Raw genomic sequence first — 57,409 nt, forward strand, 5'->3', positions numbered from 1 at the left:
CTTGGCGGCAGGCGTGCCATCGTCACCGGCGCCAATACCGGCATCGGCCAGGCGATCGCGCTGTCGCTGGCGGCGGCCGGCGCCGACATCGCGGCAGTCGGCCGCACCCCGGCGGAAGAGACCGTCGAGAAGGTCCGGGCGCTCGGCCGCAAGGCTGAGATCGTCTCGGCCGATCTTTCCAGCATCGAACCGGTGCAGCGCGTCGTCGACGAGACGATCGAGAAGCTGGGCGGCCTCGACATCCTCATCAACAATGCGGGCATCATCCGCCGCGCCGACAGCGTCGACTTCACCGAGGAAGACTGGGACGCGGTGATCGACACGAACCTTAAGTCGACCTTCTTCCTGGCCCAGGCGGCCGGGCGGCACATGCTGCGCCAAGGCTCGGGCAAGATCGTCAACATCGCCTCGCTGCTGTCCTTCCAGGGCGGCATCCGCGTGCCGAGCTATACCGCGTCCAAGAGCGGCGTCGCCGGTCTGACCAAGCTGCTGGCGAACGAGTGGGCGGCCAAGGGCGTCAACGTCAATGCGATCGCGCCGGGCTATATCGCCACCAACAACACCGCCGCGCTGCAGGCCGACGAAACCCGCAACCGACAGATCCAGGAACGCATCCCGGCCGGCCGCTGGGGCGACGCGAGCGACATTGGCGGCGCCGCCGTGTTCCTGGCGTCGCCGGCGGCCAACTATATCCATGGCCATGTCCTGGCCGTCGATGGCGGCTGGCTGGCCCGCTGATATCCCGTCCTGCGCCCATTCCTTAAGGGCGGGCGCAGGACAACCCCGACCCAAGAGGAGGGCTCAGCCTCCCGACCCATCACAGGAGGACGGATGCCCGATATCGACCGGCGCACGGCGCTCACTGCCACGGGCCTTGCCGGCCTGGGCCTCGCCCTTCCCGCCGATGCCCTGGCCCAGACGGCCAACAGCCTGGACGCGCGCAAGCCGGGCCTGCCGCTCAAGTCCGGCCATCTCCATATGGGCACCGGCGCCGGGCCGCAGGGGCGGATCGGCATCACCAATCTCTATCTGACCCGCGACGACCGGCCCTGGCTGCCGGTGATGGGCGAATTTCACTTCACCCGCTTCCCGAGCACCTATTGGGAAGAGGAATTGCTGAAGATGAAGGCGGCGGGGGTCGGCATCGTCGCCTCCTATGTGCTGTGGAACCATATCGAACTGGCGCCCGGCACGATCGACTGGACCGGCGATCGCGATATCGGGCGCTTCGTGCGGCTCTGTGCCAAACATGACCTGCTCTTTTTCCTGCGGCCCGGCCCCTGGGGCCATGCCGAGGCGCGCTTTGGCGGCATCCCCGACTGGATCGCCGGCAGCACCCGCACGCGCAGCAACGACCCCGCCTATATGGCACAGGTCGAGCACTTCTGGCGTGGGCTGCACGACCAGCTCAAGGGGCTGATGTGGAAGGATGGTGGGCCGATCGTCGGCATGCAGGTCGAGAATGAATATAATCTGGGCGGCCCCGGCCAGGGCCGGGAGCATATCGCGGCGCTGAAGGCGCTGGCGCTGCGGATCGGCTTCGACGTGCCGCTCTATACCGTGACCGGATGGGACCAGACCGTCTATCCCAAGGGCGAGGTGGTGCCGGTGCATGGCGGCTATCCCGACGAACCCTGGTCGGCGAAAACGGTAAAGCTGCCGCCCAAGGAAAATTACCTGTTCCGCTTCGACAGCCGGGTGAGCGGCGACCTGGGCGCGCAGACGCGCGGCGGGCGGCGCGGCGACGCCGACAGCGACATGGAAGATACGCCTTTCCTGGGCGCGGAATATGGCGGCGGCGTGCCGGTCATGTATCGGCGGCGGCCCTTGTTGCAGCCGGCCGACGTGGCGGCGGCGGTGACGACGCAGGTCGGGTCGGGCGTCAATCTGCTGGGCTATTATATGTTTCATGGCGGTGCGAACCCTATGGCGAACGGGCGCATGCTGGAGGAAACGCAGCGGTCGGGCGGCTATAATGACTGCCCGGCGATCGGCTATGATTTCCAGGCGCCGATCGGCCAATATGGCGAGGTCAATCCGGTGAGCGCGGCGCTGCGTCCGCTCCATTATTTCCTGGCCGAATATGGCGAGACGCTGGCGCCGATGACGGTGCATGCGCCGGCCGTGCTGCCGGCCGACAAGGATGACCTGAAGACGCTGCGCTGGGCGGTGCGGGCGAAGGGCGACGGCGGCTTCCTGTTCGTCAACAATCATGTCCGCCAATATGGCACGGAGGCGCATCCCGGCACGCAGTTCAGCGTGACCTTGGCCGGCGGCCCGGTTCGCCTGCCAAGCCGGCCGGTGACGATCGCGCCGGGGGACAATTTCTTCTGGCCGATCGGCATGGACCTGGACGGGGTGCGGCTCGACTGGGCGACGGCGCAGCCGGTGACGCGCATCGCCGACAGGGACGGGCCGATCCATGTGATGGCGGCCTGCCTGCCCGGTCCGGTGGAGCTGGCCTTCCCGGCGGGAACGAAGGTCGATGCGCCGGCGCGCAGCGAGGGCGGGCGGGTGATCGTGCAGGTGCCGCCATCCGCGACGCGGCCGGTGCGGGTGACCGGCGCGGACGGGCGATCGGTGCGGCTGCTGCTCATCGACCGGGACGCAGCGCGGCGCATCTGGGTCGGCGAGATCGGTGGCGAGCGGCGCGTGGTGCTGAGCACGGCGGATGCGCTGTTCGGGCCGGACGGGCTGGAGCTGCGCCAGCGGGGCGAGGCACGTTTCGCCTGGCAGATATTGCCCGGCAAGGCGGCGATGATGACGGCGAAGGCGACAGCTATCGCGCCCCTGCCCTTCAGCCAAACGCGCGAGGCCGGCACGGCGCCGCCGATCGAGATTGGCGGGCCGGCCAAGGCGGCGATGCAGCCTTTGCCCGAGGCGCACAAGGCGGCGGCCGCCTTTAGCTTCACCATTCCCAGAGATGTTCTGGCCGAGGGCGGCGACGCCTTTCTTGAGATCGACTGGCGCGGCGATATCGGTCGGCTGTTCGATGGCCCCGACATGCTGGACGATGCCTATTGGGACGGGCGGGTCTGGCGGATCGGCCTCAAGCGCTTTGCCGCGCGGCTGGGACGGCCCTGGACGCTGACGGTGATGCCGCTGCGCGCCGACGCGCCCATCTATCTGGACGATCTGGCGCGGGCCAAGCTGCCGGCGGGGGCACAGGTCGCGACGCTGGCGACGCTGCGCATCGTCCCGGAATATCGCATGGAGGTGAAGGCATGAAGGGGATCACGCGTCGCGGCACATTCGGCCTTGCCGCCCTGCCCCTGCTGGCCCGGCCGGCGCTGGCAGCCGGGGGGAAAAGTGGCGCGCGGCCCGGCCCCTATCTGATCGGCGCCGATGTGAGCTGGGTGCCCGAGGATGAGGCGGCGGGTGCGCGCTATTTCGTGGACGGGGTGCAGAAAGACCCGGTCCTGATCCTGCGCGATGCCGGGTTCAACGCGATCCGGCTGCGCATCTTCGTCGATCCGGCCAAGGGCTATTCCAGGCGGGAACCGGACAAGGGCTGGGCCGGCCTCGCCCAGACGGTGAAGCTGGGCAAGCGGGTGCGCGACGCCGGCATGGGGCTGGTGCTGAGTTTCCATTATAGCGACACATGGGCCGACCCGGAGCATCAGGGCGTGCCGGCGGCCTGGGCCGGCCATGACCTGCCGGCGCTGGCCAAGGCGGTCGAAGCACATACCCATGACGTGCTGGTGGCGATGCGGGCGGGCGGCGCGCCGGTCGACATGGCGGTGATCGGCAATGAGACGAGCTTCGGCATGTTGTGGCCCCATGGCCGGGTGAAGCTGTCGACGTCGACCGGCAATCCGGTGACCGATGCCAATCATGCCAGGGTCGGTGACGTCGGCGGGTTCGACGGCTTTGCCGCATTGCTGCGGGCGGGGATCGCCGGCGCGCGCCGGGCCGAACCGGCAGTCGCGATCCAGGTGCATAATCATCTGGGCCGGCACTGGCCGATCGTGCGCGAATGGACCGATGCGCTGATCGCGCGGCAGGTAGATTTCGATGTGGTCGGCTTTTCCTGCTACCAGCAGCGGGCGCAGGGCGACTGGGCCACGACCTTCAGCGAATATGTGAAGCGCTATCCCGACAAGGGGCTGCTGGTCGCCGAATATTCGAGCCGCAAGCGTTACATCAACGATCTGGTCCATGCCCTGCCCGGCAAGCATGGCTGGGGCACGTTCATCTGGGAGCCGATCCGGCACCAGGAGGCGATTTTCGACCAGGACGGGCATAATGCCGGCGAAGGGGCCAAGCCCGACCTGATCAGCCAGGGGCTCAACGGCGCAGAGGCGCCGGGCGGCCTGGCCTCGCAAAAGCCAGCCGCACCCAAGCCCGAACCGACCGGGCCGATGGGCCATGGCGGCGACTATGTCGCCAATGCGCTGCTCGACCTCTACCCGCAAATGGCCAAGGATTATCGCTGATGAGACGGCGCGACTTTACGCTGGGACTGGGCGCGCTGGCGCTGGCCGGATGCGCCACCCGATCGGTGGCGCGCGTCGACGACCTGCTGGTCTTCGCCTATTTCACCACCGGCAAGGGCGAGGCCGATGGGCTCAAACTGGCGGTGAGCGAGGATGGCTTTGCCTTTCGCACGCTGGCGGGCGGGCGCAGCCTGCTGGTGCCGCAGGTGGGCGAGAAGAAGCTGATGCGCGATCCGTATCTGTTCGAGGACAAGGGCGTCTATCATCTGCTGTGGACCACCGCCTGGGAAGGGGTGACGATCGGCCATGCGACCAGCCGCGATCTGGTCCACTGGTCGCCGCAGCGCGCCATCCCGGTCATGCAGGACGTGCCCGGCACCCGCAATTGCTGGGCGCCCGAGGCGGTGCGCGATCCGGCGACCGGGCGCCATATCCTGTTCTGGTCGAGCACGGTGGAGGGCCGCTTCACCGAGACGGCAGGGACATCGGAATCGGGCTATAATCATCGGCTCTGGTCGGTCAGCACCAGCGATTTCGAGACGTTCAGCGCGCCCGCGCCGCTTTATGATCCCGGCTTCAGCGTGATCGACGGGACGTTCGCGCAGGCGCCAGGCGGCGGCCTATACCTGATCGTCAAGGACGAGACGGTGCAGCCGCCGCACAAATGGCTGCAGGTGGCCAAGGCGGACAGCCCCACCGGGCCGTTCGGCCCCTTGTCGCCGCCCTTTTCGCCCGGCTGGGTCGAGGGGCCGATGAGCGCGCAGGTCGGCGATGCGCTGGTCTGCTATTATGACGTCTACAAGGAAGGTCGCTGGGGCGCGGCGATGACGCGCGACCCAGATTTGCATGGGGCGACGTGGACCGACGTCAGCGCGCGCCTGACCATGCCGGCCGGCGCGCGCCATGGGTCATTGCTGCGCGTTCCCCGCGCTTTGGTTGCCGGCATCGTCTGAGGTCCAGCCGCCGCCCAACGCCAGGAAGATGGCGATCTGGTCCTGCACCAGCTGGACGCGGGCGGCAGCAGCCGAGGATTCGGCGCTGGCGAGGCTGCGCTGGGTATCGAGCAGGTCGAGGAAATCGCTGCGGCCGAAGCGGAACAGCTTGTTCGCCTGCCCCGCCGAGACATTGGCGCTGTCGCGTGCGCGATCGAGCGCGGCGGCCTTTTCGGCGTCGCGGCGATAGGTTTCGAGCGCGGTTTCGGTCTGGCGCAGCGCTTCCAGCACGCTGCCGTCGAAGCTGGCGAGATCGGCCTGCACCTGGGCATCGGCCTGGGCGATCCGGGCCTTCACTACCGGACGATTGGGGAAGGTCCAGCTGATGAGCGGACCGAGGCTGAAGCCGAAGGCGGAGCCGGAGCCGAAATCCTTGAGCGGGCCGGACAGGCCGACCGAACCGCCGATGCTGACCTGCGGATAGAGATCGGCCATGGCGACGCCCAGGGTCGCCGTGTCGGAGGCGATCATGCGTTCGGCCTGACGGATGTCCGGGCGGCGGCGGATCAGCGCGGTGCCATCGCCCACCGGCAGCGGCGCACCGAGCGACGGCAGGGTGGCGCACCCCTCCACATCCTTGGGATAATCGGCCGGCGGACGGCCGAGCAGGGTGGCGAGCAGATAGAGGCCGCTCTGGCGCTGCGCCTCATAGACCGGCAGCGTCGCCTCGCTCTGGTCCACCGCCGCCTGGGCGCGGCTGACGTCGAAGGCGGTGCCGCGACCGCCCTTGAACAGGCGCTGGGTGGCGTTCAGCGTATCGCGCTGAAGCGAGACGACCCGGCGATTGACGCCGAGCGCATAATTGGCGGCGCAGACCTGGGCATAGGCCCTGGCGGTGGCGGCGGCCACGCTGACGCGGACATAGTCGCGCGCGGCGGTCACCGCCTCGACATTGGCGCCGCTCGATTCGATCGCGCGGCGGATACGGCCGTTGAGATCGAGCGGATAGGCGGCGCTGAGGCCGAAATCATAGCTGACCGAGCCGGGCAGATGCTGGGTCACGCCCGAGGGCCGCGCCAGCGTTTCGCCGCCGCTGATCGTGGTGCTGATCTGGCGCCCTGCCTCGGTCTCGCGCAGCACGGCCTCCGCCGCGGTCAGATTGGCATTGGCGACGCGCAGGTCGGTATTGGCGGCCAGTGCTTCGGCGATCAGCGCGTCGAGCCGGGGATCATTATAGAGTTTCCACCAATGGTCGGGCAGGTCGGCATTGCTGAAGCCTGCGCCCTGCGCCGACTGGAAGGCGCCCTGCGCGCCCGGTGCGGTCGCGGCGGAATGTTCGGGCGGATGATAGTCCGGCCCGGCGGTGGCGCAGGCGCTGAGCGCCAGTGCCATCAAGGATGTGGCCAGCCCTTTCAGATGTGGCCCCTTACGCATGGCGGCAGCTTCCCGGCTTGGCATCCTTCTTCGCCGGCTCGACCGTGACCGTGGCGGTACGGCCGGAGATCAGCGTGATATTGGCCGGGACATTGGTGAGCTTCACCCGAACCGGGATGCGCTGGGCAAGGCGAACCCAGGAGAAGGTCGGCTCCACCGTGGGCAGGAGATTGCCGGAATCGCTGCGGGTCGAGTCATTGATACCATAGGCAATGCTTTCGACCTTGCCGTGCAGATCCTGCTTCTCGCCCATCAGGCGGACGGTGACCGGCGCGCCGATGCAGACCAGCGGCAGCTTGGTCTCCTCGAAATAGCCCTCGACCCGCAGGCTGTCGCTGTCGATCAGCGCCATCGCCTGGGTGCCGGCGGCCAGATAGTCGCCGGGGTGCAGATCGAGATTGGTGACAACGCCATTCACTGAGGCGCGGACCTGGGTGCGCTTGAGGTTCAAGGCGGCGGCGTCACGCGCGCTCCGCGCCTCGGCCAGCGCGGCCTGCGCCGTGGCGACGCGGGCGACATTCTGCTCATGGCTTTCCTTGGCGACGAGATCGCCCAGCGCCAGATCGCGGGTCGCCTCTCGCCGGGCCTGACCGAGCGTGGCCTGGGCGCTGGCGATCTGCGCCTCCGCCTGTTCCAGCGCCAGTGCATAGCGCGGCGTGTCGATGACGAAGAGCAGGTCGCCCGCCTTCACCTGCTGATTGTCGCGCACCGCGACCGAGGTGACGAGGCCGCCGATATCGGGCGTCACACGCACCACATCGGCGCGCACGCGGCCGTCGCGGGTCCAGGGGCTGCGCTCATAATGGTTCCACATCCACACCGCGACGATGACGGCGAGGATGACGATGATGATGGTGGCGGCGCTGCGGATCAGCGTCCCGGTCAGGCGGTTCATAGGCGGATTCCCAGCATCGGAACGAGAATGGACAGGCCCCCGAGCGTCAGCACGAACAGGCTGAGGTCGACGAGTGCCCGATAGGCAAGAAAGCGGTAGAGGCCGAACGCCGCGATCAGGCGGGTCAGGCCATAGGTGAGGATCAGCGCGGCCAGCGCCAGCGCCAGCAGCGTGGGGAAGAAGACCCCGTCGATGGACAATTCGCCGGTCATGCGGGGCCTCCGGTCAATTTTGGCATGTGATAGCCGGCGCTGTCGGCGAACAGATTACGCCGCAGGCTGACCAGCGCCAAGATCGCATCGCGGCGGACCGAGGCCGCCGGATTGGCGGCGAGGTCGCCGATCGCGCTGTCGATATCGTCGAGCAGGGCGGGGTCGGCCGATGCCGGCGCATCGGGATCGAGCCGGCGATAATGGTCGGCCACGCCGCCCAGCACCCGGCCGAGCGGGGCGCCTTCGTCGAAAGGGAGATCGACGCGGAGCTGGCGCAATTCGCCGATGGCGACACCCGTGCGCAGGTCGCGCAGCGCATCGTAGAGCGGCTTGCCGCTGTCGGTGCGCATGGCGGCGAGACGCGGGGCGAGCAGCGCGATGCGGTCGAGCATCCGGTTGATCCAGCCGCGCACGTCGGGCTGGGTCATGAGATTGGCGCGGGCGGCGATATCGGCCCAGCCGGCGCGCACGGTACGGCGCACGGCGCGCTCCACCCCGGCCGATTGCAGCAGGCCGGCCATGATGATCGCGAACCAGATGCCGACCAGCTGTGCCACCGAACCGTTCACATAGGAGGCAAAGGCACTGACATAGGAACTGGAGAGCAGCACCGGGCTGCCGAGGCCGAGCAGGGTCGGGAGCGCAATGCCCATCCAGCGCGGCGAGGCCATCATCGCGCCCAACACCAGCAGCGGCGGCGCATAGGCGAGGGCCAGCATGGCGAAACCGTCGAGCCGGGGCATGATGGCATAGCCATAGAGGGCGCCGAGGAAGGTGGCGATGATCGTGCCGATCATGAAGCCCTTGAGCGGGGCGAGCGGATTGTCCGATGCGGAGAAGAGGGCGAGGAAGACACCGGCCAGCATCACCGCGCTGCCGCCGTCATGCCAGCCGCTGCCGATCCATAATGCGCAGCCGATCGTCACCGTCATGAAGGCAGCGAAGGCGCCGCGCGCCGCCCCGGCATAATCGCGATGCAGTTCGCGGTTGCGACGCCCCTCCAGCAGTTCGGCGACGCGCGGCGTCACCGGGCTGCGGCTGTGGGTCAGCATCTGGTCGAACAGATCGCGGCAGTCGCGATGCACGGCGATCAGCGTGCCGAGCCGGGAATAGAGGCTGAGCCGCATCATGCCGGCCCAGTCCATATCGCTGTCGGCCGCCGGTTCCAGCGCGGCGCAGCGGTCGATCAGCGCCTGGGCGCCGGCGGCGCGGGTGGCGCTGTCGGTGCCGGGATGATCGAGCCAGTCGCGCGCATCGGCGATCAACTGTTCGACCTGGGCCGGGACGATACCGCCATTGGCCTGTTTCAGCATCGCCAGCCGATCCTCCACCGCGGCACCGAGCGGCAGCAGCAGCGAGAGCTGGTCCTGCATCGCGCGCACGGTGCGGACGCGCGGCGCGAGGCGGCTGATGTCGAAGGGCAGGTGGATCGACATCTGGTGCAGTTCGGTGACGTCCTGCGCCAGGCGGCGGCGTTCGGCATCGAGACCAGGCACCGGATCGGTCGCGATCGCGTCGCGCGACCAGCGTTCGGCGTCGCGCAGCATGGCTTCGACGCGGGCGAAGAGGTTGCCGGTAATCGAGCCGGGCAGGACGACGCCATGGACGATGCTGCCGCAGGCGATGCCGATCCAGATTTCCTGCACGCGCAGGGTGGCGACGGTGAAGATGGTCTGGGGCGAGTCGACATCGGGGAAGACGATCAGGCAGGCGCTGTAGCCGGCCAGCACGAACATGTAGGAGCGCGGCGTGCGATCGAGCAGCGAGACGAAGACGCAGAGCGCCAGCCAGAGCGCCATGGCGAGCGTCAGCAGTTCGGGCGAATTGACCAAGGGCGGGACGATCGCAACCGAGAAGGCGGCGCCGACGATGGTGCCGATGGCGCGGAAGATAGCCTTGGAAATCACCGCGCCGGCGAGCGGCTGGGCGACGATATAGGAGGTGAGAAAGGCCCAATAGGGGCGTTCCAGGCCAATGCTGAGCGCGACATAAAGCGCCAGCATCGCCGCCAGGAAACATTTGACGGAGAACAGCGCGGCGGGAACGCCGAGGCGCTCGCTCCAGGCTGACAAAGCGGCCTTTTTCATGACTGGCCCCGGCGCTCCCCGATACGGCGTCGCAGCAGGTCTAACAGATTGACGGCGGTCTCGATATCCGCCTCTGGCACACCATCGAGCAGGTCGTTGCGCATGTTGCTGAGCCGCGTTTCGATGCGGCCGACAAGGTCGCGGCCGGAGGTGGTGAGCGACAGGCAGTTGGACCGGCGATCCTCGGGATTGGGGGTGCGCTCGATCAGGGCCGCGGCCTGAAGATGGTCGAGGGTGCGGACCAGCGAAGGCTGGGTGATGCCCAGCACGTCGGCCAGTTCGATCTGGCGCACATCGGCGCCCAGCCGGTCGAGATAGAGAAGACACCAGCCGGCGGAATTGGAGACGCCAAATTCGGCCAGGGTGGAATCGGCAAGCTGGCGCCACAGGCGCGCGATCTGCGGCATATTATGCGCCAGGGCGCGCTGAAGTTCGGTCCGATTCACGAACGCTTAGATAGCTAACTAATTTTATAGTGCAACGGGTCGGCCATGAATTTTTGGTAATGTCGGCTGCGGCCCGGCGTGAACCGGGCCGCAACTGATTGGGTCAAGCCCGGCGCGTGCCGGTGAAGGGCGCGGCGCCGAAGGCACCGAGCTGCATCGTGCCGGTCAGGCTTTCGCCGGTGATTTCGGCTTCACATTCCAGCGTCATCGGCATGGGGATGGTCATTTCCATCTTCCATGTGAGCTTGTTGCCGGCGACCACGCCATCCTTGACGTCGAGCGAACCCATCATGCCGGCAAAGGTGCCGTTGAAACGGTCGCCCGTGCTGATCACGGTGAACACGCCGGTCTGTTCGCCCAGCGGGGTCTTTGCCACGCAATCATAGGCACCATCCACTGCAGCCATCTCACTTCTCCTTTACGTTAGCGTCAATCAGCCAATGTGCCCATTTCCACCGGCAGGCCGACCGCGTCAAGCTGGGGCTTCACCAATTTCGCATCGCCGACCACGACCCAGATCAGTCGATCGGGATTGATCGCCGCGCGCGCGGCCTGATCCATCAGCGCCGCGGTGATGGCGCGATAGGTGGCCGGCAGGGTGGCGTAATAATCGTCGGGCCGGCCGAGCAGATTGTTGCGCATCATCGCCGAGAGCAGGTCGGACGAGGTTTCGAAGCTGCCGGGCAGCGACAGGATCTGGCCATTGATCGTCTGGTCGCGCTCCGCCTGGGTCGTGCCCTTGCTGGTCAGGAAATCCTTGATGTCCTGGCGCGCGGCGATGATCGATTCGCCGGTCTTGTCGGTCTGGACCGGGGCATAGACAAGCAGCGGAATGGTTTCCTTGACGCCGGGCATGCCGGTGCCCGCGCCATAGGCCCAGCCCTTCGCCTCGCGCAGGTCCATGGTCAGGCGCGAGGTGGTGCTGCCGCCCAGCACCTCGTTCGCGGTGATGAGGGTGACCGGATTGTCGGTGCCCGACTTGTTGGTGAGCTGGCCGGCGAGGATCATCGACTGCGGGCTTTGCGGCTTGTCGATGAGGACGATGCGCGCCGGGCGCATCATGCGGTCCATGCGGAACAGCTTGGCGCCCTTGGCCACGGCCGGGGCTTTCCAGTCGCCGAAGCGCTTTTCGAGCAGCGGCAGCAGTTCGGCCAGCGTCGTGTCGCCGGTGGCGAAGATGGTCGCATTGTCCGGGCGCATCCATGTGTCATGGAAGGCGACCAGATCGGCGCGCGTCACCGCCTTCACCCCGCTTTCGGTGCCCGAACCGGTGAAGGGAATGCCATAGGGATGGGCCTGGCCATAGAGCATCGGCGGCAGCATGCGCTGGGCGATCGCCATGGGCTGGGTCTTTTCCGATGCGATGCGGGTCAGCATCTGGCTGCGCAGCCGTTCCACTTCCTTGGGATCGAAGGCCGGGTTGCGGATGATGTCGGCGAGCAGGCCGAGCGAGGCGTCGAGATTGGGCTTGAGCGCATAGAGGCCGACATTGGTGGCATCCATGCTGTTGGCCGCGCTGATGCCGGCACCAAGCCGTTCCTGCTCCTCGGAAATCTGCACCGAATTGCGGCTGGTGGTGCCTTCGTCGAGCAGGGCGGTGGTGAGCGCGGCAGTGCCGAGCTTCTGCCGGTTGTCGGCGGCATTGCCCGCGTCGAAGGCGACCGAGACCTTCACCACCGGCACGGTGGCGCGGCGCGAGAAGACGACCGACATGCCGTTCGACAGCTTGGCGCGCTCGACCGGCGGGAAGACCAGATCCTTGACCGGCTCGATCGGCGGCTCGGCAACCTTGGTCGGCGGCGGCGGCGTGCCCGCCTTGGGCGCCGGGCCATTGGGATCGCGGAAATGGGCGGGATGCATGGTGGCGCTGCCCGAGGGCGCATTGCCAGCGAGCGCATTATCCTGCGCCGAGCGTTCGCCCGGCGACACGGTCAGGCGAAAGACCGGGCGGCCCAGCCATTTGCGCGCGGCGGCCGATACGCTGGCGGGCGTCGCGGCGGCATAGAGGGCGAGATCCTTCTTATATTTGCCCGGATCGTCGGAATAGACCGCGCCTTCGGCCAGGGTCACCGCCTTGCCGGAGAAGCCGCCGACCTTTTCGAGGCCGCCGATCGTGCCCGACAGTTGCTGGGTCGCGGCGCGCAACACCTCGTCCGCGCTCGGCCCCTTGGCGAGATAGTCGGCGAGCAGCGCGTCGAGCCGCTTGCCCACGGCGACCGGATCCTGGCCCGGCTTCACGTCGACGGTGATTTCGACCATCGACAGCTTCTCGAACGGCTGGATGCTGGCCTTGACCGCGACCGCCACCTTCTCGTCGCGGACCAGGATATTGTCGAGGCGCGAGGAGCCGAGGCCGCCGAACACCGAGAGAGCAAGGTCGAGCTGCTGCAGGTCGGGCGAGTTGACGCCGGGGACGATCCAGTTGCGGTAGAGGCGGGTGGCAGCGACATTGTCGTGCATCACCTTTTCCACATCCTTGTCGAGCGTCGGCACGGTCGCGTCGACATCCTGCGGCGCCGGGCCGGAGGCAATATTGCCGAACCATTTTTCGACCTTGGCCTTGGCGGTCGGCACGTCGATGTCGCCGGCCAGCACCAGCGTGGCGTTGTTGGGGCCATAGTGAGTCTTGAACCAGCTCTGGACGTCGGCGAGGCTGGCCGCGTTCAGATCCGCCATCGAGCCGATGGTCGAGTGGCGATAGGGATGGCCTTCGGGCAGCATGCCGGCGAGCTGGGCATATTCGACCAGGCCATAGGGCTCATTCTCGCCCATGCGCTTTTCATTCTGGACGACGCCGCGCTGGGCATCGAGCTTGGTCTGGGTCACGGCGCCGAGCAGATGGCCCATGCGGTCGGATTCCAGGAACAGCGCGCGATCGAGCGCGCCGGTCGGCACCGTCTCGAAATAATTGGTGCGGTCGAACCAGGTCGTGCCGTTCCAGTCGGTGGCGCCGATATCTTCCAGACGGCCGAAGAAGGGACCGTCGGCATTTTCCGAGCCGTAGAACATCAGATGTTCAAACAGATGGGCAAAGCCGGTCTTGCCGGCAGGCTCGAAGCGCGAGCCGACATGATACCAGACCGAGACGGCGACGATCGGCGCCTTGCGATCGGTATGGACGATGACCCGCAGACCGTTGGGCAGGCGAAATTCCTGATAGGGGATGTCCACGGCTGACACGAGGCTGGAGAGCGGCGCGGGCGCGGCGGCGGCGGCGGCGGTGGCCGGCGCGGCCTGCGCGACGGAGCCAAGCGGCGCGAAGGCAAGCGCGGACAGGCCGAGCATCAGGGGAAGCCGGCGGGACATGCGGGTAAGGATCATGAAGACCTCTAGGACAGGAGGGCAGTCGATACGGCCGGAACGAACCCCGCCGCGATGGCGCGCAGCATAGCGGGGCGTGATAGCGGCGCAATACGCATGATATCGACAAGCGGAGGCTGGACAGCGACGGGGTGCAGCGGCAAGTCTGCGCGCCATCATCCATAGAGACGGAAAGTCCCCGATCCCATGAAACGCCTGGCCCTGCTGGCCGCCACCGCCGCCCTTGTGCTGCCCGCCACCCTGCCCGCTCAAACAGCAACGCCGGCCGCAGCCGATGCGCCGACCTTCTCGGCCGCCGCTGTGCGCGCCCATGTCGAATTTCTGGCCGACGACCTGCTGAAAGGGCGCGACACTGGCAGCGAAGGCCATGAAATCGCTGCCCGCTATGTCGCCAGCCAGTTCGATGGCCTGGGCCTCAAGCCCGCCGGCGACAATGGAAGCTGGCTGCAGCGCATCGGCTTCCAGAAGACCGAGCGCGCCAGGACGCCGGGCACGCTGACCGTCACCGGTCCGGCCGGCACCAAAAGCTTCACCCATGCCGGCGATGTCCTCATCGGCATGAACGCGGCCGAGCCCAAGCTGGACGTGTCGGCCCCGCTGGTGTTCGTGGGCTATGGCCTGGAAAATGCGCGGCTCGGCCTCAACGACTATGCCGGGCTGGACGTGAAGGGGAAGATCGTCGTCACCCTGCGCGGCTATCCCAAGGGACTGCCGAGCGAGGAAGGCGCGCATCTGTCCGCCACCAAGGGCAAGATCGCCGAGGCGCATGGCGCGATCGGCATGCTCTCGATCGGCACCCTCCAGTCGATGAAGGCCCGCCCCTGGAACCGCATGGTCCAGTTCGCCGATGAGCCCGACTTCACCTGGGTCTCGCCCGAGGGCGTGCCGTTCGACGCCGCCCCCGGCATCCGGGTCGGTGCCAGCCTGGACGACGCAGCGGCGCAGGCGGTGTTCGCCGGCGCGCCGACCAGCATCGCCGCGATCCGAAAGGTCGCCGACAAGGCCGGCGGCAAGCCCAAGGGCTTTGCACTCAAGTCGACTGCCCAGATCCAGGTCGAAAGCGTCAGCGAGCGGGTGACCAGCCCCAATGTCGTCGCCATCCTGCCCGGCAGCGACCCCAAGCTTAAGCAAGAATATGTCGTCCTGTCGGCGCATCTCGACCATATCGGCATCAGCCCGGAGAAGCCCGGCGACAAGCCGGATGCCGACCGCATCAACAATGGCGCGCTGGACAATGGCGCCGGCATCGCGACCATGCTGGAAGTAGCGCGTGCCATGGCGCAGTCGCCCAACAAGCCGCGCCGGTCGATCGTCTTCCTCGCCTCCACCGGCGAAGAGAAGGGCCTGCTGGGCGCGGACTATTATGCCCGCCATCCCACCGTTCCGGGCAAGCAGATCGTCGGCAATGTCGACCTCGACATGCCGCTGCTGCTCTATCCTTTCACCGACGTGATCGCGTTCGGCGCCGACCATTCGACCCTGGGGCCAATCGTCGCCAAGGCGGTCGCGCCGATGGGGATCAAGCTGGCTGCCGACCCGATGCCGCAGGAAACCATCTTCGTGCGATCGGACCATTATATGTTCGTGAAGCAGGGCGTGCCCGCCGTCTTCCTGGCGACCGGCTATGCCAATGGCGGCGAGAAGGCCTGGGGCGAGTTTCTGAGCGGCGCCTATCACCATCCCGGCGACGACATGACGCAGAAGATCGACTGGGATGCGGGCGCCCGCTTTGCCGAGGCAAATTATCGCATTGCCCGGGTCATGACCGATAGCGACACCCCGCCGCAATGGTACAAGGCGGACTTCTTCGGCGACCTGTTCGCACCGGAAGCGGCCAAGGCGCCCAAGCAGTAAGTAAAATATGCAAGGGGCGCGCGGATTTTTTGCCCACGCCCCTTGTGTGTCATTTTTGCAACATTACATCGCCAGCAATGCCTTGAAGGGGATGATAATGAACCTCGAAAAATTCACCGACCGCGCCAAGGGTTTCCTCCAGTCGGCGCAGACCGTTGCGATCCGCATGAACCACCAGCGGATCAGCCCCGAACATCTGTTGAAGGCGCTGCTGGAAGATGAGCAGGGCATGGCGTCCGGCCTGATCAAGGCAGCGGGCGGCGATGCCGCGACCGCGCTGCGCGAGACCGATGCCGCGCTGGCCAAGGTGCCGGCCGTATCGGGCAGCGGCGCGCAGCAGACGCCGGGCCTGGACAATGATGCCGTGCGCGTGCTCGATTCCGCCGAGCAGGTGGCGCAGAAGGCGGGCGACAGTTTCGTCACCGTCGAACGGCTGCTGCTGGCGCTGACGCTGGCGACCACCACGACGGCGGGCAAGGCGTTGGCGACCGCCGGCGTGCGTGCGGAGGCGCTGAACGGCGCGATCAACAGCCTGCGCGGCGGCCGCACCGCCGACACGGCGGGCGCGGAAGACCGTTATGATGCGCTCAAGAAATTCGCCCGCGACCTGACCGACGCGGCCAGGGCCGGCAAGCTCGATCCCGTGATCGGCCGCGACGAGGAAATTCGCCGCACCATCCAGATCCTGGCGCGCCGCACCAAGAACAACCCGGTGCTGATCGGCGAACCGGGGGTCGGCAAGACCGCGATCGCGGAAGGGCTGGCGCTGCGCATCGCCCATGGCGACGTGCCCGATACGCTGAAGGACCGCACGCTGATGGCGCTCGACATGGGCAGCCTGATCGCGGGCGCCAAATATCGTGGCGAGTTCGAGGAGCGGCTGAAGGGCGTGCTCGACGAGGTGAAGGGTGCCGACGGCCAGATCATCCTGTTCATCGACGAGATGCACACGCTGATCGGCGCGGGCAAATCCGAAGGCGCGATGGATGCCGGCAACCTGCTGAAGCCGGCGCTGGCGCGCGGCGAGCTGCATTGCATCGGCGCGACCACGCTCGACGAATATCGCAAATATGTCGAGAAGGATCCGGCGCTCCAGCGGCGGTTCCAGCCGGTGTTCGTCGGCGAGCCGACGGTCGAGGACACGATATCGATCCTGCGCGGCATCAAGGACAAATATGAGGCGCATCATGGCGTGCGCATCGCCGACGGCGCGATCGTGGCGGCGGCGACCCTGTCCAATCGCTACATCACCGACCGTTTCCTGCCCGACAAGGCGATCGACCTGATGGACGAAGCCGCCTCTCGCATCCGCATGGAGGTGGAGAGCAAGCCCGAGGAAATCGAAAATCTCGACCGCCGGATCATGCAGCTGCAGATCGAGCGTGAGGCGCTGAAGAAGGAAAGCGACCAGGCGTCGAAGGACCGGCTGGCCAATCTGGAAACCGACCTCGCCAATCTGGAGCAGCAGTCGGCCGAGCTGACGACGCGCTGGCAGGCGGAGAAGGACAAGATCGCGAGCGAGGCCAAGCTGAAGGAACAGCTCGACGCCGCGCGCATCCAGCTGGAGCAGGCGCAGCGTGGCGGCGACTATGGCAAGGCCGGCGAGCTGCAATATGGCACCATTCCGCAGCTGGAAAAGCAGCTGGCCGAGGCCCAGGGCGCGTCCAAGGGCGCGATGCTGCGCGAGGAGGTAACGGCCGAGGATATCGCCAGCGTCGTATCGCGCTGGACCGGCATCCCGGTCGACCGGATGATGGAGGGCGAGCGCGAAAAGCTGCTGGCGATGGAAGCCGAACTGGGCAAGCGGGTGATCGGCCAGGCCGATGCCGTGCGCGCGGTGGCGACCGCCGTGCGCCGCAGCCGGGCCGGCTTACAAGACCCGAACCGGCCGCTGGGCAGCTTCCTGTTCCTTGGCCCCACGGGCGTCGGCAAGACCGAGCTGACCAAGGCGCTGGCCGGTTTTCTGTTCGACGACGAAAGCGCGATGGTGCGCATCGACATGAGCGAGTTCATGGAGAAGCACTCGGTGGCCCGGCTGATCGGCGCGCCTCCGGGCTATGTCGGCTATGAGGAAGGCGGCGTGCTGACCGAGGCGGTGCGGCGCCGGCCCTATCAGGTCGTGCTGTTCGACGAGGTCGAGAAGGCGCACAGCGACGTGTTCAACGTGCTGCTGCAGGTGCTGGACGATGGCCGCCTGACCGATGGCCAGGGCCGCACCGTCGACTTCACCAACACGATCATCGTGCTGACGTCGAACCTGGGCAGCCAATATATCGCCGCCCAGCCCGACGACGAGCCGGTCGAGAAGGTCGAGGAGCAGGTGATGGAGATGGTACGCAGCCATTTCCGCCCGGAATTCCTCAACCGCCTGGACGAGATCATCCTGTTCCATCGCCTCGGCGCGGGCCATATGGCGCCGATCGTCGATATCCAGGTGGCGCGGGTGCAGAAGCTGCTGAAGGACCGCAAGGTGGTGCTGAACCTGACCGGCGAGGCGCGGGCCTGGCTGGGCCGGGTCGGCTATGATCCGGTCTATGGCGCACGGCCATTGAAGCGGGCGGTGCAGCGTTACCTGCAGGATCCGCTGGCCGACCTGATCCTGCGCGGCGAGGTGCCGGACGGATCGACCGTGACGGTGGAAGATGGCGACGGCGCGCTGAAGCTAAGCGTCGCATGACGACAATGGTTGCGGATTTCGCGCTGGCCGATGGCATCGACATCGACCGATTGCGATCCGACTATCAGCGCGACGGGCATGTCCGCATCGGTCCCTTCCTGACCGATGCGGCCGCCCGCGCGCTGGCCGCCCATCTGGACGCGCGCGAGGATTGGCGGATCGTCCTCAATTCGGACGAGAAACTGTTCGAGATCGATCGCCCGACGGCGCAATCGATGACGCCGCAGCAATGGGGCGCCCTGAACCAGGCGGTGCATGAGGCGGCCCGGCATGGCTTCCAGTTCCGCTATGGCAGTATCCGCGTGCCCGACGAGGAGCAGGCGCGCCGGCAGTCGCCGCATCTGCTGGATGCCTTCGTCCGCTTCATGGCGGGGCCGGAGGTGCTGGCGCTGGTCCGGGCGATCGCCGGCAGCGAGGCGATCGGCTTCGCCGACGGGCAGGCGACCCGCTATGTCAGCGGCGATTTTCTGACCGGCCATGATGATGGGGTCTCGGGAAAGAACCGGCACGCCGCCTATGTCTTTGGCCTGACCGAGGGATGGCGGACCGAATGGGGCGGATTATTGATGTTCCATGGTGCCGATGGCGGCTTTTCCGGCCGGGTGCCGGCCTTCAACAGGCTCGACCTGTTCCGCGTGCCACAATTGCACAGCGTCAGCTATGTCGTGCCTTCCGCTGGCGCGGCCCGAACGTCGGTGACCGGCTGGTTCCGGTCCGCGATGGAGTGAAGACGGCGACGGCGCACTGAGACCCAGTGTCGGCTAAGTCGGGCGCGCCGTGCGCCAGTTGGTCCTGAAAGGAGGGCGGCCCCGCAAGGGAGGGCCGCCCTTTTATATTATCTGGTTTAGAAGCTGGCCTTCGCGCCGATGCGGAAGGAGCGGCCCAGAATCGCCGACTCGCCAACCACCGGGTTGTAGAGATAGGCGCCATAGGTGGTCGCATCGATCGGCGGCTTGTTGTTGAAGACGTTCATGACGTTGGCATAAAGCTCGAACTGGTCGTTGACCTTGATCGTGCCCGTCATGTCGACGCTGATGAACGACTTCACGCGGCAGCCCTGATAGGCTTCACCATCATAGTTGGTCGGCACCAGGCTGCAGTCGCCGGCAACACCACCCTGATCCTCGGCCGAATAATTATAGCCATCGGTATAATAAGCGGTCGCGCTGAGCGAAGCTTTGCCGAAGTCCAGCGTATTCTGCCAGCTACCGCGCCACTGCTGCGTGCCCGAACCGGCCGTCAGGTTGAAGTTGCCGAGCGTGTCGACATAATGTTCAACCGTCCCGTCGGGATATTCGGTGTTCAGCTTGATGACATAGGTCGCATCGATCGAGGTCGAGAAGGTGATGTTGTCGCTCAGGCGGAACTTGCCCATCGCGTTGAAATCGATACCCGACGTCTTGATCGTGTTGGCATTGATGAAGCTGCCCTGCACGAAGGCGATGCGACGCTGCGAACCGGTATGTTCCTGATCGACTTCGTCCGGGATCACCGTCACGCCATCATAGGAGGTTTCCCCGGTGGCGTAATAGTTGGCGATCGCGTTCGAGAAGTTCACCGAGGTGATCGCGCCGGTCTTCTTGATGTTATAATAGTCGACGCTGAACGAAAGGTTGTTGAGCGGCTGGAAGGTCGCGCCGAGCGTGATGTTGCGCGACTTTTCCGCCTTCAGGTTCGGGTTGCCCACCGTCGTCTGACCGATCGAATAGTTGGTCAGATAGGTGTTGGGACCGGTGCCGGCCGAGTTCAGATGCTGATCGATGAATTCCTGCGGCATCGAACCGATCGACTGGGTGACATAGCCGGTGGTCGGCAGAGCGCCCATTTCCGCGAAGCTGGGGATGCGGAAGCCCTTCGAGAAGGTGCCACGGAACATCAGTTCGCGGATCGGCTTGAACTTCGCGCCGAACTTGGGCGAGAAATTGTCCTGGCCGGTCGAATAATGGTCGTAGCGACCCGCCGCCGTCAGTTCGAGCTGCTCGACGATCGGTGCGCTCAGTTCGAAATAGGCGGATTCGACATCGCGGTGGCCCTTGGCGCCAAAGGCGTTCAGGCGGAAATAGCGCTCGGTCTGACCGTCATAGTCGGGGTTGCCGCTGGGATTGTTAAGCGATTCATAGCGGGCGGCGACGCCGACCGCGACCTGCAGCGGACCACCCGGCAGGTCGAACACTTCCTTCGAAATGCTCGCCTGGCCCTGATAGAGCTGGGTCTTGCTGTGGTTGATCTGGGTCGGGGTCAGATAGTCGAGCGTCTCCTGCGAGGTCGCCGACGGGTTCATGAAATTATACGAACCGTCCGCGATCACATCGAGCAGATGCTGGATATAGACATAGCCCTTGGCCGTGGTCTTGAGCTTCGAGACCATGGCCGTGCCGTCGACCTGATAATGCCAGTCGTTGCCGAAATCGCCCTTGATGCCGGCGGCAGCGCGGAAGACCTGGCTGACCGATTCATTATATTCGGTGCTGGTCGGCAGGCGGCCGATGATGGCAGCTTCCTGGCCCTGGGCGGCATAGGGGTTGTTCGGGTTCAGCGTGCCGTTGGTCGCATCACAGGCGGCAGTGCCACGGGCGCAGACATAAACCGGCAGACGCAGCAGGCCCGCACCGGTCGAGGTCGAATAGGCCGAATAGTCGATACCGGCCGGCGCATTGGCGCGGATGATCGAGGCAAGGCCGGTGTAGGAGGACTTGCTGTTCTCATAGTTGAGTTCGAGATAGGCTTCGCCGCTGTCGCCGACGATCTTGGTGAAGCGACCCGAAATGCCCCAGCGCTGCTGTTCCGGCAGAACCTGGCTGTAATCGTGCGTGATGTCCTGCTGGCAAACGGTGTGCGGCGCGGTTGCATTGGCCGCATATTCCGCGTCGGTCAGCGTGTAGGGGTTCAGGCTACCACAGCCAGCAGCGGCGTTCAGCAGCTCGTAACGGCCGGTGCCGGCGCCAGTGGCGGCATCGTAGGGACGAGCCATGAAGACATTGGTCGCGGTCGACAGGCCGGTGAAGCCAATGCTGGGATCTACGCCATTGGCCATGTTGTTGGGACCGCAGACGCCGTCATGGCAGATCCCCGACAGATCGTCGCTGTTATAGGGATAGCCCAGGTCCTTGTTATAGACCGCAGCGCTCTTGAGATAATGGGCGCTGACATAGGCGTTGAAGCCCTGTTCGGACAGGTCGCCATAGCCATAGGTGGCCGACAGGCGCTGGTTGGCGCCATAGCCCTTTTCGGCGACGCCGGCTTCGGCCTGAAGGTGCAGGCCCTTCACTTCGCGCTTGGTGATGATGTTGACCACGCCGGCAACCGCGTCGGCGCCATAGGTGGCGGACGCGCCGTCCTTCACCACTTCGACCCGGTCGACGATGGCGTCGGGGATGGTGTTGAGGTCGACGAAATTGCGCGTGCCGTCATCGGCCAGCGGATAATAGGCGGCGCGCAGGCCGTCGAACAGCACCAGCGTCGAGGAGGTCGACAGGCCGCGCAGCGAGACCGCCGACGCACCGCCAGCGAACGCGCCATTGGCCGAGAAGCCGTTGGTCAGCGCCGGGCCGTTATTGGCCGACAGATTCTGGATGCCCTGCTGCACCGTGGTGATGCCGCGGATCGCCAGATCTTCCGACGAAACGGTGGTGATCGGCGAAATCGTTTCCTTGTCGATGCGGCGCAGCAGCGAGCCGGTCACGACGATCGTGTCGTTCGCGCCGTCATCGGCCTGGGGGGCGGCATCCTGAGCATGGAGGGGCGCCTGGAACAGCGCGGTGGCGAGAATGACGGGCGCGACTCCGGCCCGCAAGAATGCGGCAATCGATGCGTTCTTCAAATTTCCAGTCCCTTATCTGGAGCGGCAGTTTTGTCTGCCTGCTGATGACCAGTGCGACCCTGCGGAACCACAAGGCGGGGCATGGGTGCGCCCCATGGAACCGGCTGTAAACCCGGTTGCGTTACGAAACGTTACGATTTTTACAGATGTGCAACATTCCAGCAACACAATTACGGTGTTGAAACTAAATGAAATTCTGTGGAATGGTGGAGGTGCGAGCGCCCATTCCCCGTTTATTATCGGTATTTTTGTGCAACTGAATAGATGGTGGCGCGCAGAGCTGCAGAGATACCGCGTCGTTATATAACAAGGCTTCGCTTGAAATTTTGGCCGCATGGAACCGATGATAAAAGGGCTCAACAGCCACCGCAGACGATCGCATATGCCTAGCGCTCATGAAAAAGGGAGCGCCCGCACAAGCGACCGCTCCCGTAGATCAGATATCATTGCCCCTATCGCCCAGCAGGACTGACAGGCAGGCTCAGCCGTTTGGATTCATACCGGCACGGCTACGCATGATCAGGTCGTCGGCATCGCGACTCTGCTGCTCGCTAATCGCCCGCCATTCCGCATTGGTCTTGCAGATGCGTTCCTTCCTTACGAGCGAACCCGTTACCGGGAAGCTGCGACAGCGCGTTGCATTGGGATCATTGCGGTCGAGCTTGGGCTTGTCTTCAGCGAGGGCTGGATAGGCCATCGCGAACAGGCCCGTCATGACCAAGGCTTTGACGATACGCATCTTCTATCTCCCAGACGACAAGGCAATCCGGCGCGGTGGCCGTCGTATCCATTGCCTCAAACCCCGGCCCCCAGAGCGTCCTGCGCTCTGCTGGCATCAGCTGTCGCATAGAATTGCTTCAAGAGCTGCTGCTCGGCAAGTGACAAATGCGGATTCCACACGTCGAAGATCAGGACGACGCGCAGATGATCGCTGTCATTCCAGGCTTCATGCTCGATCGTGTCATCGAACGCGAAAGCCTGTCCTTCCTGCCAGGCGCGGGTTTCACCGCCGACGCGGAAGAAACAGCCCGGTGGAACGATGAGCGGCAGGTGGATGATCGCGCGCGTATTGGTGACGCCGGTGTGGGCGGGAATGCGGCTGTGAGGCTTGAGCAGCGAGAAGAAGGCGGATGGTGCGCGGCCGGGAATATCCGCCCGCGGCAGCGCTTCGAGCGCCGCCACGGTCTGAGGACAGGCGGCGCAAACGGCTTCGTTGCGCACGCCATATTCCCACAGAAAGGCTGCGCCCCAGTCGAGCGAGCCATCCAGCACCGTCCACTTATTTTCCGGTGTGCCCGGATCCTGCTGCACATAGGGGCGCACATTGCCGCCCTGCTTGTCGATCAGGCCTAGAAACTCCTCGCGTATGGCGTCGGTCTTCGCCTCCAGCTGCACCAACCAGGAAAAATGGTCCCGATCGAAATATTCATCGGCCGGCAGGAAAGGATAATGCAGGCCCGAACACTGGTTCTGGTACAGCGGGCGCCCCCCGAATTCCTTGTCGAGGCAAGCCTTGAAACGACGCTGGCTCCGCATGTCGGCATCCGCGAGCAGCGGTGCGACATCCTGTTCCACCATGTTCGCGAGGCGGGCCTGATGATCGGTCAGAAAGCGTCGCGCCTCGGCCAAGGTCTCGACAAGTTGCACCGGCAGATCCCGCATGCCCATGGACAGGGCCAACACCTTGCTCCAGCTGTCGGCCGACGACTGGGTCTCCCCCAGACGCTGCTGCAATTGGGCAAGCCGGAGCTGGGCCATGAAGTTGCGTTGGTCGATGTCGATCGCCCGCTGCAGGGCGCTCCGTTCCCCCTCTGCATCGCCCAGTCCGCGCTGCGCCGCGGCGACATTCATCCACAAGGCCGGTTCGCCCGCATCGCTGGCGGTGGCTCCCAGAAAATGGTCGCGAGCGGCATGAAAATCGCGCTTTTCCAGCGCCATCATGCCCAGCATGTTGAGCGCCTGTGGCTCGCCGGGCTGAAGCGTTAGAAGCTGCGCCAGCGCAGCCTGCGCATCGCCATGGCGTCCGGTGCGACGGGCTTCCGCCGCCTGCTGCAAAAATCGTCCGATCTGCTGGTTCATCCCGTCCTGCTATCATATGGCGCGGTCGAGGCAAGCCGCTGGCCTGCAGCCTTGTGCGCCCCTGCCTGCCATGCGAAGGCTGCGACCGATGACCGCTTCCTCCGCCCAGCCTCTGAACAGCCTGATGGCCGACGCCCAGTGGCTGGCCCATCGTTATGATCCGGAGCAGGACGCTTTCCATTTTCTACAGCTACCGCGCGCGCGCCATGGCGAAATACCGTTCCTGACCGACGAGTATGTCGGGCAGGCCGTCGAGCCGATCGTGATACGGCGCGAGGAGGCCATCGCCGCAGCGCCGCCACCCGCGCCGGTGCATTTCATCTTCCATTCGGCCTATTGTTGTTCGACCTTGCTCGCCGCCGTCTTCGATCGGCCCGGCATCGCCATGGGTCTCAAGGAACCGGTGCTGCTGAACGACATTGTCGGCTGGCGTCATCGCGGTGCTAAGGGGCCAGAAGCAGCCCGCGCGCTGGACCATGGACTGCGACTGCTGGCACGCCCCTTTTCGGCCGGCGAGGCGATGGTGATCAAGCCATCCAACCTGATCAACCCGCTGATTCCGGGAATCATGGCGATGTGGCCGACCGCCCGCGCGCTGTTTCTCCACGCGCCCCTTGATGCCTATCTGGCGTCGATCGCGCGCAAGGGCATGTGGGGCCGATTGTGGGTGCGTGATCTGTTCGGCAAGTTGCTACGCGAAGGCATGGTCAATCTGGGCGTCGCACCATCGGACTATCTGGGGCTGACCGATATCCAGGTCGCGGCGCTGGGATGGCTGACACAACATGCCCAGTTCCAGGCGCTGACCAAGCAATTGGGCGAACGCGTCCTTACCCTGAACAGTGAAACATTGATCGCGCATCCGGCCGATAGCCTGACCGCGCTGGCACGGCATTTCGATATCACGTTGAGCCGCGCGGATATTGCCGACATCGTTTCAGGACCGATATTCGGCCGAGATTCCAAGACCGGCGCCGACTTCGCCCAGGGCCAGCGCGTGCGCGCCGCGCAGGATGGCAAGGCGCTACATGCCGAGGAGGTCGAGAAGGTCGGCGAATGGGCGACCCTGATCGCGCGCAACAATGGCATCGTCATGGACCTGCCTCGCCCGCTGCTGGACTGAGACGCCTATCCCGGCCGCGGGCGGGAGTAGAACATCAGATAATCGACGGAAAAAACGACTGCTGGGCGCAGCGGCGCTGTCGCGCATGTCGGGTTCAGGCCCTGAAGACGGCATGAAAAAAGGGCCGGCTTTGCAGCCGGCCCTCCTTTTTCATTCGACGTTGCGCTTCGATCAGAAGCGGAACTTGGCAGCGATCGCATAGCGACGGCCCAGCGCGTCGTAGGTCGACGGATAGACGTTACCGCTGTTGTAGCTGGTCGAACCGATCGTGTTACCCACAACCTTCGGCTTATTGTCGAAGAGGTTCTGGGCCGTCAGGGTGATGGTGATTTCATCCGAGACGTGGAAGCGGCCGGTCAGGTCGAAATAATGTTCGGCCTTGATCTTCCGGAATTCCGGATCGACCATGCAACCATCTTCGTCCGTGGTGGTCGGATTGCTGCAACCGGCAACTTCGGCAGCGGCCAGATCGTCCGCCAGCTGCTTGGGCTCATACTTCACGCTGTCGATATAGCGCCACAGCAGCGAGATATCGAACTTTTCGAAGCTGAGGGTCGAACGCTGCGAGAACTGCCATTCCGGCTGGATCGAGGCGCAGTTGACCGAGTAGAAACCGACGCATTCGCGGTTGTACGAGGCCGAGGTCGCCTGGAACTTGTTGCTGTTGGTCCAGGTACCCAGCAGGCTGAGCGCCAGCTTCGCGAAGCCGACATCGGTCTGGTAGTTCAGCGTGAAGTCAACGCCGTCGGTGCTGAGCTTGCCCAGGTTCGAAGTCACCAGCGACAGGCCGGGCGTGGTCAGCGATTCGCCGAACAGTTCGCCGGTCAGCGGGTTACGACGGATCGAGGTACAGGCCGAATCGGTCGCGCTGGAGGCGGTGATGTTGTCGAAGCAAGCCGCGACAGCGTCACCGGGGGTCGGCGAGGTGATGGCATCCTTAATCTTGATGTTGAAATAGTCGACCGTCGCCGAGAAGCCACGCAGGCCCGACGGCTGGAAGACGGCACCGATGGTCCAGCTGTTAGACTTTTCGGGCTTCAGATCAAGATTGCCACCGCCGGTATAGTTGACCTGGCCGGCAGGATCATTGGTGATCGCACCGATGGTCGAGGCGGGCGCGCCCTGAGCGATACAGACCGCAGCGAGGTTAGCGTCATTGAGCGGCGCGCTGCCCGAGCAGGGGTCGGTGCCCAGGTTGGTGAGCGCAGTGCTGACCGGAGCGAACAGTTCCGCGATGTTGGGCGCACGCACGGCGTGGGCATAGTTACCGCGAATCTTGAAGCCATCGACCGGAGTCCAGCTACCGCCAGCCTTCCATGTGGTGGTCTTGTAGGACGGGCTGCTGGGCGCGTCGACGCTGTAGCTGGAATAGCGGATGCCGGTTTCCAGGGTCAGATCCTGGAAGAAGGGCTTGTCCTGAACCAGCGGCACGATGAGTTCGCCGAATGCTTCATAGACGTCATAGCCGCCCGAGATGTTCGGAGCCGCACCACCGGCGCCGCCCAGATCACCCGACTGCGAGAGCAGATCCGATTCCTGCGAAGCGGCATATTTGCGATATTCGCCACCGATGGCGAAAGCCACCGCGTCGCTGGCGAACGGAACCGCCCAGCCGAAGTCGCCGCTAACGGTCGCATTGGCCTGGGCCAGCGAGGTCTTGGTCACGACCTGGCTGTTGGCGTTCAGGAACGCGTTCATTTCCGGCGTGATCGAGCCATCGGGACCGAAGGCGTTGAGCGGGACGCAACCGTTCGACGTGTCAAGGCAGTCGGTGGTGCTGGTCGCCTGCAGCGCCTGACGGACACGCGAGGTCAGCCAGTAGCCCTTCTGGGTCTGGGCCTGTTCGCTTTCACCATAGGCACCCGAAACGTCCCAGCTGATCGTGTCGGTGATGCCGCCACGGAAGCCGAGCTTATAGTCGAAGAAGGTGGTGGTGAATTCCGAGATACGCGGCCCCAGTTCGGTAGCACGACGCGACATGGCGGTCGTGACCTCGCGATAGTTGGGATCGTTCGGATCGGTCGCGACAGCGGCCGCGTCACATTCAGCCTGGGTGTAGAGCGGCGTGTAGACGCCGGCAGCGATCTGCGTCGGGGTCGCGACGTTGCGCTGACAGAAGGCGTTGCGCTGAGCAGCCGTCATATAGGGGTTGCTGAGCGGAATATCGACGGCGGCGCCGAAGATGCCCGACGGCGCGATGATGGTCTTAACGGTGTTCTTCGAGAAGATGCCGCGGGTATAGGCTTCTACCGCATCGCTGATCTCGTACCGCGCAGCGCCGAACATGTTGAAACGTTCGAACGGCGTCTGGAAGACGTTGTACGGGTTGAAGTTGAACGCATCAAACGCAGTGGTCGGACGGAAGGCCGAACCATCAGCGGTCACCTGGCGCGTGCCGTTGCCGGTCGCAGTGCCCGAGGGGTTGGTGCCGGTGAAGCGCGACGGGGTCGCCGTACCCGAACCACCGATGGCACCGCTGTAGGAATCGACGTTGAAGATCGAGAAGCTGCGATCGCCCTGATAGACCGGATCCGACTGCTGATAGCCGATCGAGAAGACCGCGTTACCCTTGCCGTCGTCGAAGTTCGCACCCATGGTGACGTCGGCGCGGAAATAATTACCGTCGCCCTGCTCCGTCAGCTGGTTCGAAATCGTGCCTTCCAAACCGGAGAAATCCGACTTGGTGATGAAGTTCACCACGCCCGAGATGGCATCGGCGCCATAGGTGGTCGATGCACCGCCGGTCAGCGTCTCGACGCGTTCGATCAGCGCAACCGGAATGTTGTTAAGGTCGAAGCGGCCGTTCAGTTCGGCCGGCACCAGACGGTCGCCATCAAGCAGGACGATGTTGCGGTTCGAACCCAGGCCACGAAGATCGACGAACGAGGCGCCGCCGTTGCCGTTGTTCACCGCCGAGCCGATGCTGGGAACGATGCCCGGGATTTCACGCAGAATATCTTCTGCGGTGTTGTTCTGCTTCAGTTCGATCTGGTCCGCCGAGGTCGCGGTGACCGGGGTCGAGCGTTCCAGGTTCGGATTCTTGATGAGCGAGCCGGTAACGACGATGGTGTCGGTGGCTTCGGCCTCGGCGCCCTGGGGCGCTTCCTGCGCGAACGCGGCAGTCGCGATCAGCGACGCACCGAGGATCGCCGGAGCGGCGCTGGCACGCAGCAGTGCCCTCTTCGAAAATGTCTTCACGTTTCCAGTCCCTTGCTCTGGAGTTGGGCAGTCACCTGCCTTCATGTGCACCTACAAGGGGATATGGTGCCCGACAGCGATCCCCCCGTATGGATTGCGGGAACCTGCGCGGTGGGAAAGCTGCTGTAAAGCGCGCGAAATCGCGCCTTGATGCTTTTGAACGGCCCTGTATCAAAAATGCAACAAGACGAAACATGTGGAATTTTACGGTCGCAAAGCAAGATAATTTCAACGGCGCAATATAGAGCGACGCAATGCTGCAATCGCGAGCGATCTGCTGTCAGTTTGTGACCGTTATCCAGATTTGGGGGATGCTGCCACGCTCTATTGACGACAGACTCGCCGGGTGCATGGTGGCGCCCATTGGCTGCAGATCGACGGAGAATCAAGCATATGAAGGCCCATCATGCGATGATCATGGCCCTGCCCCTGTGTCTGGTAGCGACCGGAACGGGTGCAGCGGAGCGTCGACAGCCGCGCGCTGAAATATTCACCGACCTGCTGAAATGTCGTGAAATTTCCGACGATAAGGGGCGCCTCGCCTGTTATGATCGCCAGGTGGCTGCCATGGATAGTGCCGCCCAGCGCGACGAGGTGGTGGTGCTGGACAAGACGGAACTCAACAAGACGCGCCGGACGCTGTTCGGCTTTTCTTTCCCCAAATTGCCTTTCCTCAACGATGGGGATGCGGATGATAAAAAGGCAAGTCCGCAATATGATGCGATGACCCAGATCGAGGCCAAAATCGCGGCAGCGAAAAGCATCGGTAATGGGAAATGGCTGATAACGCTGGAAGATGGCGCAGAATGGATGACCACTGAAGCAGTCACCTTTCGCGATCCCAAGGTAGGCATGACGATCGAGATCGAGCGCGCCAGCATGGGCAGCTTCATGGCCAAGATCGCCGGACGCCCGGTACGCGTGAAGCGCGTCGGCTGATCCTTACCGCGCCTGCGGCATCGGCCCGGCGAGCAGCAGCGGGTCGATGCGCGCCTCGTTCCATTTCATGCCCCAGTGAAGATGGGGGCCGGTGGCGCGCCCTGTGGCGCCGATCGCGCCGATGCGTTGCCCCTGTGCCACATGGTCGCCGGGCTTCACGTCGATCCGCGACAGATGCAGGAAGGCGCTGTTGAGACCATGGCCATGGTCGATCATCAGCAGATTACCCTCCAGCGTGAAGGGGTGATCGGCGGCAAGGATCACCACCCCGTCGGCCGGCGCCACCACCGGCTCACCGGTCGCGCCAGCAACATCGACGCCGCCATGATAGGCGCCCGGCTGCCCCTGATAGATGCGCTGCGATCCGAACAGGCCGGAAATCCGGCCCATGCGCGGCCAGATGAAGCGCTGGCGCCAGCCCTGAGCATCCGTCGCCTTGTCGCGCGCAGCGGCGATCTGCTCCAGTTCGGGCTTGCGCAGGGTGAGGAAGGCCTCGCTGCTCTTTGTCGGACGCAGCGGCGCGTCGATCCGTTCGAGCCGCCATTCGCGCGGTGCGACGGTCAGGGTGCGATCGATGACCCGGCCATCCGACAGGCGTGCGCTGAGCTTCGCCGGCGGCGGCGCGTCGCGATCGAAGGCGATCAGAAAGCGGCCATCGGCATCGACCGGAACCAGCTGGTCGCCGAAATGCAGCGCGACCGTGCCGGCCGGCGCAGTGCCAAGCAGGGTGCCACCCTGGATCGCCGGGCCGGACAGGATGAAATCAGGGCCGGCCACGCTCGCCGGTGCCGCGCGCAGCATCGCCGGGACGAGCGGCGATGCGGTGAGAGCAAGCACGACAGCGAACCAACGTATCATCCGACGGCACGCGCCTTCAGTTCCGCCTCGACCGACAAAGCGGCGCTGGCATAGGGTTCCTGGCGGGCGATCGACCAGTAGCGCAGATCCTCCAGCGGGATGCGCTGACCGGACACGGCGCACAGCACATGGTCGCCGGCCTGCAGCACGCGAAAGCTGTAGGGCATATAATGCAGCCGGGCCGGGCGGTCGCGGTTGGACATCAGCATGGGCATATGGCCTTTCTGCGGCGCATCAGGAGAAGAGGTCCTGCTGGCCGCCTTCAACAATGTCGCGCGACTTGCGCGCGGGACGGGATGGGGCGGATATAGCGGGCGCAGGGGCCGGCTCAAGAGGTGCGGCGGTGTCGATTGCGGCGGCCACGGCGCCATCGGCGAAGTGCAGGCTGACCTGGCCTGCGGCCTGCGCATCGACCACCGAACGGACCAGCCGGTCGCCCGCCATCACCCGGGCAAAGCCGCGCTGCAACGGCAGATCGGGATTGACTGAGGTGAAGAGGCGCGAGAGGCGATCGAAGGCGGTGGCGCGATCGCGATAGACGCGGGTCAGATAATCGGGGCGCAACCGCAACCGGTCGACCCGCTCCGCCGCGCGACTGACATATTGGCGCAGCAAGGCAGGCCGCAGCGCGCCACTGACCTGGCCCAGATGGGTGCGGGCATCGGCCAGACGGTGGCGCAGGCCGCTGTTGAGACCGTCGGACAGAAGATCGAGCCGCTGCCGCTGCGGCGCGAGCAAGGTGTCGGGCGTCGGCATCAGCCGCGCCTGCATGTCCAGCCTTTCGCGTGCCTGCATCGCCCCGCGCCGCACCGCCCGGCCGGAGCGCAGGCCCATTTCACCCAGCATCGCCAGCAGTTCGGCGCGGACCGGCACCGCCATTTCGGCGGCAGCGGTCGGTGTGGGCGCACGCATGTCGGCGGCATAGTCGCACAAGGTCGTGTCGGTTTCATGCCCGACCGCCGAAATGGTCGGGATCGAGCATTCGGCGACCGCGCGGACGACGATTTCCTCGTTGAAGCTCCACAGATCCTCGATCGAGCCGCCGCCGCGCGCGACGATGACGAGATCGGGCCGGGGCAACGGCCCGCTGCCATCCATGGCGGAAAAGCCGCGCACGGCGCGGGCGATCTGTTCGGCCGCGCCCTGCCCCTGGACCAGCACCGGCCAGAGCAGCACCTGGGTCGGGCAGCGATCCGCCAGGCGGTGGAGAATGTCGCGGATCACCGCCCCGGTGGGCGAGGTGACGACGCCGATGGTGCGCGGCAAGAAGGGCAGGCGGCGCTTGCGGTCGCGGTTGAACAGCCCTTCGGCCGCGAGCTTGGCCTTGAGCTTTTCGAGCAGCGCCATCAGCGCGCCCTCACCCGCCAATTCCATCCGGTCGATCACGATCTGATATTTGGACCGGCCCGGATAGGTGGTGAGCTTGCCGGTGGCGATCACCTCGACCCCATCCTGCGGCTGGAAGGCGAGCCGTTGCGCCCCGCCCTTCCACATCACCCCATCCAGCACGGCATTGTCATCCTTCAGCGCCAGATAGAGATGGCCCGAAGCCGCGCGCTTGAAGCCGGAAATCTCGCCGCGCAGGCGGACATGACCGAACCGATCCTCCACCGTGCGCTTCAGCAGGCCCGACAATTCGCTGACACTGAGCGGCGGCGCGTTGTCCCCCGCCCTTTCCTCCGCTAACAGGCGGCCCGAACTGTCATAGGCATCAAATTCCGGGGACATGGCCGAGATGAACATCCTTCTGCTTGGCGGCGGCGGCCGCGAACATGCGCTGGCTTGGAAGCTGGCACAATCGCCACGCCTCTCGACGCTGTATGCGGCGCCTGGCAACCCCGGCATAGCCCAGCATGCCAATTTGGTCGACCTCGACGCGACCGATCATCGTGCGGTGCTGGATTTCTGCACCCGCCACTCGATCGCACTGGTGGTGATCGGGCCGGAAGCGCCGCTGGTCGATGGCCTGGCCGATAATCTGCGCACCATGGGCGTCGCCGTGTTCGGCCCCGACAAGAAGCCGGCCCAGCTGGAAGGCTCCAAGGGCTTCACCAAGGATCTGTGCCAGCGCGCGAACATCCCGACCGCCGCCTACCAGCGCGTCACCAGCAAGGATGGCGCGATCGCCGCGCTCGACGATTTCACGCTGCCGGTGGTGATCAAGGCCGACGGGCTGGCCGCGGGCAAGGGCGTGATCATCGCCGAAACGCGCGAGGAAGCACTAGACGCGCTCGACACCATGTTCTCCGGCGCGTTCGGCAAGGCCGGCGAGGAAGTAGTGCTGGAAGAGTTCATGACCGGCGAGGAGGCGAGCTTCTTCGCCCTGACCGATGGCAGCGCTATCCTGCCCTTCGGGTCGGCCCAGGACCACAAGCGCGTCGGCGATGGCGACACCGGCCCCAATACCGGCGGCATGGGCGCCTACAGCCCGGCCCGCGTGCTGACGCCCGAACTGGAGGCGCAGGTGATCGAGCGGATCATCAAGCCGACGGTCGAGACGCTGGCGGCAGAAGGCATGCCCTATTCCGGCGTGCTCTATGCCGGGCTGATGCTGACCGAGGAAGGCCCCAAACTGATCGAATATAATGCCCGGTTCGGCGATCCCGAATGCCAGGTGCTGATGATGCGCTTCGACGGCGATCTGGTCGAATTGCTGCTGGCGGTGGCCGAAGGCAGGCTTGCCGAACAGGGACCGGTCACGCTGGCGGATCGCACCGCGCTGACCATCGTAATGGCGGCCAATGGCTATCCCGGCACGCCGGAAAAGGGTGGCGTGATCGGTGGTATCGAGGTGGCCGAAGCGCAGGGTGCGCGGGTTTTCCACGCCGGCACCGCCGAGAAGGACGGCGCGATCGTCGCCAATGGCGGACGCGTGCTGAACGTTACCGCGAGCGGCGCCAACGTGGGCGAGGCACAGGCTGCCGCCTATGCCGCAGTCGATGCGATCGACTTCCCGACCGGCTTCTGCCGCCGCGACATCGGCTGGCGCGAGGTCGCCCGCGAGGCGCAATAAGGGGCAAACCGGCGCGGGATCGGGACATGTCCCCCTTGTCCCGCGCCCTGCCCCGCCCTTAAATAGGGCGAGATATCCATTCCGGGAGGCAAAGGGCGATGCAGGAATTCTTCATGGACTATGGCCTGTGGCTGCTGATCGCGCTGCTCGTCGTGATCGGCCTGGTGTTCCTGCTGTCGGGCAAGGGCAAGTCGGCCGTGGTGGACGAGACCGCCCCGGTAACGCCGCCCATGGTCGCCGAGCCGATTGCCGAGCCTGCCGCCGCGCCGCTGGTGGCCGCGCCCGATCCGGTGCCGGTTGCCGAGCCCGTGATCGCCGAGCCGGTCGCGGTCGAGCCGGCGGTCGAGGAAGCGCCCGCCCCCGCACCCGTGATCGAACCGACGCCCGCGCCGATCCCGGCATCACCTGCCGTCGCGGCACCGGCTGATGGCGCCGACGACCTGCTGAAGCTGAAAGGCGTTGGCCCGAAACTGGGCGCGCTACTGACCGAATTGGGCGTGACGCACTATACCCAGATCGCCGGCTGGAGCGACAGCGACATCGCCGCGATCGACGCGAAGCTGGGCAATTTCAAGGGGCGCCCGGTCCGCGACCAGTGGATCGACCAGGCCAAATATCTCGCCGCTGGTGACATTGCCGGCTTCGAAGCGAAATATGGCAAGATCTAGACTATGACCGTTGACGGTTCCGGTTGCACGGCAACCGGGGCCGGCCTGCGTTGCGGCACGGCGCCCAAGAGCAGCGGCGGCAATCGCCCCTGCCCCGCAAGTGCGCTGGCGATGTAGAGCAGCAGCACTGCACCAGCGAGAATGACGGCGCCATGCGGGTCCAGCATCGCCACCAGTCCCATAACCAGCGGGTGCCAGAGATAGAAGAACAGGCTTTCGCGCCCGATCCGGTTGATCGGGCCGTAATGCAGGCGCACCGCCGACACGCTGGGCAGCAGCGCGATCAGCGCCAGGCACATCAGCAGGCGGGCGGGCACGAAGGCAAGCGCATTGCCGGTGCCATAAAGATCCGACCACCAGAACAGACCCAGCGCCCCGACCAGCAGCACGGGCCACAAATAGCGTTTGGGCATGCCGCGTTCGGCCATCAGCATGCCGAAGAAGAAATAGACCGGATAGCGCAGGAAACGACTGTCGGGCGACAACAGGCTGCCGCCCACTGCCCCATGGTCGAGGCCGAAACTATACATGGTGGCCAGGCTGACAGGGGTGCCGATCGCCAGCAATAGCAGTGGCGAAAGCGGCATTAGCCGGGTCACCAGAATCAACAGGAACAGCGCCGGCACATACCAGAGATGGAAGGGCGGGCGCAGCAGCATGTCGAGCGGCGTCTGCCAGGAAAGCAGGCCGCCGCTGGCGAGCCAGTAGACGATCATCGCCACAGCCCAGGGCAGCAGCATGCGTCGGCCATAGCGACTGAACATTTCCCCGGTCGGCATGGCACGGGTGCGCGTGACGTTGAGCAGATAGCCCGAAATGCCGATCATCAATGGCATGCGGAAACCCGCGCCGATCCACAGCAGGACATGCTGCTGATGCGTCAATTCCATCGCATGCCCGCCCATGACAAGCAGGATCAGCAAGCCTTTCAGCAGGTCGATCGATGGGTTCTTCGCCACGGGATGCTCGCAAAATTGCCATCGAAACGATAGCGTCACAATATTGCCAACCTCTTAAAATCCGCAATGACATCATTCTATTGCAGCCATCTTTTCTTAAGAAAAATATCGTTTAGACTTGGGCTATTAGCAGGAGGGTCGCCATCATCTTGCAGAGACTGGATACGCCTTGGGGCAAGCGCTTGCTGGCCCTGTCGATTTTTTCCCTGATCCTGGGAGGGTGGTTTGCCTACACCCGCCACCGTGAAGCGAGCGCGCTATTGCCCGCTGGTGACGGCCGCGAAGGCGCCTGCGCGCTATGGTTCGTAGGCAGTTCATCGATCAAGCGCTGGGATAGCCTGGAACATGACATGGCGCCCTGGATTGCGCATAATCGCGGCATCAACGATGCGACCTTCGAAGAGATTTTGCCCCGGTTCGGCAATATCGCGCCCGATACGCCACGCCCAGAGGCGCTCATCCTCTATGCCGGGGAAAATGATATCGCCCGTGGCCGCCCGGTTCGCCAGATCGTCCATGATCTGGCCCAGTTTCTGGAAACGCGCAGCACTTTACTGGGCGATGTCCCCGTCCTGGTCCTGTCGGCCAAGCCCAGCCCGGGACGCTGGCATCTGTTCCCGCAGCAGAAATTGCTGAATGCAGCAATGGTGCGGCTGCTGCCGCATATGAGCGACGCCCATTATGTCGACATCACATCGGCACTGTTGAAGGATGGCAAGCTGGGCGACAATTATCGCGCCGATCATGTCCATATGAATGAGGCAGGATATCGCATCTGGTCTGAGATCGTCAGCGCAAAGCTGCCCGAATTTTTACCGGAGAAGACCGTCAGACGCTGCGCCGGCTGATCAGGCCTTGCCCAATATCTCCTTCGCGCGCGGCGCGAGGCGGGCGGCGGCGGCGGCATGGATGCCTGGCGCCGCACAGAGCAGGCCGAAGGCGACGGGCTGAGGCCGGTTAAAGGCGAGGCGATCACCCAGTGCGTCGGTGACGATAGCGCCAGCCTCCTGCGCAATCAGGGCGGAGGCGGCGACATCCCATTCATTGCCCCAGCGCACGGTGGCGACCAGATCGGCCTCGTCGGCGGCGACCATCGCCATGCGCAGCGCGATGCTGTTGGGCTTGTCCACGGTGACGAGATCGCGATCGGCGCGGGGAAGTTGATCGGCGGGAACACGCGCACCGGGCAGCAGGGTACGATTGCCGGCATGGAGCGGCACGCCATTGCGGGTCGCCCCCTGCCCTACCTGCGCAATCCACAGTTCCTTGCGCGCCGGCGCCGCCAGGATGCCGAGCCGGACCGCGCCATCCTCGACCAGGGCGACCGAGACCGCCCAACCGGGCCGGCCGCGCAGATAATCGCGGGTGCCGTCGATCGGATCAACCACCCAGACGCGCGATACGCCGAGGCGATGGACGGTATCGGCCGTCTCTTCCGACAGCCAGCCGGCCTGCGGGTCGATCGCAGCAAGGCGTTCGCGCAGCATGGCGTCGATTTCCAGGTCCGCATCGCAGACCGGGTGCCCAGGCACCTTTTCCCATTGGCGCACGCGGGTCTCGCCATCGGCCCATAGCGCCAGCGCGCGATCGGCCGCATCGCTTACCGCCGCGACGACGGCCGGCAGGAGGGGTTCAGCCGCCGGCAACGGTCATCCCGTCGACGCGCAGGGTCGGCACGTTCATGGCATAACGGAACATCAGGTCATTGGCCGGCACCAGGGTGCGGAACATGTCCTTCAAATTGCCGGCGATGGTGATTTCCGACACGGCCGGACCGACCGCGCCATTTTCGATCAGGAAGCCGGCGGCGCCGCGGCTATAGTCGCCAGTGACGCCATTGACGCCCATGCCGATCAGTTCGGTGACATAGATGCCGCGCTTGACGTCGGCCATCAGGTCGCCGACCGACAGGCTGCCCGCTTCCATATGGACATTGGTGATGCCGGCGCCCGGCGCACCGGCGCCACCCCGGCTGGCATGGCCGGTGGGTTCCAGGCCAAGCTGGCGGGCCGAGGCGCTTTCCATCAGCCAACCGGTCAGCACGCCATCCGCGATCAAAGCGCGGCGCTCGACCGGCAGGCCCTCGCCATCGAAGGGACGCGAGCGAAGGCCGCGCGGCAGCAACGGGTCATCGATGATGGTGATCCTGCTGTCGAACAAGGTTTCGCCCAGCGAATCCAGCAGGAAGCTGGAGCGGCGGGCGATCGCCGGCCCGACCATGCCGCCGATCAGATGACCGACCAGGCTGGAGCCGATGCGCGGATCGAAGATGACCGGCATGACGCCGCTGTCGACCTTGCCCGGATTGAGCCGCGCGACCGCGCGCTGGCCGGCGCGCATGCCGACCGCTTCGGCATCGTCCAGATCCCTGAGGTGACGGCTGGCATGGCTGGCATGGTCACGCTGCATGTCGGCGCCGCTGCCCGCGAGCACGCTGGCCCAGGTCGAATGGCTGGTGGCGGCATAGGCGCCGGCAAAGCCATGGCTGGTGGCGAGCGCGACCTGGCTCCGGCCGCTGGCGGCGCCACCGCCTTCGCTGTTGGTGATGCCGGGGATGCTGCGCGCGGCTTCCTCCGCGATCAGCGCGCGTTCGCGCAGGGCGGCGGGTTCGGGTTCTTCCCCATCGACCAGGTCGAGCGAGGGCGGCCGCTTCCTGAGCAGCCGGTCCTCCGGCGCAAGGCCGGCATAGGGATCTTCCGGCGCCTCGCGCGCCATGGCGATGCTGCGGTCGATCAGGGTCGCGAGCGTGGCCGGGTTCATGTCCGACGCGGAAATGCTGGCCGAGCGCTGGCCGATGAAGACCCGCAGACCGATTTCCTCGCCCTCGGACCGTTCGACATCCTCCAGCGCACCAAGCCGCACCGCCACCGTGGTCGAGGCGTTGCAGGCATAGATGGCATCGGCCGCGTCCGCCCCTGCCTTGCGCGCCGCCGTCACCAGATCCTGCGCGCGCAACTGGGCTTCTTCGAGGCTGAGCATAAAGGAAGATCGATCCTGTAGTGAAGACGAAGCCCGGGCCTTACGCCCTTGCGTCGGACGGGGCAACCGCGCCGCGCAGCCAATGGTCGAGCAGGTGCCAGGCGACCGCCATGCGCGGCGGCGCCAGGAAGGGCGCATCGGGATCGCCGGCCAATGCAGCGGCGACGCCATCGGCATCGCACCAGAAGGCATGTTCGATCTCGGTCTCGTCCAGGGTCAGCGCGGGATCGTCGCACTGGGCGATGCAGGCGATCATCAGCGACGAGGGAAAGGGCCAGGGCTGGCTCATCACATAGCGGACCGAGTGGACCGATATGCCGGCTTCCTCCTTCAGTTCGCGCGCGACCGCTTCCTCGACCGTCTCGCCCGGTTCGATGAAGCCGGCGAGCGCGGAATAGCGGCCGGGCGGCCAGCTATGCTGGCGGCCGAGCAGGACCCGGCCCTGATGTTCGGCGAGCATGATCGAGACCGGATCGACGCGCGGAAAATGTTCGGAGGCGCAGGATTCGCAGCGGCGCGCCCAGCCGGCCTTGTGCGCATGGGTCGGCGCGCCGCAGACCGAACAGAAACGGTGCCGGGCATGCCAATGGACCAGGCTACGCGCAGTGCCATAGAGCGCGACGTCGGACGCGGAGACGAGATCGGCGAGGCCGCGCGATCGCGGGGTTGCATTGGGGCCTTGCTCCAGCGTCTCGACCAGATGGGCGAAGATCGGCCGATCCTGCAGATCGACGCCGAGCAGCACATGCTGTTCGATGCGCGCATCGGCAGCGAGCGGGACCAGGGCCAGGCCATGATCGTCCGTCACCGGCTCCAGCCCTTCGAGGACCAGCAGCCGGGCGTTGGGCGAGGCGAAGGCTTGCGCATGGAGCGCGGGGTTGCTGCGGATATGGTCGACCCGGTCGAGCGTGCCGCCGACGAAACCGGGCAGGCCGTGCGCTTGTGGGTCAGTTCCGTGCATCGTCCGTCATCTCCTTCATCACCGCATCGGCCGCCCGCGCGAACAGGGTCGGCAGCCCTGCCTCCCCGATCCGGTCGCGCGGCCACCATTCGCCCGCGTCCGTCGGCACATGGTCCAGCCCCACATGGGTAGTGTGGACGCTGAGCGCCAGCGAGAAATGGGTGAAGACATGGGCAACCGGCGGATCGATCGTCCGCCACTGCGCGGCAAAGGGCGGCGTGGCGTCGGGCGCACCATTCCAGTCGGAACTGGGGAGCGCACGCATGCCGCCCAGCAATCCCTTGTCCGGGCGACGCACCAGCCAGACCTGACCATCGCTGCGTTCGATCCACCAGGCATGGCCTAGGCGATGGGGCTTGGCCTTTTTCGGCGCCTTGACCGGGAAGGCGGCAGGATCGGCGGTGCGCACCGCCGCGCAATCCTGACGCAGCGGGCAGATGCCGCAGGCCGGATTGCGCGCCGTGCAGATGGTGGCGCCCAGATCCATCATCGCCTGGGCAAAATCACCGGCGCGCAGGTCCGGCGTGATGCTGTCGGCGGCTGCGCGGATGTCCGGCCGGGCGGCAGGCAGCGGCGTCGCTATGGCGAACAGGCGGGCGACCACCCGTTCGACATTGGCATCGACCACCACGGCGCGACGGCCAAAGGCAATCGCGGCAACGGCGGCGGCGGTATAGGCGCCCAGCCCCGGCAGCGCGCGCAATGCGTCTTCGGTGTCGGGGAAGCGGCCACCATAGTCGGCCACCACGGCGCGGGCGCAGGCCAACAGGTTGCGGGCGCGGGCATAATAGCCCAGCCCTGCCCAGGCCGCCATCAGGTCGGCGTCGGCACTGGCGGCCAGATCCAGCACCGTCGGCCAGCGCAGCGTGAATTTCTCGAAATAAGGCCCGACCGCCGCGACCGTCGTCTGTTGCAGCATCACTTCGGACAGCCAGACATGATAGGGATCGGCCGCATTGGCCCCCGGCGGCGCGCGCCAGGGCAGGCGCCGGGCATGGACGTCATAATGGGCCAGCAAATCCCGTGCGATTTTTGAACCCGACATCTCGACGCGCATGGCGGCCCTATGCCATGTAGCGCGCCATGAAGGAACGCCCCCCAACCGCGAAAAAGACGAGCCGCGCCGCACCGCCGGCCGAACGCCCCCGCGTGGGTGCGCCGCGCGCGATCGCCGACCTGATGCCGGAAATCGGCCGCACCGCATTCCGCAAGTTCGGTTTCGTCCAGTCGAGCATCGTCACCCGCTGGAACGACATCGTCGGCGCCGACTATGCCGCGATCACCGCGCCCGAATCGATCCGCTTCCCGGTCGGCCAGAAATCGGGCGGCACGTTGCAGCTGACCGTAATGAGCGGCCATGCGCCGATGATCCAGCATGCACTGCCCGACATCATCGAGCGGGTGAACCGCTTCTTCGGCTATGCCGCCGTCGTCAAGGTGGCGATGAAACAGGGCATGGTCGGCCCCGCGCCGGTCGAGCGGCGCCCGCCGCCCCGCAACCTCAAACCCATTCCGGTCGAGCTGGGAGATTCCCTGCGCGACATCGGTGATCCGGAATTGCGCAAAGTCCTCGAATCGCTGGCACAGGGGCTTGCGAATTCGAATGGCCTGCCCAAGATCGGTTGATGCAACCCGCCCCGTCCGGGGCGATGCCTTAGGACTGCCCCATGACCAAGTTCCGCCTTTCCCTGCTTGCCCTGATCGCCGTTCCCGCCATCGCCGTCGCCGCCGCGCCCAACTGGGTCGCGCAGGTGGTGCGTTCGCCGATCGGCGGCCATGTCATGGGCAATCCTGCCGCGCCGACCAAGCTGGTCGAATATGTGAGCTATACCTGCAGCCATTGCGCCCATTTCGTGAATGACGCGAGCGCATCGCTGAAGGCCGATTATGTGAAGGGCGGCAAGGTCAGCGCCGAAGTGCGCAACGCAGTGCGCGACAAATATGACCTGACCGCCGCGCTGCTGGCCCGTTGCGGCGGCACCAAGCGCTTCATGGGCAATCATGAGGCGCTGTTCGCCAACCAGGATGCCTGGATGGAGCAGATCATGGCCTATGATAAAGGCGCCGCCAAGCCGACCGAGCAGAAGGCGGCGCTGCGCGACATCGGCCAGAAGACCGGCCTTTATACGCTGATGAACAAGCGCGGCTTCACCAATGCGCAGCTCGACGCCTGCATCGCCGATCCTGCGTCCGAAAAGGCGATCCTGGCGATGACCGACGAGGCGTGGAACAAGGTCAAGATCACCGGCACGCCCGGCTTCGTCGTCAACGGCACGCTGGTCCAGGGATCGACCTGGGAGTTGCTCAAGGCCGCATTGCCCGCAGCCGCCCGCTGATCTAAACCGTCCCCAACTATCCATAATTCGGAGCGTCGCCCGTCGTGAAAGTCCTGTCCGGCCTTGCCCTTATCGCCCTGTCCCTGACGCTTGCCGGTTGCGGCAAGAAGGATGAGGGCAATGCAACCTCCGCCGCGCCGATCGCTGCCGTGGCCGCCCCTGCCGGCACCAGCTGGTCGGAAACCGTCGCCGAAACGCCCGAAGGCAATTTCGTGATGGGCAATCCCGCCGCCAAGCTGAAGCTGGTCGAATATGGCTCCTTCACCTGCAGCCACTGCCGCGACTTCGCCCATGAATCGTCGGAAGAACTGAAGGCGATGGTCGACACCGGCAAGATCAGCTACGAATTCCGCGTCTATGTCCGCGACCCGATCGACATCACGACGGCGCTGCTGGCCCGTTGCGGCGGCAAGGACATCTACTACCCGCTGTCGGAACAGTTCTTCGCCAACCAGGGCGCGATGTTCGAAAAGGCGCAGGGCCTGGGCGACGCCCCCTATCAGGCGATGGTGTCGGCGCCGCCGGCGCAGCGTTTCGGCCAGCTGGCCAATGCGCTGGGTCTGGTCGACTATGCCAAGCAGCGCGGCATTGCCGAGGATCAGGCCAAGCAGTGCCTGGCCGACACGGCGACCGCCGAGAAGCTGGCCAAGGGCGTCGAGGCGGCCAATGCCCAATATAATATCTCCGGCACGCCGACCTTCCTGATGAACGGGGTGGTGGTCGAAAATGCATCGTCCTGGCCGGTGCTGAAGAACAAGCTCAAGGAAGCGGGTATCTGATTGGCGCAAGGGGGGGCGACATCTGAAGGCCTGAGGCCCAAGGAGACCGGGGCGGCACCCTGCCCCGGCGTTCCCCCGTGCAGATAAAGCGGCTTAAGCTTTCGGGCTTCAAGAGCTTCGTCGATGCGACCGAATTGCGCATCGAGCCGGGCCTGACCGGCATTGTCGGCCCCAATGGCTGCGGCAAGTCCAACCTGTTGGAAGCGATCCGCTGGGTGATGGGCGAATCCAGCGCCAAGTCGATGCGCGGCGGCGGCATGGAGGATGTGATCTTCGCCGGCACCACCAGCCGGCCGCAGCGCGACTTTGCCGAAGTGTCGCTGCTGACCAGCCAGGAACAGGGCGAGCTGTTCAACGCCGTCGATGTCGGCGCGGATGGCGAGCTGGAGGTCACGCGCCGGATCGAGCGCGGCGCGGGCAGCGCCTATCGCGCCAATGGCAAGGATGTCCGCGCCAAGGATGTGGCGCTGATCTTCGCCGATGCCGCGACCGGCGCGCACAGCCCGGCGCTGGTCAGCCAGGGGCGGATCGCCGCCGTCATCGCCGCCCGGCCACAGGAACGACGCGCCATGCTGGAAGAGGCGGCGGGGATCGCCGGCCTGCATGTCCGGCGCAAGGATGCCGAGCAGAAATTGCGCGCGGCCGAGGGCAATCTGGCCCGGCTGGACGAGATATTGACCGACATGGACAGTCGTGTCGGCAATTTGCGGCGCCAGGCGCGCGCGGCGGAACGCTATATCCGCCTGTCCGAACAGATACGCGTTGCCGAGGGCCGGGTGATCTTCGCCCGCTGGCGCGAGGCCAATGCCAGTGCGGAGGCCGCGCGGGCCGAGGCGAAGCTGGCCGAGGCGACGGTGGGCGCGGCGCAGGAGGCGCTGACGGCGGCCAATGCTCATAGCGGTGCCGCCGTGACGGCGCTGGCCGAGCGGCGGGCGGAGGCATTGGCGACGCGCGATGCCGCCAGCGAATCCGGCCACCAGCTCAACACGCTGAAGGCCGAGCGCGACGGCGTGGTGCGGCGGCTGCATGACCTGGCGCAGCAGGCGGCGCGGCTGGATGAGGATCGCGAGCGCGAGGGGACGCTGGCCAATGACGCGGCCGAGGCGATCGCGCGGCTGACCGCCGAGGTGGCGAGCCTGAAAGCCCGGATTGCCGAGACCGAGGCGATGCGCCCCGATTTCGCCGCGCGCATCGCCCGGGCCGAGGATGGCGCCCGCGACGCCGAGCTGGAGCTGGCCAAGGCGATGGCCAAGCAGGCGGGCGAGCAGGCCGAATTGCGCGTCGCCGAGGCGGCGCTGGCGGCGGCGCGCGACCGGCTGGGCCGGGCGGAACAGGCGATGCGGCGGCTGGAGGGGGAGGCGGCCGCCTTGCCCGATGCCGCGCCACTGGAAGCGAAGCGCGATGAAGCGGCGGCGGCGCAGGTCCGCGCCAATGCGGATCGCGAGGCGGCGGAGGCGGCGATCGCGACGGCCGAGACGGAGCGGCAAGTGGCAAGCGAGGCGCGGGCGAGCGCGGAGGCCGCGCTGGCATCGGCACGGGCGGCGCTGGCGGCGCTGGACAGCGAGGCGACGGCGCTGCGCAAGGCGATCGATGCCGGCGGCAGCGGCCGGGCGCGGGCGCTTGACCAGTTGAAGGCGGCGCCGGGCTATGAGCGGGCGCTGGCGGCGGCACTGGGCGATGATCTGGAAGCGCCGATCGGGGCGGAAGGGCCGCGCCGCTGGGCGGGTGCTGAAGCGTTGAAGGATGATCCCGGCTTGCCCGATGGTGGCAGTCCACTGGCAGCCCATGTGACCGCACCCGAGGCGCTGGCGCGGCGGCTGGCGCAGGTGGCGGTGGTGGAGCGCGACTACGGCCAGGCGCTGCAGGTCGGCCAGCGGCTGGTGACGCTGGATGGGCAATTGCGGCGCTGGGACGGCTATGTTGCGGTCGAGGGCGGCGCGGCGGCGGCCGAGCGGCTGATCCGCATCAACCGGCTGGAGGCGATCGATGCCGCGCGTCCGGCAGCGGCACAGGCGGTCGAGACGGCACAGGCAGAGCAAAGCGAGGCTGGTGCGCGCGAGAAGGCGGCGGTGGATGCGCTGGCGGCCGGGCGCACGAAACTGAGCGATGCGGACCAGCGGCTGCGTGCGGCGCTGCGTGCGGCGGACGAGGCGGCGGGGGCGCTGGAGCGGCTGAGCGGCAAGCGCGAGGCGATCGAGGAACGGCTGGCCGAGGCGCAGCGCGACCAGGCGGCGGCGCTGGCCGAACATGACAAGGCGTCGTCCGCGCGGGCCGCCCTGCCCGATGGCGCCGAGACGCGCGCGCAGGTGGCGGCGCTGTCGCAGGCGAGCGAGAAGGCGCGCATGGCGGTCAGCCAGTTGCAGGCGGACCAGGTGCTGGCCGACCGGGCGCTGTCGAGCGATCGCGAGCGGATGGCGGCGGCCGATGCCGAGGCCAAGGGATGGAACATGCGCGCCGGCGAGGCGGCCAAGCGCATCGCCGCCATGGCAACGCGCGGCGAGACGGTGGTGCAGGAGCGCGCCGTGATCGAGGGCCAGCCCGAGGCGCTGGGCGCCACGATCGCCACGCTGACCGAGGAGCGCGAGACGCAGGTCGAACGCGCCGAACAGGCCCGCCGCGCCGAGATCGAGGCCGAGGTGATGCTGAAGGCGACCGAGAAGCGCGCGGCCGATGCCGGCGAGGCGCTGGCCGGCGCGCGCGAGGCGCGGGCGACGGCGGTGGCGCGGGCGGAAGCGGCGGACGAGCGGCGGATCGAGACCAACCGCCTGTCGGGCGAACGGTTCGAATGCCCGCCGCCGGTGCTGCCGGAGAAATTGGGCTTTCCCAGCGCCGACATCCGCATTGCCCAGAGCGAGCAGGCCGAACATGACCGGCTGTCGGCCGAGCGCGAGCGGATCGGCCCGGTCAATCTGGTCGCGGCGCAGGAGCTGGAGGAGCTGGAGACGATCCAGGCCACCAGCCGGTCCGAAAGCGCGGAACTGACCCAGGCAATCAACCAGCTGCGCGGATCGATCGGCAGCCTCAACCGCGAGGGGCGGCAGCGGCTGCTCGCCGCGTTCGAGGCGGTGGACGGCCATTTCCGGCGGCTTTTCACCACCCTGTTCAATGGCGGCCAGGCGCATCTGGAGCTGATCGACAGCGACGATCCGCTGGAGGCGGGGCTGGAGATCATGGCCCAGCCACCGGGCAAGAAGCTGGCGGCGCTGACCCTGTTGTCGGGCGGCGAGCAGGCGCTGACCGCGGTGGCGCTGATCTTCGGCCTGTTCCTCACCAACCCGGCGCCGATCTGCGTGCTGGACGAGGTCGACGCGCCGCTGGACGACGCCAATGTCGAGCGTTTCTGCGACCTGCTCGACGCGATGGTCGCCCAGACCCGCACCCGCTACCTGATCGTCACCCATAACGCGGTATCGATGGCGCGGATGCACCGCCTGTTCGGCGTCACCATGGTGGAGCGCGGCGTCAGCCGGCTGGTGTCGGTCAACCTGCACGGCGCCGAGGCGCTGCTGGCAGCGCAATGATTTTGTAGTTACAAATATTGACGACTCGCTGCGCTTTTGCGAGATTGTCGATGGCGTTTCCAATCCCGCCGGTAAAAAATGGGCAACCGGGGAGATTGGGGCATGAAGATCAGTTTCGATCCGGCCAAACGGGCCGCGACATTGCAATTGCGGGGGCTGGACTTCGCCGATGCGCTGAAGGTGATGAGCGGCCCGATCCTGACGCTTGAGGATGATCGATATGATTATCCGGAACCGCGGTTTCAGACTTATGGCCTGCTGAACGAGCGGCTGGTGATGATGGTCTGGATCGCAACCGACGATGGCATCCGGATCATCTCGATGAGAAAGTGCAATGACCGAGAGCAGAAAGCCTTTACCGACCGACTGGGATGATGATGACATTCCCGAATGGAGCGATGCGCAATTCGATCGGGCCGAGCTGCGCGTGGCCGGAAAAATCCTCCGCCCCGCCGATGGCACGCTCACCAAGCCCGGCCGGCCGAAATCGGACCAGCCCAAGCAACAGGTGACTCTGCGGCTCGATCAGGCTGTGCTGGATGCCTTCCGCGCGACCGGCCCGGGCTGGCAGAGCCGGATCAATGCGCAATTGCGCAAGGCGCTGGGGCTTTAGAAGCCGCCTTTCCGCGACTGGACCTTGTCGGTCGGCGTCGATTGCCGACTGTGACGGCCTGATTACGGAGAAGCGCCATGGACCTGCCGCCCTTTGCCCTCGACCATTGGCTGTCGACCTATGATTTCGCGACGCCGCCGATTGCCTATAATCTGGCGTCGAGCACCGGGCCGCGCTGGAGCGTGGCGGAGATTTGTGCGCTGGGCGACAGGGCGCTGGCGATCGACGACACCGTGCTGAGCTATGCCCCGCCCGAGGGGAGTGCGGCTTTGCGCGCGGCGATCGCCGCCTTTCATGACAGCGAAGCTGACAGGGTGGTGGTGACCACCGGATCGTCGGAGGCGCTGTCGATCTTCTTCTGCCTCGCCGCAAGGCCGGGCGCGCATATGCTGATGCCTGATCCGGGCTATCCGGCCTATGACGCGGTGGCGCAGGCCTGGGGGCTGGGGACGCGGCGCTATGCGCTGACCCGCGAGACCGGCTTTTCACAGGATGTGGATGCCATCCTGGCGCTGGTCGATGGCGACACCGCCGGGGTGGTGGTCAACACGCCGCATAATCCCAGCGGATCGGTGATGCCCCGCACCGAGATCGAACGGCTGGCGGCGGCGCTGGCCGAGCGCGGCGTGCCGCTGCTGGTCGACGAGGTCTATCATCCGCTCTATTTCGGCGCGCCGCAGCAATCGGCCGCCGGCATCCCCAATGCCTATGTCACCAGCGACATGTCGAAGGCGCTGTCGCTGCCGGGGCTGCGCATGGGCTGGATCATCGCGCCCGACGACGCGCAGCGCGCCCGGATCATCGACGCGCGCAGTTATTTCACGATCAGCAGTTCGCCGCTGCTGGAACGGCTCGCGACGCATGCGCTGCAGCATAGCGCGGCCATTACCGGTCGGTTGAAGGCCGTTGCGACTGTCAACATCGCTGTCCTCGACCGGCTGATTGCGGAAGCCGGCGGCAAGCTGCAATGGGTGCGGCCGCAGGGTGGCACCACCGCCTTTCCCTGGCTGGGCGACGGGCGCGACAGCCGGCCGCTGTGCGAGGCGCTGGCAGCGCAGGGCGTATTGCTGGCGCCGGGCGACTGTTTCGGTCAGAGCGCCCATCTTCGGCTGGGCTTCGCGCAGCAGGCCGACGGGTTCGCGGTAGCGGCCGAGCGGATCGCCACCGCCCTCGCCGCCCTTTAGCTGCGGCCGAACCAGCCCTTCATCCGGCGGAACAGGCCGCGTTCGCTGACCGGCTCGAACATCTCATCCGGTCCTTCGGGATCGAGCACCTCATTGTCGGCGAGCCAGGCCTGGACATCGGCGAGGTCCGGCACCTCATAGGGGCGCAGGGTGCGGCCGGGCTTGGTGCGCAATTCCTCGATCGCGGCGATCAGGCCGCGCTGGGCGATCACCGCCGACACACGCTCGCGCGGCAAATCGAGATGTTCGGCGATCAGGTCGTCGCGAATGGCCAGGATCGTCTCCTGCCGGCCGTCATTGCCGGGCAGCGCGGTGTCGAGAACCACGTCGCATTCGGTGTCGAGCCGCATCGAACGATTGTTCATGTTGGACGATCCGACGCGGATCAGCCGATCATCGACGATCAATATCTTGGCATGGACATATATGGGGGCGCCGCGCGTGGTGAAGGGGTGGTAGATGCGCAGCTTGCCATGCTGGTCGCGCTCCTTGAGCGCCTCGAACAGGCGGGCGCGGGCGGTGTCCATCGCCTGCTGTTCCAGCCAGCCATCGGCCTGAAGCGGATTGATGATGACGATGTCCGGCCCGTCGGGATCACCCAGCCGCCTGGCGATCGCCTCGGCAATGCGGCGGGAGGCGAAATATTGGCTTTCGGCATAGATGCAGTGCCGGGCGGCCGCGATCTGGTGGAGATAGAGCTGCTCGATCTCGATCAGCTCTTCCTGATCGTCCATCTTCGGCACGGAGCGGGCGATGGCGACGTCGACATGCTCGAAATGGACCGGCAAGGCATCGGGCCAGCAATCATATTCGCCCTCGACCGGGGCCAGTTCATCACCGCCTGCACCGACCCAGCGCGCGCGGGCATGATCACCGAGCGCCATCGCCACCGGCCCCTGCAAGGCGGTCGTCGCATCATGCCAGGGGCCATAGGGCGATCCATCGGGATGGCGGCGGGCAGGATCCTCGTCGCGATGATGGCGCGTGTCCCACCGGTCGCCGGTCATGTCGATGCCGCCGCAAAAGGCGAAGCAATCGTCGATCACGACGATCTTCTGATGGTGCGAGGCGGCGGGCGGATGATGGCCGTCGAGCTTCACGGTGATGCGCGGGTGCGCCATCCAGCGCAGCGTCGTGACGAGATGCGACGGGCGCGCCATCGATTTGAGCGCACCGACATCCCAGCGCAGCAGGAAAATCTCCAGGTCCGGCGTGCGTTCAACCAGCCAAGTGATGAAATCGCCGATGACGACGGGCGCGCCATCCTTTGCCTCATCCTCACGGATCAGGCTGATGGCGGGATCGAAATCCCATCCGATCAGCATGATACGACGCTTCGCCTTCAGCATCGCGTCGCGCGCCAGACGGAAATAATTGTCCGCATCGACGATCACGCTGGCGCGCGCCGCCTGTTCGATGCGCCAGCAATCCTCACCGGGAGTGGGCAGGCCGGTCATGCTCATGCGCCGGCACTCCCGACGACCAGACAGGCAAGGAACATCAGCAATCCCGCGAACCGATTGGACCGGAATTTGACGAGCGGATCGGTGCCATCTTCCTTCAGCGTGCCGACCTGCCAGAGCAGATGAGCGGCCATCGGCGCCAGCGCGACCAGCGCCAGCAGCTGCGGCCGAACCTGCCAGATGGCACTGGCCCAGAGCGCGAGCGCGACGAGATAGCAGAGCGTCACCCCGCCCCGAACATGGCGGCCCATCGACAAAGCGCTGGAGCCGATGCCGATCAGCGCGTCATCCTCCCGGTCCTGCAGCGCATAGATGGTGTCATAGCCCAGCACCCAGAAGATGCAGCCGGCATAGAGGCACAGGCCCGGCAGGGTCAGCGCGCCGGCAATCTCGCTCCAGCCGACCAGCGCCGCCCAGGAAAAGACGATGCCGAGCCAGACCTGCGGCCAGCCGGTGATCCGCTTCATGAAGGGATAGGCCGCGACCAGCGCCAGCGAGCCCAGGGCCACGACCTGCGCATAGCCGCTGAGCTGAAACAGCACGATCAGGCCGATCAGGCAGAGCGCGAGCAGCCAGGCCCAGGCGGTCTTGACCGACATCGCCCCGCTGGCGAGCGGCCGGGCGGCGGTGCGCGCGACCCGCGCATCGAGGTCGCGATCGACGATGTCGTTGAAGACGCAGCCCGCGCCGCGCATCGCGATGCTGCCGAGCAGCAGCCACAGAATCAGCGGCCAGCGGACAAAGGCGCCGCCCGCCAGCGCCACCGCCCAGGCCCCCGGCCAGAACAGCAGCCACCAGCCGATCGGCCGGTCGAGTCGGGCCAGCGAGGCCAGGATTCGCGGGGTTTCCGGCAGGCGCGCGAGCAGGCCGCGCGCTTCGCTGTCGGGGACGATCGACTGATTCACTGCAACTCCGTTCGTCCCGCGCTTGTCGGGAACGCGCTTTCCTCTTTAGGGAAGATCGGGCCGACGACAAGCGCGGCCGGAATGGACGAGACAAAATGACCGCTACCCCCGCCTGGCCGCCGCAGAGCGCCCCGCGCCTGCATGTCGAAACACTGCTGGGCGAAGGGGTCGCCGTGCCGGTCGACGGCAATGGCGCCCATTATCTGATCAGCGTGATGCGGGTGAAGCCGGACGATATCGTGCTGCTGTTCGACGGCAAGTCGGGCGAATGGGCGGCGCGGGCGCGCGACATTCGCAAGCGCGACCTGGTGCTGGAATGCGTGAGCCAAACCAAGCCGCCGGAGGTGGTGCCCGATTTCTGGCTGTGCTGCGCGCCGATCAAGAAGGGGCGGATCGACCTGATCGCGGAAAAGGCGTGCGAACTGGGCGTCGCGCGATTGCAGCCGGTGCTGACCCGGCGGGCGGTGGTCGACAAGCTCAACCTCGACCGGCTGCACGCCCATCTGGTCGAGGCGGCCGAGCAGTGCGGCCGCACCGCCCTGCCAGAGCTGACCGAGATGGTGAAGCTCGACGCGCTGCTGAAGGGCTGGTCGGCGGAGCGGCATTTGTTCTTCGCCGACGAGACCGGTGGCGCATCGCTGGACGAAACCTTGCGCGCCCATCCCGGCCCGGCGGCCTTTCTGGTCGGGCCGGAGGGCGGATTCGACCCGGCCGAGCGCGAGGCGATCCGGGCGACGCCAGGCGCGGTGCCGGTGTCGCTCGGCCCGCGAATCCTGCGCGCGGAAACGGCCGCGATCGCCGCGACGGCGGCCTGGATGACGGTGAATGGGGACTGGGGCTAATGGTTTTCTTCCGCAACCAATTGAAGCGGACATAGGCCTGCCTTATCTGTCGCATTCGCGCCTCGATTTGACGCGCGAAGGGGAAAGACTAAGGGCGGGGCATGAGCACCAGAACAGACTCAGGCGGACATGATCCTGTCATCGAAAGCCGCGACCAGCTGATCGCGGCCTTTGCCAAGGGCGCCAAGCCCAAGGATCGCTGGCGGATCGGCACCGAACACGAGAAATTCGTCTATTCGACGAAGGACCATCACGCCCCGGCCTATGAGGAAAAGGGCGGCATCCACACGCTGCTGATCGGCCTGACCCGCTATGGCTGGAGTCCGGTGTTCGAGGGCGAGAATATCATCGCCCTGTCCGGCGCCGACGGCACGATCAGCCTGGAACCGGCGGGCCAGCTGGAATTGAGCGGTGCGCCGCTCGACAATCTGCACCAGACCTGCGCCGAGACCGGCCGCCATCTGGAGCAGGTCAAATATGTCGGCGACATGTTGGGGCTGGGCTTTCTGGGTCTGGGCATGTGGCCCGACAAGACCCGCGCCGAGCTGCCAATCATGCCCAAGGGCCGGTACGACATCATGCTGCGGCACATGCCGCGCGTGGGATCGATGGGCCTGGACATGATGCTGCGCACCTGCACCATCCAGACCAACCTCGACTATGGCAGCGAGGCGGACATGGTGCAGAAGTTCCGCGTCTCGCTGGCGCTGCAGCCGCTGGGTACCGCGCTGTTCGCCAATTCGCCCTTCACCGAGGGCAAGCCCAACGGCTTCCTGTCCTATCGCAGCCATATCTGGTCGGACACCGACCCGCAGCGCACCGGCATGCTGCCCTTCGTGTTCGAGGATGGCTTTGGTTACGAGCGCTATGCCGACTATGCGCTCGATGTGCCGATGTATTTCGTCTACCGCGACGGCAAATATATCGATGCGGCGGGGCTTTCGTTCCGCGACTTCCTGGACGGCAAGCTGTCGGTGCTGCCGGGCGAGAAGCCGACCGAGAAGGATTGGGAGGATCACCTCTCCACCGCCTTCCCCGAAGTGCGCCTCAAGAGCTTCCTGGAAATGCGCGGGTCCGACGGCGGCCCGTGGAATCGCATCTGCGCGCTGCCGGCGCTGTGGGTCGGGCTGCTCTATGACCAGGGTGCGCTCGACGCGGCCTGGGATCTGGTCAAGGACTGGAGCATGGAGGAGCGGCAGGTGCTGCGCGATTCCGTGCCGAAGCTGGGCCTCGACGCGCCGGTGTCGGGCGGGCGCACGCTGCGCGACATCGCGCCGCAGGTGCTGGACATCGCTCGCTCAGGCCTGGCCGCGCGCCAGCGGTTCAACGCCGCGGGCGACAATGAGACCGGCTATCTGTCGGCGCTCGACGAGGTGATCGCCACCGGCAAGACCCCGGCCGAGCGGCTGCTCGACCGCTATCATGGCGAATGGGGCGGCGATGTCAGCCGCGTCTATGCCGAGGAAAGCTTTTGATTTTGAGCATCGTGCGGAAAAGTGGGAACCGGTTTTCCGCTTAAAACGATGCGACAACAAAAGTTAGAGCGCGCTGCATCAGTTCCAATGCATCGCGCTCTTATACAGCCCGCCGGTCATTCGGCGGGCTGGGTTTCCCGTGGCGCGTCCGGTTTGCGGCCGACGATCCAGGCGAAGAAGCGCGGCACCGGCGCGTTGCGCACCATCCAGTCGCTATAGGCCTGATAGGCGGGATCGGCGGACAGATGCTGCTCCTCCGTCTTGGCTCGCCAATAATAGACAGCGTTGGTGACACCCAGCAGGGCGCAATTGCGCACCATGTCGGTCAGGCTGCCGGTGGTGGTGAGAAAAGGCAGCGCCGAGAACCACCAGAAGAGATTCTTGGTCAGATAGGCAGGGTGGCGGGTCCAGCGATAAGGCCCATGGGTCAGTATGCCGCGATGGGTGAGGTTGGAGAAACGGATGCCGAAGGCGACCGTCGCCCAGGCATAGATGGCCGTCAGCACCACCAGCAAGGCGCCCAGCACCCATTGCAGCGCCGGCATGCCCTGCGTCCAGACATCCCATTCGGCGCCGCCGCCATGATAGTCGAACGGCCCGCCCGCCCCCATCATGACGAAGGGGGGATAGCAGAGCAAAGCCGCGAGCCAGCCGCCCAGATAGGGGTTCGCAGTGCGGATATGCGAATCCAGCGGTTTCATCGTCAGCAGATAGCCGACAGTCGCCATGCAGACGTCGATCATGAACATGATGCCGATCAGGAAACCGGTCAGCGCGACCGGATTATGCAGCAGGCCGTCGAGCCGCCAGTCGATCACGCTGGCGAAATTGCCCGGCACGATGCTGATCATGAAGGCGGTGAAAAAGCCCTTCACCGCCCAGGCCCGGGCATGGTTGGCGACCTGCGCCATGTCCGCCTTGCCGGCTGCGCCGCCGATGACCCATTGGCCGAAGGCGAAACAGGCGTCGCGCGGTTCGACCAGCCGGCGGTCGAGCCAGATGACATAGGGAATGGACAGCAAGAGCAGCCAGGGCGCCGCCGCCATCAGCAGGTCCATGGCGAAACGATAGCTGCCCGTCCAATACCAGCGGCCGATGCAGTAGCAGACGGCAATCGCCAGCCATGTCGCCCACAGACCCGCAATCTTCACCAGGCTGATGTCCAGCATGCTGCGGACCGAGCGGGCCGGCGCGTTCCAGTCGACGCCGGTGCCGGGGTTGCGATGCACCTTGTCCACCAGCAGCGACCAGAGCACCATCGGTATGCCGCAGGCGACCACCGCGGCCAGCCCCGCATTGGGGCCGTTCATGCCATAATGGCGCGCCACCAGGGTCCAGAGGCCAAGGCCGACCAGGCCGGCAAGGCCGACACCATGGCTGACGGCGGATTTGGGGCAGGGATCAGCGCTCTTGCTCATGGGACCGGGCTTATAGCCGATATTGGTAAGCAAGCCATGAAGCCATCGCCTCAGCCGCCCAGTACGTTGATGGTGAAGGCGAGGATGCCGAGGTTGAAGACGAAGGCGGCGAGGCAATGGAGCGTCACCGTGCGACGCAGGCCGGTCGAGGTGATCGACACGTCGGAGGTCTGGAAGGTCATGCCCAGCGTGAAGCCGAAATAGAGGAAGTCCCAATAGACCGGCTCGTCCGTGTCCGGGAAATCAAGCCCACCCGCATCCTTGCCCTTGTCATCGGCGAGGTAGAAGGCATGGGCATAGTGCATCGCATAGACGAGGTTGGAAAAGAGCCAGGCGATGACGAGCGTCGCCAATAGCAGCACGACGCTTTCCGCGCCGGGATGGCCCGGTGCGCTGGCGGCGACGCCGACCGCGACCAGGATGACGATGCACACCACCCCGGTCAGCAGCAGCATCAGTTGCCGGTTGGCGTCATTGAGCACGGCCTTGCGCCGCATCTGGGCCGGATCGGAATCGATCAGCGGCACGGCGGCGAGGCAGAAGGCGATGGCGGCAAGGTCGAACCCGCCCATCACCGCCTCATGCCAGGGTAGCCACAGCATCAGCGGCGCGATCGACAGCAGCAGCATGAGGAACATGCCGTAGCGCCAGGGGAAGAGGGTGGATCGCTTCTGCGTCTTGGCCATGGCGCATCAAAGGCCCGAAAATGCCCGCGCGCAAGCGGTTAAAGCACGGTCGCCACCAGGCCGAGCGCAGCTGCCTCATTGGCTTCGAGATACCAGTTTTCCGGCGCACGCTGCAGCAGCTCCTCCATCGTCACCTGCGATCCCAGGATGAGATTGGCAAAGCCCTCATTCTGGATCGCGATCGACGCTTCGATCTCGTGCAGCGAGGCCTTCAACGTCGCGATGCAGGTGGAGAGCGGCCCTTCGAGATGGATATTCTTGGTGATGAGCCGCTCATGGATCATCAGCCGGGTGCCGCGCGTCAGATAGCGATTTTCGGTGGCGAAGAAGCTCATGAAGGTGGCGCCGGCAGAATAAACCGCGGTCTTGCCGAGGAAGACCAGCCGGCGTTCGGGATAAAGGTCCGAATGAAAGCGGATATCCTCCCCCATCATCCGCGCGATTTCGGGGTCGCCGCCCAAAGTGGAGATTTCCACCACCACCAGCCCCTGTTGCGGCGCGGTGGACAGGCAATTCTTGAAATGGAGATACATGCCATGGTCGACCACGCCCGACAGCATGATCGCGGGAAATTCGAAATCCTTGGGGGTCAGCATCGGCGCGGTCATCAGCATCGTCTCTTGGTCCTCTGGCGGATGGCAATCGACCGGCATTACGCATGGGCGGCCATTTGGTGTCCGAGCGGCCATGCGCTTTTGTCTGGCGCGGGGCGCAAGAGGATGTAAAGAACAGATCATGACCATGGGGCAATGGCGATGATCGCGAAACTCAAAGGACGGCTGGACAGCACGGGCATCGACCATGCCATCATCGATGTCGGCGGGGTCGGCTATCTGGTCGGCGCGTCGTCGCGGACGCTGGCGGCGCTCGGCCCGGTGGGCGAGGCGGTGACCATCCATACCGAGATGCTGGTGGCCGAGGATTCGATCCGGTTGGTCGGCTTTGCCCGTGCCGAGGAGCGCGACTGGTATCGGCTGCTGACCCATGTGCAGGGCGTGGGATCGCGCGTGGCGCTGGCGATATTGTCGGCGCTGGAGCCGCTGGAACTGCATCGTGCGATCATGATGGGCGACAAGGCGATGATCGCGCGCGCCAATGGTGTCGGCCCCAAGCTGGCGCAGCGCATCGTCAATGAGCTGAAGGACAAGATCGGCGCCGCGCCGGCCGGTGCGCCGGGCATCCCGGGCGTGGTTGCGCTGCCGACCGGCAGCTTTGCCGCCGATGCGCTGTCGGCGCTGCAGAATCTGGGCTTCAAGCCGGCCGAGGCCAGCGGCGCGGTGGCCGCCGCCGAAGAGGAACTGGGCGACGGCGCCAGCCTTGACGCGCTGGTCCGCCTGGCGCTGCGGAAGGCAGCGAAGTGACGGCCTTCCGCAAAGGCCGTCATGCTGAACTTGTTTCAGCATCCATGGCGCCGGCTGTACTGAACGGAGGCATCAATGAAGCAGCCGTGCGTCTATATTCTGGCGAGTCAGCCATACGGCACGCTCTACATCGGCGTGACATCCAACTTGCTGGGCCGGATGATACAGCATCGCGCAAGCAGGACGCCGGGCTTTACCGCTCGATATGGCGTGCATCGGCTTGTCCGATACGAAGCCTGCGATACGATGGAACAGGCCATCCTTCGCGAAAAACAGCTGAAACGGTGGCATCGCCAATGGAAAATCAATCTCATCGAAGCCGACAATCCACAATGGAGCGATCTGGCGATGGAATTGGGATTGCCCCCCTTAAGTCCGTGACGGGGGCAGGATGGATGCTGAAACAAGTTCAGCATGACGAAATGAGTGATATCCGCTGATGAGCGAAGAGGATCGTCTGATCACCCCCGCCCGCCGGGCCGAGGATGTCGATGCGGCGCTGCGGCCCAAGTCGCTCGACGAATTTGTCGGGCAGCAGGCCGCGCGCGAGAATCTGCGTATCTTCATCCAGGCGGCGCGCACCCGTGGCGAGGCGCTGGACCATGTGCTGTTCTTTGGCCCGCCGGGCCTTGGCAAGACGACGCTGGCACAGATCGTCGCCAAGGAAATGGGCGTGGGTTTCCGCGCGACGTCCGGCCCGGTGATCGCCAAGTCGGGCGATCTGGCCGCCCTGCTCACCAATCTGGACGAGGGCGATGTCCTGTTCGTCGACGAGATTCACCGGCTCAATCCGGCGGTCGAGGAAGTGCTCTATCCCGCGATGGAGGACCGGGCGCTCGACCTGATGATCGGCGAGGGGCCGTCGGCCCGCTCGGTGCGCATCGACCTGCCGCGCTTCACCCTGGTCGGGGCGACCACGCGCCAGGGGCTACTGACGACGCCGCTGCGCGATCGGTTCGGCATTCCGGTAAGGCTGCAATTCTACACGGTGGACGAACTGGAGTTAGTGGTGCGGCGCGCAGCGCGACTGCTGGACCTGCCCATCACGCCCGATGGCGCGATCGAGATTGCCCGACGGTCGCGCGGGACGCCGCGCATCGCCGGGCGGCTGCTGCGTCGGGTGCGTGACTTTGCCAATGTCGCGGGCGCGCCGACCGTCGATGCCAAGGTGGCGGACGCGGCGCTGCAACGGCTGGAGGTCGATCATCTCGGCCTCGACCTGATGGACCGGCGCTATCTGCACATGATCGCCGATATCTATCGTGGCGGGCCGGTGGGGGTCGAGACGCTGGCGGCGGGTCTGTCCGAAGCGCGCGACACGATCGAGGAAGTGGTCGAGCCCTATCTGATCCAGTTGGGGCTGATCGCCCGCACCGCGCGGGGTCGCTGCCTCAACGGGCCAGGCTGGAAACATCTGGGCCTCAATCCCCCGGCCGGGTCGCAGGACGGGCTGTTCGACTGATCCCATTGGCGCTTGCGCCATGCGGCCAGCCTTTCTAGAGCGCGCGCTTTCCCGATTCGACGCAGCGATATGCGCCGAAACCGGTTATTGTGCATGGCCGTTACGGCAAGGCCGGGCTATAGCCAGCTGGCGCTGCAGGCGCGCGGCAGACGCGCCGATGTAAGAGGAGTTGAGCCTGTGAGGGCGATCGAACGTTTCCCCAATCTGGTCACCATGTTCTTTGCCCGCGCCAAGGAAAAGGGCGACGCGCCCTTCCTGTGGCGCAAGACGCAGGGAACATGGCAGTCGCTGAGCTGGACCGAGGTGACGCGCCAGGTGGCAGCGCTGGCGGCCGGGCTGAAGGCGGAAGGGCTGAAACCCGGCGACCCGGTGATGCTGGTCAGCGAAAATCGCCCGGAATTCTGCATCGCCGATCTGGCGATCATGGCGGCCGGCTGTATCACGGTGCCGACCTACACCACCAATACGACGCG

At 65.8% G+C, this 57,409-nt stretch carries 50 protein-coding genes (1 of these 50 cut by a window edge); 26 read left to right on the top strand and 24 right to left on the bottom strand.

Annotation, left to right across the window (positions count from 1 at the left end):
* From kduD to GGQ90_RS20470, 4 genes are all read left to right on the top strand, one after another.
* The coding region (gene kduD / locus GGQ90_RS20455) for a 2-dehydro-3-deoxy-D-gluconate 5-dehydrogenase KduD (protein ID WP_188083737.1) at positions 1-738 on the top strand (738 nt) is incomplete at its 5' end.
* A 93-nt stretch (positions 739-831) separates the two neighbouring features.
* Positions 832-3,228 carry a beta-galactosidase gene (locus GGQ90_RS20460; RefSeq protein ID WP_188083738.1) on the top strand — a complete coding sequence of 799 codons (2,397 nt, stop codon included), beginning with the start codon at positions 832-834 and terminating at the stop codon, positions 3,226-3,228.
* On the top strand, positions 3,225-4,436 hold the full coding sequence (locus GGQ90_RS20465) for a glycosyl hydrolase 53 family protein (protein WP_188083739.1): 1,212 nt from the start codon (positions 3,225-3,227) through the stop codon (positions 4,434-4,436). The genes GGQ90_RS20460 and GGQ90_RS20465 overlap by 4 nt, the downstream gene beginning before the upstream one ends.
* Positions 4,436-5,389, top strand: a complete 954-nt coding sequence (locus tag GGQ90_RS20470) for a glycoside hydrolase family 43 protein (protein WP_188083740.1) — start codon at positions 4,436-4,438, stop codon at positions 5,387-5,389. Before GGQ90_RS20465 ends, GGQ90_RS20470 begins: the two co-directional genes overlap by 1 nt.
* On the opposite strand, the gene GGQ90_RS20475 is transcribed toward GGQ90_RS20470, so the two are convergent.
* The 7 genes from GGQ90_RS20475 to GGQ90_RS20505 form a co-directional block, all read right to left on the bottom strand.
* On the bottom strand, positions 5,345-6,760 hold the full coding sequence (locus tag GGQ90_RS20475; RefSeq protein ID WP_188083799.1) for an efflux transporter outer membrane subunit: 1,416 nt from the start codon (positions 6,758-6,760) through the stop codon (positions 5,345-5,347). The two genes, GGQ90_RS20470 and GGQ90_RS20475, sit on opposite strands and share 45 nt — an antisense overlap.
* 34 nt (positions 6,761-6,794) lie before the next feature.
* On the bottom strand, positions 6,795-7,697 hold the full coding sequence (locus GGQ90_RS20480; RefSeq protein ID WP_188083741.1) for an efflux RND transporter periplasmic adaptor subunit: 903 nt from the start codon (positions 7,695-7,697) through the stop codon (positions 6,795-6,797).
* Positions 7,694-7,909 (bottom strand): DUF1656 domain-containing protein, encoded by a 216-nt coding sequence (locus GGQ90_RS20485; RefSeq protein WP_004209328.1) that lies wholly within the window; start codon positions 7,907-7,909, stop codon positions 7,694-7,696. Before GGQ90_RS20485 ends, GGQ90_RS20480 begins: the two co-directional genes overlap by 4 nt.
* Positions 7,906-9,996 carry an FUSC family protein gene (locus GGQ90_RS20490; protein WP_188083742.1) on the bottom strand — a complete coding sequence of 697 codons (2,091 nt, stop codon included), beginning with the start codon at positions 9,994-9,996 and terminating at the stop codon, positions 7,906-7,908. Before GGQ90_RS20490 ends, GGQ90_RS20485 begins: the two co-directional genes overlap by 4 nt.
* Positions 9,993-10,442, bottom strand: a complete 450-nt coding sequence (locus GGQ90_RS20495) for a MarR family transcriptional regulator (RefSeq protein ID WP_188083743.1) — start codon at positions 10,440-10,442, stop codon at positions 9,993-9,995. The genes GGQ90_RS20490 and GGQ90_RS20495 overlap by 4 nt, the downstream gene beginning before the upstream one ends.
* Before the next feature lie 103 nt (positions 10,443-10,545).
* Positions 10,546-10,848: a hypothetical protein gene (locus tag GGQ90_RS20500; RefSeq protein WP_004209325.1), complete on the bottom strand. Its 303-nt coding sequence runs from the start codon at positions 10,846-10,848 to the stop codon at positions 10,546-10,548.
* Positions 10,849-10,871: 23 nt separating this feature from the next.
* Positions 10,872-13,763 carry a M16 family metallopeptidase gene (locus tag GGQ90_RS20505; protein WP_188083744.1) on the bottom strand — a complete coding sequence of 964 codons (2,892 nt, stop codon included), beginning with the start codon at positions 13,761-13,763 and terminating at the stop codon, positions 10,872-10,874.
* A gap of 186 nt (positions 13,764-13,949) precedes the next feature.
* Here GGQ90_RS20505 and GGQ90_RS20510 point away from each other — a divergent pair, with 186 nt between their 5' ends.
* The 3 genes from GGQ90_RS20510 (at position 13,950) to GGQ90_RS20520 (ending at position 19,022) form a co-directional block, all read left to right on the top strand.
* Positions 13,950-15,617: a M28 family metallopeptidase gene (locus GGQ90_RS20510; RefSeq protein ID WP_188083745.1), complete on the top strand. Its 1,668-nt coding sequence runs from the start codon at positions 13,950-13,952 to the stop codon at positions 15,615-15,617.
* Positions 15,618-15,714: 97 nt separating this feature from the next.
* Positions 15,715-18,294, top strand: a complete 2,580-nt coding sequence (gene clpB / locus GGQ90_RS20515) for an ATP-dependent chaperone ClpB (protein WP_188083746.1) — start codon at positions 15,715-15,717, stop codon at positions 18,292-18,294.
* The gene (locus tag GGQ90_RS20520) at positions 18,291-19,022 is read left to right on the top strand and encodes a 2OG-Fe(II) oxygenase family protein (RefSeq protein WP_246428348.1); all 732 of its coding nucleotides are present in this window, start codon (positions 18,291-18,293) and stop codon (positions 19,020-19,022) included. Before clpB ends, GGQ90_RS20520 begins: the two co-directional genes overlap by 4 nt.
* Before the next feature lie 116 nt (positions 19,023-19,138).
* Here the strand turns inward: GGQ90_RS20520 and GGQ90_RS20525 are convergent, their stop codons facing one another.
* Positions 19,139-22,087, bottom strand: coding sequence for a TonB-dependent receptor plug domain-containing protein (locus GGQ90_RS20525; RefSeq protein ID WP_246428349.1), 2,949 nt, complete (start codon positions 22,085-22,087; stop codon positions 19,139-19,141).
* Between GGQ90_RS20525 and GGQ90_RS29080 the strand changes: the two genes are divergently transcribed.
* Complete coding sequence (locus GGQ90_RS29080) at positions 22,062-22,421, top strand: hypothetical protein (protein ID WP_223178385.1); 360 nt, start codon at positions 22,062-22,064, stop codon at positions 22,419-22,421. The two genes, GGQ90_RS20525 and GGQ90_RS29080, sit on opposite strands and share 26 nt — an antisense overlap.
* 174 nt (positions 22,422-22,595) lie before the next feature.
* On the opposite strand, the gene GGQ90_RS20530 is transcribed toward GGQ90_RS29080, so the two are convergent.
* Together GGQ90_RS20530 and GGQ90_RS20535 are read right to left on the bottom strand one after the other, a co-directional pair.
* Complete coding sequence (locus tag GGQ90_RS20530) at positions 22,596-22,853, bottom strand: hypothetical protein (protein ID WP_223178376.1); 258 nt, start codon at positions 22,851-22,853, stop codon at positions 22,596-22,598.
* A gap of 56 nt (positions 22,854-22,909) precedes the next feature.
* Positions 22,910-24,193: an aspartyl/asparaginyl beta-hydroxylase domain-containing protein gene (locus GGQ90_RS20535; RefSeq protein WP_188083748.1), complete on the bottom strand. Its 1,284-nt coding sequence runs from the start codon at positions 24,191-24,193 to the stop codon at positions 22,910-22,912.
* 88 nt (positions 24,194-24,281) lie between these two features.
* On the opposite strand from GGQ90_RS20535, the gene GGQ90_RS20540 reads away from it, so the two are divergent.
* A complete protein-coding gene (locus tag GGQ90_RS20540) occupies positions 24,282-25,316 on the top strand; it encodes a hypothetical protein (RefSeq protein ID WP_246428350.1) in 1,035 nt (344 codons plus the stop codon).
* Between the two features lie 171 nt (positions 25,317-25,487).
* Here GGQ90_RS20540 and GGQ90_RS20545 read toward each other — a convergent pair whose 3' ends face one another.
* Entirely contained in the window at positions 25,488-28,514 is a 3,027-nt protein-coding gene (locus GGQ90_RS20545; protein ID WP_188083750.1) for a TonB-dependent receptor domain-containing protein, read from the bottom strand.
* Positions 28,515-28,907: 393 nt separating this feature from the next.
* Here GGQ90_RS20545 and GGQ90_RS20550 point away from each other — a divergent pair, with 393 nt between their 5' ends.
* Positions 28,908-29,453 (top strand): hypothetical protein, encoded by a 546-nt coding sequence (locus tag GGQ90_RS20550; protein ID WP_188083751.1) that lies wholly within the window; start codon positions 28,908-28,910, stop codon positions 29,451-29,453.
* Between the two features lie 3 nt (positions 29,454-29,456).
* Here GGQ90_RS20550 and GGQ90_RS20555 read toward each other — a convergent pair whose 3' ends face one another.
* The 3 genes from GGQ90_RS20555 to xseA are packed head-to-tail and all read right to left on the bottom strand — an operon-like array spanning position 29,457 to position 32,039.
* Positions 29,457-30,311, bottom strand: coding sequence for a M23 family metallopeptidase (locus GGQ90_RS20555; protein WP_188083752.1), 855 nt, complete (start codon positions 30,309-30,311; stop codon positions 29,457-29,459).
* On the bottom strand, positions 30,308-30,520 hold the full coding sequence (locus GGQ90_RS20560) for a DUF2093 domain-containing protein (protein ID WP_188083753.1): 213 nt from the start codon (positions 30,518-30,520) through the stop codon (positions 30,308-30,310). The genes GGQ90_RS20555 and GGQ90_RS20560 overlap by 4 nt, the downstream gene beginning before the upstream one ends.
* A 25-nt stretch (positions 30,521-30,545) precedes the next feature.
* Complete coding sequence (gene xseA, locus GGQ90_RS20565; RefSeq protein ID WP_188083754.1) at positions 30,546-32,039, bottom strand: exodeoxyribonuclease VII large subunit; 1,494 nt, start codon at positions 32,037-32,039, stop codon at positions 30,546-30,548.
* A 7-nt stretch (positions 32,040-32,046) separates the two neighbouring features.
* Here xseA and purD point away from each other — a divergent pair, with 7 nt between their 5' ends.
* The gene (purD, locus tag GGQ90_RS20570) at positions 32,047-33,324 is read left to right on the top strand and encodes a phosphoribosylamine--glycine ligase (RefSeq protein ID WP_188083755.1); all 1,278 of its coding nucleotides are present in this window, start codon (positions 32,047-32,049) and stop codon (positions 33,322-33,324) included.
* Positions 33,325-33,422: 98 nt separating this feature from the next.
* Positions 33,423-33,992 (top strand): hypothetical protein, encoded by a 570-nt coding sequence (locus GGQ90_RS20575; RefSeq protein WP_188083756.1) that lies wholly within the window; start codon positions 33,423-33,425, stop codon positions 33,990-33,992.
* On the opposite strand, the gene GGQ90_RS20580 is transcribed toward GGQ90_RS20575, so the two are convergent.
* The gene (locus tag GGQ90_RS20580) at positions 33,989-34,951 is read right to left on the bottom strand and encodes an acyltransferase family protein (protein WP_188083757.1); all 963 of its coding nucleotides are present in this window, start codon (positions 34,949-34,951) and stop codon (positions 33,989-33,991) included. The genes GGQ90_RS20575 and GGQ90_RS20580 overlap by 4 nt on opposite strands.
* A gap of 149 nt (positions 34,952-35,100) precedes the next feature.
* Here GGQ90_RS20580 and GGQ90_RS20585 point away from each other — a divergent pair, with 149 nt between their 5' ends.
* The gene (locus GGQ90_RS20585) at positions 35,101-35,799 is read left to right on the top strand and encodes a GDSL-type esterase/lipase family protein (protein WP_188083758.1); all 699 of its coding nucleotides are present in this window, start codon (positions 35,101-35,103) and stop codon (positions 35,797-35,799) included.
* Here the strand turns inward: GGQ90_RS20585 and GGQ90_RS20590 are convergent, their stop codons facing one another.
* The 4 genes from GGQ90_RS20590 to GGQ90_RS20605 are packed head-to-tail and all read right to left on the bottom strand — an operon-like array spanning position 35,800 to position 39,948.
* A complete protein-coding gene (locus tag GGQ90_RS20590) occupies positions 35,800-36,597 on the bottom strand; it encodes a 3'(2'),5'-bisphosphate nucleotidase CysQ (RefSeq protein ID WP_188083759.1) in 798 nt (265 codons plus the stop codon). It lies immediately after the preceding gene.
* Entirely contained in the window at positions 36,584-37,930 is a 1,347-nt protein-coding gene (locus GGQ90_RS20595) for a TldD/PmbA family protein (RefSeq protein WP_188083760.1), read from the bottom strand. Before GGQ90_RS20595 ends, GGQ90_RS20590 begins: the two co-directional genes overlap by 14 nt.
* 40 nt (positions 37,931-37,970) lie before the next feature.
* A complete protein-coding gene (gene nudC, locus GGQ90_RS20600) occupies positions 37,971-38,891 on the bottom strand; it encodes an NAD(+) diphosphatase (protein WP_188083761.1) in 921 nt (306 codons plus the stop codon).
* On the bottom strand, positions 38,878-39,948 hold the full coding sequence (locus GGQ90_RS20605; RefSeq protein WP_188083762.1) for an A/G-specific adenine glycosylase: 1,071 nt from the start codon (positions 39,946-39,948) through the stop codon (positions 38,878-38,880). Before GGQ90_RS20605 ends, nudC begins: the two co-directional genes overlap by 14 nt.
* A gap of 26 nt (positions 39,949-39,974) precedes the next feature.
* On the opposite strand from GGQ90_RS20605, the gene GGQ90_RS20610 reads away from it, so the two are divergent.
* The 7 genes from GGQ90_RS20610 (at position 39,975) to GGQ90_RS20640 (ending at position 47,324) form a co-directional block, all read left to right on the top strand.
* Positions 39,975-40,517: a DUF721 domain-containing protein gene (locus GGQ90_RS20610; RefSeq protein WP_188083763.1), complete on the top strand. Its 543-nt coding sequence runs from the start codon at positions 39,975-39,977 to the stop codon at positions 40,515-40,517.
* A 41-nt stretch (positions 40,518-40,558) separates the two neighbouring features.
* Entirely contained in the window at positions 40,559-41,227 is a 669-nt protein-coding gene (locus tag GGQ90_RS20615) for a thioredoxin domain-containing protein (RefSeq protein WP_188083764.1), read from the top strand.
* Between the two features lie 44 nt (positions 41,228-41,271).
* Positions 41,272-42,006: a thioredoxin domain-containing protein gene (locus GGQ90_RS20620; RefSeq protein ID WP_188083765.1), complete on the top strand. Its 735-nt coding sequence runs from the start codon at positions 41,272-41,274 to the stop codon at positions 42,004-42,006.
* A 77-nt stretch (positions 42,007-42,083) separates the two neighbouring features.
* Positions 42,084-45,527 (top strand): chromosome segregation protein SMC, encoded by a 3,444-nt coding sequence (gene smc / locus GGQ90_RS20625; RefSeq protein ID WP_188083766.1) that lies wholly within the window; start codon positions 42,084-42,086, stop codon positions 45,525-45,527.
* Positions 45,528-45,629: 102 nt separating this feature from the next.
* Entirely contained in the window at positions 45,630-45,902 is a 273-nt protein-coding gene (locus GGQ90_RS20630; RefSeq protein ID WP_188083767.1) for a BrnT family toxin, read from the top strand.
* Complete coding sequence (locus GGQ90_RS20635) at positions 45,862-46,140, top strand: BrnA antitoxin family protein (protein WP_188083768.1); 279 nt, start codon at positions 45,862-45,864, stop codon at positions 46,138-46,140. Before GGQ90_RS20630 ends, GGQ90_RS20635 begins: the two co-directional genes overlap by 41 nt.
* Before the next feature lie 77 nt (positions 46,141-46,217).
* Positions 46,218-47,324, top strand: a complete 1,107-nt coding sequence (locus GGQ90_RS20640; protein ID WP_188083769.1) for a pyridoxal phosphate-dependent aminotransferase — start codon at positions 46,218-46,220, stop codon at positions 47,322-47,324.
* Here GGQ90_RS20640 and GGQ90_RS20645 read toward each other — a convergent pair.
* Positions 47,321-48,787, bottom strand: coding sequence for a phospholipase D-like domain-containing protein (locus tag GGQ90_RS20645; protein ID WP_188083770.1), 1,467 nt, complete (start codon positions 48,785-48,787; stop codon positions 47,321-47,323). The two genes, GGQ90_RS20640 and GGQ90_RS20645, sit on opposite strands and share 4 nt — an antisense overlap.
* A complete protein-coding gene (ubiA, locus tag GGQ90_RS20650) occupies positions 48,784-49,692 on the bottom strand; it encodes a 4-hydroxybenzoate octaprenyltransferase (RefSeq protein WP_010337527.1) in 909 nt (302 codons plus the stop codon). Before ubiA ends, GGQ90_RS20645 begins: the two co-directional genes overlap by 4 nt.
* Before the next feature lie 95 nt (positions 49,693-49,787).
* On the opposite strand from ubiA, the gene GGQ90_RS20655 reads away from it, so the two are divergent.
* Both GGQ90_RS20655 and GGQ90_RS20660 read left to right on the top strand, forming a co-directional pair.
* Complete coding sequence (locus GGQ90_RS20655; protein ID WP_017502899.1) at positions 49,788-50,534, top strand: 16S rRNA (uracil(1498)-N(3))-methyltransferase; 747 nt, start codon at positions 49,788-49,790, stop codon at positions 50,532-50,534.
* A 101-nt stretch (positions 50,535-50,635) separates the two neighbouring features.
* Positions 50,636-52,009, top strand: coding sequence for a glutamate--cysteine ligase (locus GGQ90_RS20660; RefSeq protein WP_004209288.1), 1,374 nt, complete (start codon positions 50,636-50,638; stop codon positions 52,007-52,009).
* A 116-nt stretch (positions 52,010-52,125) separates the two neighbouring features.
* Here the strand turns inward: GGQ90_RS20660 and GGQ90_RS20665 are convergent, their stop codons facing one another.
* Genes GGQ90_RS20665 through GGQ90_RS20675 form a run of 3 tightly spaced genes read right to left on the bottom strand, consistent with a single transcriptional unit; the run spans position 52,126 to position 54,727 of the window.
* Complete coding sequence (locus GGQ90_RS20665; protein ID WP_188083771.1) at positions 52,126-53,427, bottom strand: methyltransferase family protein; 1,302 nt, start codon at positions 53,425-53,427, stop codon at positions 52,126-52,128.
* Between the two features lie 50 nt (positions 53,428-53,477).
* A complete protein-coding gene (locus GGQ90_RS20670; RefSeq protein ID WP_188083772.1) occupies positions 53,478-54,113 on the bottom strand; it encodes a DUF1345 domain-containing protein in 636 nt (211 codons plus the stop codon).
* 38 nt (positions 54,114-54,151) lie between these two features.
* Positions 54,152-54,727, bottom strand: coding sequence for a peptidase S14 (locus GGQ90_RS20675; protein ID WP_188083773.1), 576 nt, complete (start codon positions 54,725-54,727; stop codon positions 54,152-54,154).
* A gap of 141 nt (positions 54,728-54,868) precedes the next feature.
* Between GGQ90_RS20675 and ruvA the strand changes: the two genes are divergently transcribed.
* From ruvA to GGQ90_RS20695, 4 genes are all read left to right on the top strand, one after another.
* Positions 54,869-55,474, top strand: a complete 606-nt coding sequence (gene ruvA, locus GGQ90_RS20680) for a Holliday junction branch migration protein RuvA (protein WP_188083802.1) — start codon at positions 54,869-54,871, stop codon at positions 55,472-55,474.
* A 75-nt stretch (positions 55,475-55,549) separates the two neighbouring features.
* Positions 55,550-55,855 carry a GIY-YIG nuclease family protein gene (locus tag GGQ90_RS20685; protein ID WP_188083774.1) on the top strand — a complete coding sequence of 102 codons (306 nt, stop codon included), beginning with the start codon at positions 55,550-55,552 and terminating at the stop codon, positions 55,853-55,855.
* A gap of 58 nt (positions 55,856-55,913) precedes the next feature.
* Complete coding sequence (gene ruvB, locus GGQ90_RS20690) at positions 55,914-56,936, top strand: Holliday junction branch migration DNA helicase RuvB (RefSeq protein ID WP_188083775.1); 1,023 nt, start codon at positions 55,914-55,916, stop codon at positions 56,934-56,936.
* 177 nt (positions 56,937-57,113) lie between these two features.
* Positions 57,114-57,409: the beginning of an AMP-binding protein gene (locus tag GGQ90_RS20695; protein ID WP_188083776.1), read on the top strand. It continues 1,483 nt past the right edge of the window; only the first 296 of its 1,779 coding nucleotides appear in the window; the start codon lies at positions 57,114-57,116; its stop codon lies beyond the right edge, outside the window.

Origin of the sequence: Sphingobium scionense, assembly GCF_014197035.1 — a bacterium.
GTDB lineage: Bacteria > Pseudomonadota > Alphaproteobacteria > Sphingomonadales > Sphingomonadaceae > Sphingobium > Sphingobium scionense.

Bases quoted from the DNA above. Each gene is read 5' to 3' on its own strand.
- GGQ90_RS20460 (WP_188083738.1), top strand. From the start codon at position 832: ATGCCCGATATCGACCGGCGCACGGCGCTCACTGCCACGGGCCTTGCC.
- GGQ90_RS20465 (WP_188083739.1), top strand. From the start codon at position 3,225: ATGAAGGGGATCACGCGTCGCGGCACATTCGGCCTTGCCGCCCTGCCC.
- GGQ90_RS20470 (WP_188083740.1), top strand. From the start codon at position 4,436: ATGAGACGGCGCGACTTTACGCTGGGACTGGGCGCGCTGGCGCTGGCC.
- GGQ90_RS20475 (WP_188083799.1), bottom strand. From the start codon at position 6,760: ATGGCACTGGCGCTCAGCGCCTGCGCCACCGCCGGGCCGGACTATCAT.
- GGQ90_RS20480 (WP_188083741.1), bottom strand. From the start codon at position 7,697: ATGAACCGCCTGACCGGGACGCTGATCCGCAGCGCCGCCACCATCATC.
- GGQ90_RS20485 (WP_004209328.1), bottom strand. From the start codon at position 7,909: ATGACCGGCGAATTGTCCATCGACGGGGTCTTCTTCCCCACGCTGCTG.
- GGQ90_RS20490 (WP_188083742.1), bottom strand. From the start codon at position 9,996: ATGAAAAAGGCCGCTTTGTCAGCCTGGAGCGAGCGCCTCGGCGTTCCC.
- GGQ90_RS20500 (WP_004209325.1), bottom strand. From the start codon at position 10,848: ATGGCTGCAGTGGATGGTGCCTATGATTGCGTGGCAAAGACCCCGCTG.
- GGQ90_RS20505 (WP_188083744.1), bottom strand. From the start codon at position 13,763: ATGATCCTTACCCGCATGTCCCGCCGGCTTCCCCTGATGCTCGGCCTG.
- GGQ90_RS20510 (WP_188083745.1), top strand. From the start codon at position 13,950: ATGAAACGCCTGGCCCTGCTGGCCGCCACCGCCGCCCTTGTGCTGCCC.
- clpB (WP_188083746.1), top strand. From the start codon at position 15,715: ATGAACCTCGAAAAATTCACCGACCGCGCCAAGGGTTTCCTCCAGTCG.
- GGQ90_RS20520 (WP_246428348.1), top strand. From the start codon at position 18,291: ATGACGACAATGGTTGCGGATTTCGCGCTGGCCGATGGCATCGACATC.
- GGQ90_RS29080 (WP_223178385.1), top strand. From the start codon at position 22,062: ATGACGGGCGCGACTCCGGCCCGCAAGAATGCGGCAATCGATGCGTTC.
- GGQ90_RS20530 (WP_223178376.1), bottom strand. From the start codon at position 22,853: ATGCGTATCGTCAAAGCCTTGGTCATGACGGGCCTGTTCGCGATGGCC.
- GGQ90_RS20535 (WP_188083748.1), bottom strand. From the start codon at position 24,193: ATGAACCAGCAGATCGGACGATTTTTGCAGCAGGCGGCGGAAGCCCGT.
- GGQ90_RS20540 (WP_246428350.1), top strand. From the start codon at position 24,282: ATGACCGCTTCCTCCGCCCAGCCTCTGAACAGCCTGATGGCCGACGCC.
- GGQ90_RS20550 (WP_188083751.1), top strand. From the start codon at position 28,908: ATGAAGGCCCATCATGCGATGATCATGGCCCTGCCCCTGTGTCTGGTA.
- GGQ90_RS20555 (WP_188083752.1), bottom strand. From the start codon at position 30,311: ATGATACGTTGGTTCGCTGTCGTGCTTGCTCTCACCGCATCGCCGCTC.
- GGQ90_RS20560 (WP_188083753.1), bottom strand. From the start codon at position 30,520: ATGCTGATGTCCAACCGCGACCGCCCGGCCCGGCTGCATTATATGCCC.
- xseA (WP_188083754.1), bottom strand. From the start codon at position 32,039: ATGTCCCCGGAATTTGATGCCTATGACAGTTCGGGCCGCCTGTTAGCG.
- purD (WP_188083755.1), top strand. From the start codon at position 32,047: ATGAACATCCTTCTGCTTGGCGGCGGCGGCCGCGAACATGCGCTGGCT.
- GGQ90_RS20575 (WP_188083756.1), top strand. From the start codon at position 33,423: ATGCAGGAATTCTTCATGGACTATGGCCTGTGGCTGCTGATCGCGCTG.
- GGQ90_RS20595 (WP_188083760.1), bottom strand. From the start codon at position 37,930: ATGCTCAGCCTCGAAGAAGCCCAGTTGCGCGCGCAGGATCTGGTGACG.
- nudC (WP_188083761.1), bottom strand. From the start codon at position 38,891: ATGCACGGAACTGACCCACAAGCGCACGGCCTGCCCGGTTTCGTCGGC.
- GGQ90_RS20605 (WP_188083762.1), bottom strand. From the start codon at position 39,948: ATGCGCGTCGAGATGTCGGGTTCAAAAATCGCACGGGATTTGCTGGCC.
- GGQ90_RS20610 (WP_188083763.1), top strand. From the start codon at position 39,975: ATGAAGGAACGCCCCCCAACCGCGAAAAAGACGAGCCGCGCCGCACCG.
- GGQ90_RS20615 (WP_188083764.1), top strand. From the start codon at position 40,559: ATGACCAAGTTCCGCCTTTCCCTGCTTGCCCTGATCGCCGTTCCCGCC.
- GGQ90_RS20630 (WP_188083767.1), top strand. From the start codon at position 45,630: ATGAAGATCAGTTTCGATCCGGCCAAACGGGCCGCGACATTGCAATTG.
- GGQ90_RS20635 (WP_188083768.1), top strand. From the start codon at position 45,862: ATGACCGAGAGCAGAAAGCCTTTACCGACCGACTGGGATGATGATGAC.
- GGQ90_RS20640 (WP_188083769.1), top strand. From the start codon at position 46,218: ATGGACCTGCCGCCCTTTGCCCTCGACCATTGGCTGTCGACCTATGAT.
- GGQ90_RS20645 (WP_188083770.1), bottom strand. From the start codon at position 48,787: ATGAGCATGACCGGCCTGCCCACTCCCGGTGAGGATTGCTGGCGCATC.
- GGQ90_RS20655 (WP_017502899.1), top strand. From the start codon at position 49,788: ATGACCGCTACCCCCGCCTGGCCGCCGCAGAGCGCCCCGCGCCTGCAT.
- GGQ90_RS20660 (WP_004209288.1), top strand. From the start codon at position 50,636: ATGAGCACCAGAACAGACTCAGGCGGACATGATCCTGTCATCGAAAGC.
- GGQ90_RS20665 (WP_188083771.1), bottom strand. From the start codon at position 53,427: ATGAGCAAGAGCGCTGATCCCTGCCCCAAATCCGCCGTCAGCCATGGT.
- GGQ90_RS20670 (WP_188083772.1), bottom strand. From the start codon at position 54,113: ATGGCCAAGACGCAGAAGCGATCCACCCTCTTCCCCTGGCGCTACGGC.
- GGQ90_RS20675 (WP_188083773.1), bottom strand. From the start codon at position 54,727: ATGCTGATGACCGCGCCGATGCTGACCCCCAAGGATTTCGAATTTCCC.
- ruvA (WP_188083802.1), top strand. From the start codon at position 54,869: ATGATCGCGAAACTCAAAGGACGGCTGGACAGCACGGGCATCGACCAT.
- GGQ90_RS20685 (WP_188083774.1), top strand. From the start codon at position 55,550: ATGAAGCAGCCGTGCGTCTATATTCTGGCGAGTCAGCCATACGGCACG.
- ruvB (WP_188083775.1), top strand. From the start codon at position 55,914: ATGAGCGAAGAGGATCGTCTGATCACCCCCGCCCGCCGGGCCGAGGAT.